The 56,966-nt window shown below is 71.7% G+C and carries 47 protein-coding genes, 4 tRNA genes and 1 riboswitch (2 of these 52 cut by a window edge); of the genes, 25 read left to right on the forward strand and 26 right to left on the reverse strand.

Translation table 11 applies throughout. The annotated features are described in order from the left end of the window. The 3 genes from ACYVK5_RS02180 to ACYVK5_RS02190 form a co-directional block, all read right to left on the reverse strand. On the reverse strand, window positions 1-1,915 hold the 5' portion of the coding sequence (locus ACYVK5_RS02180; protein ID WP_460701642.1) for a S8 family serine peptidase. It extends 1,391 nt beyond the left edge of the window; 1,915 of the gene's 3,306 nt are visible here — the first part of the coding sequence; it begins with the start codon at window positions 1,913-1,915; the stop codon falls past the left edge of the window. 185 nt (window positions 1,916-2,100) lie between these two features. Further along, window positions 2,101-3,363, reverse strand: a complete 1,263-nt coding sequence (locus tag ACYVK5_RS02185) for an O-succinylhomoserine sulfhydrylase (protein ID WP_460701643.1) — start codon at window positions 3,361-3,363, stop codon at window positions 2,101-2,103. Further along, entirely contained in the window at window positions 3,360-3,839 is a 480-nt protein-coding gene (locus ACYVK5_RS02190) for a rhodanese-like domain-containing protein (RefSeq protein WP_460701644.1), read from the reverse strand. The genes ACYVK5_RS02185 and ACYVK5_RS02190 overlap by 4 nt, the downstream gene beginning before the upstream one ends. Before the next feature lie 219 nt (window positions 3,840-4,058). Then, a riboswitch (SAM riboswitch) is annotated at window positions 4,059-4,174 on the forward strand. Window positions 4,175-4,204: 30 nt separating this feature from the next. On the opposite strand from ACYVK5_RS02190, the gene ACYVK5_RS02195 reads away from it, so the two are divergent. The 3 genes from ACYVK5_RS02195 to ACYVK5_RS02205 all read left to right on the forward strand — a co-directional run bounded on the left by ACYVK5_RS02195 (window position 4,205) and on the right by ACYVK5_RS02205 (window position 7,718). Further along, window positions 4,205-5,638 (forward strand): aminotransferase class V-fold PLP-dependent enzyme, encoded by a 1,434-nt coding sequence (locus tag ACYVK5_RS02195; protein WP_460701645.1) that lies wholly within the window; start codon window positions 4,205-4,207, stop codon window positions 5,636-5,638. A gap of 176 nt (window positions 5,639-5,814) precedes the next feature. Beyond that, the gene (locus ACYVK5_RS02200) at window positions 5,815-6,540 is read left to right on the forward strand and encodes a mechanosensitive ion channel family protein (protein WP_460701646.1); all 726 of its coding nucleotides are present in this window, start codon (window positions 5,815-5,817) and stop codon (window positions 6,538-6,540) included. A gap of 194 nt (window positions 6,541-6,734) precedes the next feature. Beyond that, window positions 6,735-7,718 carry a helix-turn-helix domain-containing protein gene (locus tag ACYVK5_RS02205; RefSeq protein ID WP_460701647.1) on the forward strand — a complete coding sequence of 328 codons (984 nt, stop codon included), beginning with the start codon at window positions 6,735-6,737 and terminating at the stop codon, window positions 7,716-7,718. 34 nt (window positions 7,719-7,752) lie between these two features. Here ACYVK5_RS02205 and ACYVK5_RS02210 read toward each other — a convergent pair whose 3' ends face one another. Further along, window positions 7,753-9,906, reverse strand: coding sequence for an acyl-CoA dehydrogenase family protein (locus tag ACYVK5_RS02210; RefSeq protein ID WP_460701648.1), 2,154 nt, complete (start codon window positions 9,904-9,906; stop codon window positions 7,753-7,755). A gap of 59 nt (window positions 9,907-9,965) precedes the next feature. After that, entirely contained in the window at window positions 9,966-10,679 is a 714-nt protein-coding gene (locus ACYVK5_RS02215) for a TetR family transcriptional regulator (RefSeq protein WP_460701649.1), read from the reverse strand. 137 nt (window positions 10,680-10,816) lie between these two features. Between ACYVK5_RS02215 and ACYVK5_RS02220 the strand changes: the two genes are divergently transcribed. The 3 genes from ACYVK5_RS02220 to ACYVK5_RS02230 all read left to right on the forward strand — a co-directional run bounded on the left by ACYVK5_RS02220 (window position 10,817) and on the right by ACYVK5_RS02230 (window position 14,598). Next, window positions 10,817-12,154 (forward strand): acetyl-CoA C-acetyltransferase, encoded by a 1,338-nt coding sequence (locus ACYVK5_RS02220; RefSeq protein WP_460701650.1) that lies wholly within the window; start codon window positions 10,817-10,819, stop codon window positions 12,152-12,154. A gap of 72 nt (window positions 12,155-12,226) precedes the next feature. Then, complete coding sequence (locus ACYVK5_RS02225; RefSeq protein WP_460701651.1) at window positions 12,227-13,570, forward strand: 3-oxoacyl-ACP reductase; 1,344 nt, start codon at window positions 12,227-12,229, stop codon at window positions 13,568-13,570. 5 nt (window positions 13,571-13,575) lie between these two features. Next, on the forward strand, window positions 13,576-14,598 hold the full coding sequence (locus ACYVK5_RS02230) for a MaoC/PaaZ C-terminal domain-containing protein (RefSeq protein WP_460701652.1): 1,023 nt from the start codon (window positions 13,576-13,578) through the stop codon (window positions 14,596-14,598). 125 nt (window positions 14,599-14,723) lie between these two features. Here ACYVK5_RS02230 and ACYVK5_RS02235 read toward each other — a convergent pair whose 3' ends face one another. Further along, complete coding sequence (locus ACYVK5_RS02235) at window positions 14,724-15,065, reverse strand: hypothetical protein (RefSeq protein WP_460701653.1); 342 nt, start codon at window positions 15,063-15,065, stop codon at window positions 14,724-14,726. Window positions 15,066-15,372: 307 nt separating this feature from the next. Further along, a complete protein-coding gene (locus ACYVK5_RS02240) occupies window positions 15,373-16,131 on the reverse strand; it encodes a DUF2599 domain-containing protein (protein WP_460701654.1) in 759 nt (252 codons plus the stop codon). Between the two features lie 95 nt (window positions 16,132-16,226). On the opposite strand from ACYVK5_RS02240, the gene ACYVK5_RS02245 reads away from it, so the two are divergent. Continuing rightward, window positions 16,227-16,871 (forward strand): DUF222 domain-containing protein, encoded by a 645-nt coding sequence (locus ACYVK5_RS02245; protein WP_460701655.1) that lies wholly within the window; start codon window positions 16,227-16,229, stop codon window positions 16,869-16,871. Here the strand turns inward: ACYVK5_RS02245 and ACYVK5_RS02250 are convergent. Next, window positions 16,820-17,590: a hypothetical protein gene (locus ACYVK5_RS02250; protein WP_460701656.1), complete on the reverse strand. Its 771-nt coding sequence runs from the start codon at window positions 17,588-17,590 to the stop codon at window positions 16,820-16,822. The two genes, ACYVK5_RS02245 and ACYVK5_RS02250, sit on opposite strands and share 52 nt — an antisense overlap. 366 nt (window positions 17,591-17,956) lie before the next feature. Here ACYVK5_RS02250 and purL point away from each other — a divergent pair, with 366 nt between their 5' ends. Both purL and ACYVK5_RS02260 read left to right on the forward strand, forming a co-directional pair. Continuing rightward, window positions 17,957-20,278, forward strand: coding sequence for a phosphoribosylformylglycinamidine synthase subunit PurL (gene purL, locus ACYVK5_RS02255; RefSeq protein WP_460701657.1), 2,322 nt, complete (start codon window positions 17,957-17,959; stop codon window positions 20,276-20,278). Window positions 20,279-20,429: 151 nt separating this feature from the next. Beyond that, the gene (locus ACYVK5_RS02260; RefSeq protein ID WP_460701658.1) at window positions 20,430-22,142 is read left to right on the forward strand and encodes an RNB domain-containing ribonuclease; all 1,713 of its coding nucleotides are present in this window, start codon (window positions 20,430-20,432) and stop codon (window positions 22,140-22,142) included. A gap of 37 nt (window positions 22,143-22,179) precedes the next feature. Here ACYVK5_RS02260 and ACYVK5_RS02265 read toward each other — a convergent pair whose 3' ends face one another. After that, window positions 22,180-23,295, reverse strand: coding sequence for an endonuclease/exonuclease/phosphatase family protein (locus ACYVK5_RS02265; protein WP_460701659.1), 1,116 nt, complete (start codon window positions 23,293-23,295; stop codon window positions 22,180-22,182). Between the two features lie 37 nt (window positions 23,296-23,332). Here ACYVK5_RS02265 and ACYVK5_RS02270 point away from each other — a divergent pair, with 37 nt between their 5' ends. The 5 genes from ACYVK5_RS02270 (at window position 23,333) to purM (ending at window position 31,921) form a co-directional block, all read left to right on the forward strand. Further along, complete coding sequence (locus tag ACYVK5_RS02270; RefSeq protein WP_460701660.1) at window positions 23,333-23,701, forward strand: sterol carrier family protein; 369 nt, start codon at window positions 23,333-23,335, stop codon at window positions 23,699-23,701. A 333-nt stretch (window positions 23,702-24,034) separates the two neighbouring features. Beyond that, a complete protein-coding gene (locus tag ACYVK5_RS02275; protein ID WP_460701661.1) occupies window positions 24,035-28,627 on the forward strand; it encodes an ExeM/NucH family extracellular endonuclease in 4,593 nt (1,530 codons plus the stop codon). A gap of 94 nt (window positions 28,628-28,721) precedes the next feature. Further along, window positions 28,722-29,081, forward strand: coding sequence for a hypothetical protein (locus ACYVK5_RS02280; protein WP_460701662.1), 360 nt, complete (start codon window positions 28,722-28,724; stop codon window positions 29,079-29,081). Window positions 29,082-29,183: 102 nt separating this feature from the next. After that, window positions 29,184-30,731, forward strand: coding sequence for an amidophosphoribosyltransferase (purF, locus tag ACYVK5_RS02285; RefSeq protein ID WP_460701663.1), 1,548 nt, complete (start codon window positions 29,184-29,186; stop codon window positions 30,729-30,731). A gap of 80 nt (window positions 30,732-30,811) precedes the next feature. Then, window positions 30,812-31,921: a phosphoribosylformylglycinamidine cyclo-ligase gene (gene purM, locus ACYVK5_RS02290; protein WP_460701664.1), complete on the forward strand. Its 1,110-nt coding sequence runs from the start codon at window positions 30,812-30,814 to the stop codon at window positions 31,919-31,921. A 250-nt stretch (window positions 31,922-32,171) separates the two neighbouring features. On the opposite strand, the gene ACYVK5_RS02295 is transcribed toward purM, so the two are convergent. Next, window positions 32,172-32,402 (reverse strand): DUF3073 domain-containing protein, encoded by a 231-nt coding sequence (locus ACYVK5_RS02295; protein WP_460701665.1) that lies wholly within the window; start codon window positions 32,400-32,402, stop codon window positions 32,172-32,174. A gap of 534 nt (window positions 32,403-32,936) precedes the next feature. Between ACYVK5_RS02295 and ACYVK5_RS02300 the strand changes: the two genes are divergently transcribed. Further along, the gene (locus tag ACYVK5_RS02300) at window positions 32,937-33,146 is read left to right on the forward strand and encodes a BldC family transcriptional regulator (RefSeq protein ID WP_123816003.1); all 210 of its coding nucleotides are present in this window, start codon (window positions 32,937-32,939) and stop codon (window positions 33,144-33,146) included. Between the two features lie 50 nt (window positions 33,147-33,196). Here the strand turns inward: ACYVK5_RS02300 and ACYVK5_RS02305 are convergent, their stop codons facing one another. The 5 genes from ACYVK5_RS02305 to ACYVK5_RS02325 form a co-directional block, all read right to left on the reverse strand. Beyond that, window positions 33,197-33,532 (reverse strand): DUF3618 domain-containing protein, encoded by a 336-nt coding sequence (locus ACYVK5_RS02305; protein ID WP_460701666.1) that lies wholly within the window; start codon window positions 33,530-33,532, stop codon window positions 33,197-33,199. Beyond that, a complete protein-coding gene (locus tag ACYVK5_RS02310) occupies window positions 33,529-33,957 on the reverse strand; it encodes a phage holin family protein (protein WP_460701667.1) in 429 nt (142 codons plus the stop codon). Before ACYVK5_RS02310 ends, ACYVK5_RS02305 begins: the two co-directional genes overlap by 4 nt. A gap of 531 nt (window positions 33,958-34,488) precedes the next feature. Then, window positions 34,489-34,561: transfer RNA gene (locus ACYVK5_RS02315), tRNA-Phe, on the reverse strand. A gap of 64 nt (window positions 34,562-34,625) precedes the next feature. After that, window positions 34,626-34,699 (reverse strand) — tRNA-Asp (locus ACYVK5_RS02320). A gap of 157 nt (window positions 34,700-34,856) precedes the next feature. After that, window positions 34,857-34,929: transfer RNA gene (locus ACYVK5_RS02325), tRNA-Glu, on the reverse strand. Between the two features lie 181 nt (window positions 34,930-35,110). On the opposite strand from ACYVK5_RS02325, the gene ACYVK5_RS02330 reads away from it, so the two are divergent. Then, window positions 35,111-35,455 (forward strand): metallopeptidase family protein, encoded by a 345-nt coding sequence (locus ACYVK5_RS02330; protein WP_460701731.1) that lies wholly within the window; start codon window positions 35,111-35,113, stop codon window positions 35,453-35,455. Window positions 35,456-35,585: 130 nt separating this feature from the next. On the opposite strand, the gene ACYVK5_RS02335 is transcribed toward ACYVK5_RS02330, so the two are convergent. Then, window positions 35,586-36,644: a M15 family metallopeptidase gene (locus ACYVK5_RS02335; protein ID WP_460701668.1), complete on the reverse strand. Its 1,059-nt coding sequence runs from the start codon at window positions 36,642-36,644 to the stop codon at window positions 35,586-35,588. Window positions 36,645-37,285: 641 nt separating this feature from the next. On the opposite strand from ACYVK5_RS02335, the gene ACYVK5_RS02340 reads away from it, so the two are divergent. The 3 genes from ACYVK5_RS02340 to ACYVK5_RS02350 are packed head-to-tail and all read left to right on the forward strand — an operon-like array spanning window position 37,286 to window position 40,531. Beyond that, window positions 37,286-37,849, forward strand: a complete 564-nt coding sequence (locus ACYVK5_RS02340) for an antibiotic biosynthesis monooxygenase (protein ID WP_460701669.1) — start codon at window positions 37,286-37,288, stop codon at window positions 37,847-37,849. A gap of 52 nt (window positions 37,850-37,901) precedes the next feature. Continuing rightward, window positions 37,902-39,023 carry a mechanosensitive ion channel family protein gene (locus tag ACYVK5_RS02345; RefSeq protein WP_460701670.1) on the forward strand — a complete coding sequence of 374 codons (1,122 nt, stop codon included), beginning with the start codon at window positions 37,902-37,904 and terminating at the stop codon, window positions 39,021-39,023. Window positions 39,024-39,028: 5 nt separating this feature from the next. Next, complete coding sequence (locus ACYVK5_RS02350; protein ID WP_460701671.1) at window positions 39,029-40,531, forward strand: protealysin inhibitor emfourin; 1,503 nt, start codon at window positions 39,029-39,031, stop codon at window positions 40,529-40,531. A 76-nt stretch (window positions 40,532-40,607) separates the two neighbouring features. Here ACYVK5_RS02350 and ACYVK5_RS02355 read toward each other — a convergent pair whose 3' ends face one another. From ACYVK5_RS02355 to ACYVK5_RS02365, 3 genes are all read right to left on the reverse strand, one after another. Next, window positions 40,608-41,711: a glycerophosphodiester phosphodiesterase gene (locus ACYVK5_RS02355; RefSeq protein ID WP_460701672.1), complete on the reverse strand. Its 1,104-nt coding sequence runs from the start codon at window positions 41,709-41,711 to the stop codon at window positions 40,608-40,610. A gap of 196 nt (window positions 41,712-41,907) precedes the next feature. Then, window positions 41,908-43,080 (reverse strand): MarP family serine protease, encoded by a 1,173-nt coding sequence (locus tag ACYVK5_RS02360; RefSeq protein WP_460701673.1) that lies wholly within the window; start codon window positions 43,078-43,080, stop codon window positions 41,908-41,910. Window positions 43,081-43,345: 265 nt separating this feature from the next. Continuing rightward, window positions 43,346-43,421, reverse strand: a tRNA-Lys gene (locus tag ACYVK5_RS02365). Window positions 43,422-43,675: 254 nt separating this feature from the next. Here ACYVK5_RS02365 and ACYVK5_RS02370 point away from each other — a divergent pair. Continuing rightward, window positions 43,676-43,957: an iron-sulfur cluster biosynthesis family protein gene (locus tag ACYVK5_RS02370; RefSeq protein ID WP_460701674.1), complete on the forward strand. Its 282-nt coding sequence runs from the start codon at window positions 43,676-43,678 to the stop codon at window positions 43,955-43,957. Window positions 43,958-44,069: 112 nt separating this feature from the next. On the opposite strand, the gene ACYVK5_RS02375 is transcribed toward ACYVK5_RS02370, so the two are convergent. Continuing rightward, window positions 44,070-44,816, reverse strand: a complete 747-nt coding sequence (locus tag ACYVK5_RS02375) for a M50 family metallopeptidase (protein ID WP_460701675.1) — start codon at window positions 44,814-44,816, stop codon at window positions 44,070-44,072. A 131-nt stretch (window positions 44,817-44,947) separates the two neighbouring features. Here ACYVK5_RS02375 and ACYVK5_RS02380 point away from each other — a divergent pair, with 131 nt between their 5' ends. Further along, the gene (locus tag ACYVK5_RS02380) at window positions 44,948-46,450 is read left to right on the forward strand and encodes a DEAD/DEAH box helicase (RefSeq protein ID WP_460701676.1); all 1,503 of its coding nucleotides are present in this window, start codon (window positions 44,948-44,950) and stop codon (window positions 46,448-46,450) included. Between the two features lie 54 nt (window positions 46,451-46,504). Beyond that, entirely contained in the window at window positions 46,505-46,912 is a 408-nt protein-coding gene (msrB, locus tag ACYVK5_RS02385) for a peptide-methionine (R)-S-oxide reductase MsrB (RefSeq protein ID WP_460701677.1), read from the forward strand. Between the two features lie 49 nt (window positions 46,913-46,961). Here msrB and ACYVK5_RS02390 read toward each other — a convergent pair whose 3' ends face one another. Beyond that, entirely contained in the window at window positions 46,962-47,456 is a 495-nt protein-coding gene (locus tag ACYVK5_RS02390; protein WP_460701678.1) for a MarR family winged helix-turn-helix transcriptional regulator, read from the reverse strand. A gap of 175 nt (window positions 47,457-47,631) precedes the next feature. On the opposite strand from ACYVK5_RS02390, the gene ACYVK5_RS02395 reads away from it, so the two are divergent. The 3 genes from ACYVK5_RS02395 (at window position 47,632) to ACYVK5_RS02405 (ending at window position 50,218) form a co-directional block, all read left to right on the forward strand. Further along, complete coding sequence (locus ACYVK5_RS02395) at window positions 47,632-48,264, forward strand: hypothetical protein (RefSeq protein WP_460701679.1); 633 nt, start codon at window positions 47,632-47,634, stop codon at window positions 48,262-48,264. A 328-nt stretch (window positions 48,265-48,592) separates the two neighbouring features. Further along, complete coding sequence (locus ACYVK5_RS02400; RefSeq protein ID WP_460701680.1) at window positions 48,593-49,213, forward strand: DUF47 domain-containing protein; 621 nt, start codon at window positions 48,593-48,595, stop codon at window positions 49,211-49,213. Next, the gene (locus ACYVK5_RS02405; RefSeq protein ID WP_460701681.1) at window positions 49,214-50,218 is read left to right on the forward strand and encodes an inorganic phosphate transporter; all 1,005 of its coding nucleotides are present in this window, start codon (window positions 49,214-49,216) and stop codon (window positions 50,216-50,218) included. It begins immediately after the preceding gene. 103 nt (window positions 50,219-50,321) lie between these two features. Here ACYVK5_RS02405 and ACYVK5_RS02410 read toward each other — a convergent pair whose 3' ends face one another. The 5 genes from ACYVK5_RS02410 to ACYVK5_RS02430 form a co-directional block, all read right to left on the reverse strand. After that, window positions 50,322-51,332, reverse strand: coding sequence for an NUDIX domain-containing protein (locus tag ACYVK5_RS02410; protein ID WP_460701682.1), 1,011 nt, complete (start codon window positions 51,330-51,332; stop codon window positions 50,322-50,324). After that, on the reverse strand, window positions 51,329-53,776 hold the full coding sequence (locus ACYVK5_RS02415; protein ID WP_460701683.1) for an RNA degradosome polyphosphate kinase: 2,448 nt from the start codon (window positions 53,774-53,776) through the stop codon (window positions 51,329-51,331). Before ACYVK5_RS02415 ends, ACYVK5_RS02410 begins: the two co-directional genes overlap by 4 nt. A 12-nt stretch (window positions 53,777-53,788) precedes the next feature. Beyond that, a complete protein-coding gene (gene mshD, locus ACYVK5_RS02420) occupies window positions 53,789-54,805 on the reverse strand; it encodes a mycothiol synthase (protein WP_460701684.1) in 1,017 nt (338 codons plus the stop codon). Between the two features lie 116 nt (window positions 54,806-54,921). After that, window positions 54,922-56,616, reverse strand: coding sequence for a glycoside hydrolase family 27 protein (locus ACYVK5_RS02425; RefSeq protein WP_460701685.1), 1,695 nt, complete (start codon window positions 56,614-56,616; stop codon window positions 54,922-54,924). A 90-nt stretch (window positions 56,617-56,706) separates the two neighbouring features. After that, a protein-coding gene (locus tag ACYVK5_RS02430; protein WP_460701686.1) for a non-reducing end alpha-L-arabinofuranosidase family hydrolase crosses the window boundary here: on the reverse strand, window positions 56,707-56,966 show its end. 1,138 nt of this gene lie beyond the right edge of the window; only the last 260 of its 1,398 coding nucleotides appear in the window; its start codon lies beyond the right edge, outside the window; the stop codon is at window positions 56,707-56,709.

The following is a 56,966-nucleotide window of genomic DNA, read 5'->3' on the forward strand; positions in this document are numbered from 1 at the left end:
CCTTGATGCCGTCGCTGAGGGGCTCCCCGTCCCGTCCGATGAACTGCACCTCCAGGTCGAACAGCTCGGGTTCCTTCTCCCAGCCCACGGGGGTCCGCACCGTCGCGCCGTCCGGGCCGGTCGCCGTGACCGCGCCGGAGTACCGGCCGATGGCCCCGGGCGCATGGTCCACCGTCACGGAGACCTCGGCGGTGCCGTTCGCCGGAACGGTCACCCGCTCGTCGGAGACGGACGCGCCCTCGGCGGCCTCGCCGTCCGGACCGGTCACGGCGAGATCCACGTCCAGGACGACATCCTCGTCGCCGGTGTTCCGGTACGTGATCGTGCCCGACGCCGTGCCGTCGTGCGGGTACTCGAAGGCACCGAGCGAGACCGACGCCGGGTCGGCCACGACCGGCTGCTCGATCGCGGTGGGCATGAAGACCCGCCCCGCACCCTCCTCGAACACGGACGCGCCGGTCGGGTCCGCCGACCCCATCAGTACGGCCTTCAGCTCGGGCGCAGTCAGGTCGGGGCGGGCCTGCAGCACGGCTGCCGCTGCGCCCGCGACGTGCGGGGCCGCCATCGAGGTGCCGCTCGCGGCCACGTAGTGCTCCCCGACGGGGCTGCCGAGCTGCGTCCCCGCCGCACGCGCGGCGACGATCCCCTCGCCGGGCGCGACGATGTCAGGCTTGATCGCGCCGTCGATTCGCGGCCCGCGGCTCGAGAAGCCGGTGATCAGGTCGTCGTCGTCGACCGCGCCCACCGTGAGGGCCGACGACGCCGAGCCGGGCGTCCCGATCGATTCGTCCATGCCGTCGTTGCCTGCCGCGATGACGAACAAGGCGTCGTGCTCTGCGGTCAGCTGGTCGACGGCCAGCGCCATCGGGTCCGTGCCGTCGGTGTACCAGGACGAGCCGAGGGACATGTTGATGATGTCCGCACCCTGCGAGGCGGCCCACTCCATGCCGTCGATGATCGACGACTCGTCCCCGAACCCGTCGTCGTCCAGCACCTTGCCGACCATGATGCCGGCACCGGGAGCCATGCCGGAGTTCACGCCGTCGGACGCGTCGCCGGACCCGGCCACGATGGAGGCGACGTGGCTGCCGTGCCCCTGCCCGTCGACGGCGGATCCTGTGCCGGTGAAGTCCTCCTGTGCCACCACGACGTCGCCCAGGTCGGGGTGGGTCGCGTCGATGCCCGTGTCCAGGACGGCAACCGTGACTCCGTCGCCCGTGAAGCCCGCCTCCCATGCCTGGGGTGCGCCGATCTGCGGTGCCGAGTCGGCGTCGAGCGCTCGCACCGGCCCGTCGAGCCAGACCCGTTCGATCGCGGGCGCTTCCTCCGCAGCCCGCGTCGTGGCCTCGCCGGCCTGCGCGCGCAGGGCCTCGATCAGTTTTGCGCCCGCCACGGCGTCGACGTCGTCGGACACGGCGCGGACGGACTCCAGGGTGCGCTGCGGCGTGATGCCGGCTGACTTCCAGTCGGCGCGGGTGGCGAGGGCCGAGACGCCACTCGGCTGCCCGGTCTGCTGCACGATGACCGGCAGTGTCGGCCGATCGCCGAATCCGGCGTCGGCCAGGGCGGCGACGTCGAACAACTGCTCGTCGAGCGTCTCGCCGACGAACCCGGCGACGTCGGCCGGGATGACGTACAGGTGCTCGCCGTGGCTGCGCTGGAGGAACGGGATGTCCTCGCGTCCTTCGGCGCGGCGGATCGCGGCCGTCCGGCTTCCGTCAGGGGCTGTCGTGACGGCGACGCGATCACCCGTGAGGAGCGGGACCGTGACGGTCTCGGCCGACCCGGGGGTGATTCCGGCGGCGACCGTGTCTTCGGATGAACCTCCTGGCTCCGCGGCCGCGCTCGGGAGCAGGCATCCACTCGCGAGGAGCGCGGCGGCGAAGGCCGCTACGGTGACTGATCGGGTACGCAAGGGTGGGATCCCTTCGTCGTTCCGGTAAAGCGGTCATCTGCGACACATCGGAAAGTGCTCTCCGAACGTAAACCTGAGCGACCTCGGGGAACAACGAAGGTATTTGGGCTGCGCTGAAATGTGGGATGGATCACAAAAAGGCCGGTGCCCTGGCCGTGGCCAGGACACCGGCACAGAGCCTGCGCCTACGACGCGGCCAGCGCCTGCTCCACGTCCTCGACGACGTCCTGGACGTCCTCGAGCCCCACGGACAGCCGCACCGTGGTCTCGCTGATGCCCACCTTGGCGCGGCCTTCGGCGCCCAGCTTGCGGTGGGTCGTCGTGGCAGGGTGAGTGATCAGCGACTTCGCATCGCCCAGGTTGTTCGAGATGTCGACGATCCGCAGCGCGTCGAGGAACGCGAACGTCCGCTTCTTGGCACCGTCGGCGTCCGTCCCCGGCGGGACGTCCAGGTCGAAGGTCACGACGGTCCCGCCGCCCGACATCTGCGACCGCGCCAGCTCCGCCTGCGGATGCGAGTCGAGGAACGGGTACCGCACCCCGGTGGCGCCGTCGAACCCCTCGAGCGCCCGGGCGACCTCCAGCGCCGACGCCGTCTGCGCCGCGACCCGCACCGGCAGCGTCTCCAGCCCCTTGAGCAGGGTCCACGCGTTGAAGGGCGACAGCGACGGCCCGGTGTTGCGGATCAGCGTCTGCACCGGACCGGTGATGAACTCCGAGGTCCCGAGGATCGCGCCGCCCAGCACGCGCCCCTGCCCGTCGATGTGCTTGGTCGCGGAGTAGACGACGACGTCGGCCCCGAGCTCCAGCGGGTGCTGCAGCAGCGGCGTCGCGAACACGTTGTCGAGCACGACGGTCGCTCCCGCGCGGCGCGCCAGCTCGACCACGGCCCGCACGTCGACGACGTCCTGCATCGGGTTCGACGGCGTCTCGAAGAACACGACGTCCGCCGGCTCCGCCAGCGCCTCCTCCCACTGGGACAGCACGTGGCCGTCGACGTAGTCGGTGCGCACCCCCCACTTGGCGAGGATCTCGTCGAAGATGACCACGCTCGACCCGAACAGCGCGCGGGCCGTGACGATCCGGGACCCGGACCGCACCAGCGCCGCCAGCGCCGTGAACACCGCGGACATCCCGGTCGCCGTCGCGTAGCAGGCCTCCGCGCCCTCCAGGACGCGCAGGCGCTCCTCGAAGGTGTGCACCGTCGGGTTGCCGTAGCGCGAGTAGACGAACCGGTCCAGGTCGCCGGAGAACGCCGCCTCGGCGTCCGCCGCGGAGTCGTACACGTAGCCCTGCGTGACGAAGACGGCCTCGCTGGTCTCCTGGAACTCCGTGCGTGCGTGCCCGCCCCGGACGGCAAGGGTCCGCGGACGGACGCCGGCCGGCAGAGGCTTGCGCCCGGAGCCGCCGGGGACGGCGTCGGGCGGGAAGGCTCCGGTCGTCGTCACGCGTCGGCCTCCGTCACCGGCAGGTCGCGAACCTTCCAGCCGCTGTGGTTGCGGACACCGTCCGGCCCCGCCGGGCCCTCGAACCCCTCGAGCACGTTGTACGACGGCGCGATGCCCGCGCTCGTGGCCAGCCGCGCGGCGCCGATCGACCGCTGGCCGGACCGGCAGAGGAACACGACCGGGCCGCCGGCCGCGCCGACGCCGGTCTTCAGCTCTTCCAGGAACGCCGGATTGGGGCGGCCGTCGGCGTGCACCCACTGCGCGAACACGACCCGCTTGTCGAGCGAGCTGACGTCGGGCACGCCGATCGTGCGCCACTCGCCCTCGGTGCGGACGTCCACCAGCGTCGCGTCCGGGTCGTCGCCCAGGAGATCCCACGCCTCCTGCGGGGTGATGTCGCCGGCGTAGCCCGCGGCGGGGCGCGCGGCCGGCCGCCGGCCGAGGCTCGCGGGGGTGTCGGATTCGGGGTTGCTCATGGCACTCCTCCCATCGGCCGTGGCGTTAGCACCCTGGCCCGGGAGCGCCGCACGTGCGCGCGGGTCCCAGCGGGTTGCTGCGGGGTCGACGTGCCACGTCACTCGCCCGCTCGGGATGGTCGACGCGATCGTACGTCACCAGGATGAGCCGATCACACAGTGAGACCAGAATGTGGACGCTCTTTGACGCCCCCGTCCGGGGATCGCAGGATGACGCCAGGTCATGAGCGCCAGCGACAAGCCCCGGCTTGCTGGCCGGCAACCCTCCTCTCGCGGTGGGGTGCCCCGGGTGACGACCTGGCCGCGTTCGAGACCGCTCGTGGCAAGCGCGGGGACCACTCCCCCAGGACTCGCTGGAGGGCGCCATGACGGCAGCCACCGACACCACGACCACCCCTGGCACGGTCGGCCGGACCGCGCCGCTCCTGCCGGTCGTGGGACACGACACGCTCGTCCCGCTCGTCGACGGGCGACGGGTCACGTACTCCAACCTCGACGTCGCGGCCTCCGCGCCCGCCCTCGAGTCGGTCGCGGAGCGCGTGGCCGAGACCCTGCCGCTGTACGCCAGCGTGCACCGGGGCGCGGGCTACCTGTCCCAGGTCTCCACCGCCCTGTACGAGGCGTCCCGCCGCGCGATCGGCGCGTTCGTCGGTGCCCGCGAGGACGACCTCACCCTCGTCACGCGGAACACCACCGACTCCCTCAACCTGCTCGCCGGATGCGTCCCCGCCGACCCGGTCACGGGCGCGCCGGGCCGGGTCCTCGTGCTCGACGTCGAGCACCACGCCAACCTCCTGCCGTGGCAGCGGCTCACCGACGCCACCGTCCTCACCGGAGGGGCGACCGTGGCCGACACCCTCGCGCAGGTACGCGGCGAGCTGGCCGACGGCGCGTCCGCCGGCAGGCCCTACGTTCTGCTGGCCGTCACCGGCGCGTCCAACGTGACCGGCGAGTCGCTCACGATCGCCGACCTGGTCGAGGCCTCCCACGAGCACGGTGCGCGCATCGTGCTCGACGGCGCCCAGCTCGTCCCCCACCGCCGGTTCTCCCTCGCGGACAGCGGCGTCGACTACCTCGCCTTCTCCGGCCACAAGACCTACGCGCCCTACGGCTCCGGGGCCCTGGTCGGCCGCCGTGACTGGCTCGACGCCGGCACGCCCTACCTGGCCGGCGGCGGCGCCGTCCGGCGCGTGCGGACCGGGGGCACCGACTGGCACGACGGGCCCGCCCGGCACGAGGCCGGCTCCCCGAACGTGATCGGCGCCGTCGCGCTCGCCGCCGCGTGCGAGGCGCTCGCCGCGCTCGACCCGGCGGAGGTCCGCGAGCACGAGGGCGAGCTGCGCCGCCGTCTGGTGGGCGGCCTGGAGGCGATCGACCGGGTGTCCGTGGTGCGCGTCTGGGACGACGCCGTCGACCCCGTGGGTGTGGTGACGTTCACCGTCGCGGGGTACGACCCGGGGCTCGTCGCCGCGTACCTGTCCGCCGAGCACGGCATCGGCGTGCGCGACGGGCGGTTCTGCGCGCACCCGCTCCTCGGGCGCCTGGGGTTCGACGCCGGTGCCGTGCGCGCCTCGGTCGGTGTCGGGACGGCCGGCGAGGAGGTGGAGCGGCTCATCGCCGCGGTTCGCGCGCTGGTCACCGACGGTCCGCAGGCACAGTACGACGTCGTGGACGGGCTGTGGGTGGTGGTCGACGACCCGCGGCCGGTGCCGGAAGGGTCCGGGCTGGCCGGGCTCCTGGCCACGGCCGCCGCCGGTTACCTCGCGGATGTCGCCGCCTGCCTGCCCGACGAGGTGTGACCCCGCGGCTCCGGGCGACATATCACTATTGATTTCCCTTCACCACATTTCTTGAACGCGCGCAATATCCCCCACAGGGATACCTTCGTGACGTGCCGGAAGTGTCCCGAGGTGACATACCTCGGCACGGCGAGAATCATCTCGAAGGGGGAAGGGAAAACATCACCATGGACTGGATGTCAGGCCTCACGCATGCCTGGAGCTCGATCGCAAGCTTCGTCCCGAAGCTTCTCGTGTTCCTTGTCATTCTCTTCATCGGCTGGATCATCGCGAAGGCGATCGCACGGTTCGTCGGCATGATCCTGAACCGGGTCGGCTTCACGAAGCTGCTCGACAGGGCCGGGGCCGGGCGGATGCTCGCCGGGTCCGGCGTCGAGCCGATCTCGCTGCTGACAAAGATCATCTACTACTTCATCCTGCTCATCGTCCTGCAGCTCGCGCTCAGCGCGTTCGGGCCCACCAACCCGGTGAGCGAGATCGTCAACGACATCGTCGGCTGGCTGCCGCAACTCGTCGTCGCGATCGTCATCGTCGTGATCGCAGGCGCGATCGCGAATGCCGTCAAGGACCTGCTCACCTCGACGATGGGGGGCGTCTCGTACGGCGAACTGGTGGCGAAGATCGCGCAGGTCGCGATCCTCTTCCTGGGTGTCGTCGCCGCTCTGAACCAGATCGGTATCGCGGTGTCGGTCACGACGTCGGTGCTGACCGCGGTCCTGGCGACGATCGCCGGGATCCTGATCGTCGGCGTCGGAGGCGGCCTCATCGGCCCGATGCGGACGAAGTGGGAGGGCTGGCTCGCCGGAATCGGCGGGCCTCTCGGCCAGGACGGCACCGCACGGGCGGGCGGGGCGCAGCAGCCTCCGGCGGGTGGCACGTACGCCCCGCCGAGCAACGGCTGACCCGCGACGTCGGCCCCGGCGCACGGTGGGGCCCCGCACTCCGAGGGTGGAGTGCGGGGCTCTCTCCGTACCCGCGCCCCGGCCGACACTCAGGCGGATGCGGCTCGCAATGACGCGAAACCTCGTGGCGGTAACCCGCCATGGCGTATCCTCGCCGCATCCTCGGTGCATCGATTACTGCTGGAGGGTTGAGAATGTTCGGCAACGTGCTCGGCCTGTCTCAGGCGCAGGCGCTCGCCTACCGTGAGCTGGTCCGCTCGCCCTCGCTCGACGCGAGCGAGCTGGCCCGGCGGATGGGCGTCGACCCCGGGGAGGCCTACGCGGTCCTGCAGATCCTCGAGGAGCACGGACTCGCGGCCCGGCAGGGGACCGACGATTCACGGTTCCAGGCGGCGCCGCCCGAGATCGCGCTGGGCGCGATCCTCTCGCGCCGCACCGAGGAACTGCGGTCGGCGCAGCTCGAGATGCTCGATCTCGAGGAGGAGTACCGCCGTGCCGCGGACCTGCGGCCGGCGAGCGACATCGTCGACCTGGTGCGCGGCTCCGACGCGGTGCTGCAGCGCATCCTGCAGCTCCAGGCAGGCGCGCACGAGACCGTCGAGACCTTCCTCCGCCCTCCCGTCCTGGTGATGGGCACCGAGGAGAACACGGCCGAGGACGACGCGGTCGAGCGTGGCGTGCGCTACCGGGCGGTGATGGACCGCTCGATGCTCGACGAAGGCCTCGTGACGGTCGAGGCCGCGGTCGAGGCCGTGCGCGCGGGTGAGGAGGTCCGCATCGCCGACGACGTCCCGATCAAGGCGTTCGTCATCGACCGGCGCCTCGCCATCGTCCCGGTGCAGAGCCAGCTGCGGCCCGACGCCGAGGTGGACACCGTCTCCGCGCTGATCATCCACGAGAGCGGGCTGCTCGACGGGATCATCGCGCTCTTCGAGGCGTTCTGGCGGGACGCGGTGCCGCTGCGGGTGCAGTCCGAGGGCGTCCACGGCGAACTCGACGACCTGGACCTGAAGATCCTCGGGTTGATGCTCTCCGGCCTGACCGACCAGGCCGTGGCCAAGCACCTGGAGCTGGGACTGCGAACCGTCCAGCGCCGGGTCAAGTCGATGATGGACACGGCGGGCGTCGCGACGCGCATCCAGCTCGGGTGGCACGCGGCCCGCAAGGGGTGGCTCTGACCGTCGGAGCCGCCCCGCGCGGGCCGCGCCGGGGTCAGGACCTCGCGTCGGCCTTGCGGAGGGACTTCTCCGACGCCGGTGCCTCTCCGCGCGCCGCCAGGTCGCGGTAGTACCGCCTCGCCTCGTCCTGGCGGGCGCGTTCCGAACCATCGGCGATCGGCGCGCGGAGATGCCGCTGCCCGTAGCCGAACGCGTCGACGAGGTCGACGGCGTGCGGGCGGATCCTCTTCAGCAGGTCGTGGATCGTCGTCGTGACGGCCTTCGCGCGCGACGCCGACAGCCGCCCGTTGGCGAGATACCAGTCGAGGTTGCGCTCGATCACGGTGAGGCCGTAGATGTCCCGGACGGTCGTCATGATCTCGCGTGTGTCCGGGTCCTTGATCGCGCCGAGCGCCGTGGTGAAGGCGTCCCAGCGGAACAGCTCGGCCCACGCCGTCGCCGACGTGATCAGCTCCACCTGGTTGTCGTCGAAGACCTCCTGCGCCCTGGCCAGGTCCTTCATGCCCACCGCGGGACGCATGCCCATCGCCACGGAGTTCACGAGGCCGTCCACGCGGCCCTGCAGCAGCGCCCGCTGGGTAGCGCCGTCGAGCAGGTTGCTCGCGGCCCGGGCGCCTCCCGCGTCGGCCACGTTCTGCCCGAGCTTCCGCAGCGACGTCTTGTGCAGCAGCGCGTCCTTCACCTGGCCGGCCACGATGCCCGCCATGCCCGCGGGGGACCTGGCCGCCCGGGCCAGCCTCTTGCCGTGGTCGCCTACGAGCCGCTTCGCGGCGAGCTGCAGGAGGATGTGGTTGTCACCCTCGAATGTGGTGTAGACGTCGAGGTCGGACCGCATCGACGTGAAGCGGTTCGCCGACAGGAACCCGGCGCCGCCGCACGCCTGGCGGCACGTCTGCAACGTGTCCATGGCGAACCAGGTGGACGTCGCCTTGAGTGCCGCCGCCGTCGTCTCCAGGTCCTCGCGGTTCTGCGGGGTGTCCTTCGCACCGGAGAACACGCCGTGGAAGAGCTCGAGGAGTTCCTCGTGCGCGAACGAGATCGCGTAGGTCTCCGCGATGCGCGGGAGGAGACGCTTGCGGTGCATCGCGTAGTCGAGGAGGGTGATCTCCTCCTGCCCCTCACCGGGAGAGAACTGCCGGCGCTCGTCGGCGTACTTCGTGGCGATCGCCAGGCCGACCTTCGCCGCCACCGAGGCCGACCCGTCCAGGGTCACGCGCCCCTGCACCAGCGCGCCGAGCATCGTGAAGAACCGGCGTCCCGGGCTGTCGATCGACGACGTGTAGGTGCCGTCCGCGGCGACCTGGCCGTAGCGGGCCAGCAGGTCCTGGCGCGGGATCCGCACGTCCGTGAAGTGCAGCTTGCCGTTGTCGATGCCGTTGAGACCGCCCTTGTGGCCGTCGTCCTCCCCGCCCACGCCGGGCAGGAAGTCGAGCGTCCGCGGATCCCGGATCGGCACGTAGAAGCAGTGCACGCCGTGGTTCACGCCGTTCGTGATCAGCTGGGCGAACACGGTCGCGGCCACGCCGTGCCGCGCCGCGTTGCCGAGGTACTGCTTCCAGGCCCCCCGGAACGGGGTGTTGATGACGAACTCCTCCGTCTCCGGGTCGTACGTCGCCGTCGTGCCGACGGAGGCGACGTCCGAGCCGTGGCCGGTCTCCGTCATCGCGAAGGCGCCCGGGACCGACAGGTCCATCGCGCCCGGCAGCAGGCGGTCCTGCTGCTCCTCGGTACCGAGATGCAGGATCGCGGCCGCGAACAGGCCCCACTGCACGCCGGACTTGATCTGCAGCGAGGGATCGGCGGCGAAGAGCTCCTCGCAGCCCACCAGGTTGCCGCCGGCGTCGTCGTTGCCGCCGAGGCGTTCGGGGAAGGCCCGCCACACCTGGCCCTGCTCGTCGCGCGCCATCATCTGCATGATGCCGATGGTGCGTTCGCGGTGCTCCTGCATCGACATCCCGTCGATCTTCCAGATCTCCTCGTGCTCGGCGACCAGGCGGCGGGCGTGGGAGCGCACGTCCTTCCAGCGGCCGAGCAGGAGGTGATCGAGCTCGGCGACGTCCAGGTGCAGGCCGTTCGCGCCCGACGCCGGCCCGCGGGGTGCGGATTGCGCGGACGCGACGGGTGCCGTCGCGGGCGACGCGGCGGCTGCGGCCGACGTCGTCACGGGAGGTTCGGAGGTGGTCGTCATCGGTTCTCCTCGGGGGTCGGCGGCTGGTAGCCGCGAGGTTGAGGCACGTGCGGGGGAGATCAGGCGGGGGTCGCCGCGGTGGGCTCCGGGGAGTGCAGGACGCCGACGGGACCGTTCCAGAGCCACAGGCTCACGCGTTCGGTGAGTTCCTCGCGGGTGACGGACTGCCCGGCGACGCGGTGGCCGAGCCACCATTCGCCGGAGCCGCGCACGAAGCCCACGGCGCCGGCCGCCCAGGCGGCGGCATCCTCCGGCGTGACGTCGGCCGCCTGTGCGAACGGCTCCGCGACGAGCTCGATCACGGAGTCCAGGTAGGCGCCCAGCGGCGCGTCGGACGAGCCGACGAGCGAGCCCGCGGCCTGGGCGTCCCGCCCGCTCGGAGGTTCGGCGGGGGAGATCGGGTCGTTGCCGCCGATCGACGTCCTGGTCACGAACCAGTACACGTTCGGCGAGTGCTCGATCATCTCCAGGTAGACCCGGACCATGGCGCGCAGCGCCCCCTCGGGGGTGGCGGCCCCGTGTGCGGCCTCCTGGAGGGTGTCGTGCATCTGGGCGACCACGGCCTCGGCCACGGCGAGCCGCAGCCCCGCCTTGTCGTCGAAGTATCGGTACACGATCGACTTCGACGTCCCTGCCTCTGCGGCGATCTCGTCCATGGATACCGTAGGACCAAGGCGGTGCACGGCCTTCCGGGCCGCGCGCACGAGCTCTGCCCGGCGCGCGGTGCGGTGGTCCGCCCAGCGAGTCGATCGTCCGTCCACGCCGACGCTCATCGATTTTCTCCTTCACGGGCCGTCGCTCTTGTGCTCCGCCTCACGAGACTGACAGTATCAGGTACTGTGAGTCTCGGACACCGTCCGAGTCCACATCCGCCCAAGAACTTCCCAAACGACGTGAAGGATCTGACGACATGGCCTCTTCCATCCCCGCCACTCGAGAGGCCGTCATCATCGGCGGCAACCGCATCCCGTTCTCCCGAGCCGGCAAGAAGTACGTCCGGACCAGCAACCAGGACATGTTCACCGCCGCCCTGGAGGGCCTCGTGGCCCGCTTCGGGCTGCAGGGAGAACTCCTCGGCGAGGTGGTGGGCGGTGCCGTGCTGAAGAACAGCCGCGACTTCAACCTGATCCGCGAGAGCGTGCTCGGCTCGTCCCTCGCGCCGGCGACGCCCGCGTACGACCTGCAGCAGGCCTGCGGCACCGGCCTGGAGGCCGCGATCGCGGTCACCAACAAGATCAAGCTGGGCCAGATCGAGTCCGCCGTCGCCGGCGGCACCGACACGATCTCCGACGCGCCGATCGCCGTCGGCGACAAGCTGCGCCGCGCCCTGCTGCAGGCCAGTCACGCCCGCAGCACGGGGGACCGCATCAAGGCACTGCTCCCCGTCCTCGGCCACCCGAAGTGGCTCGCGCCCGAGACACCCGACACGGGCGAGCCGCGCACCGGTCTCTCGATGGGCGAGCACCAGGCCATCACCACCGCGAAGTGGGGCATCACCCGCGAGGCACAGGACGAGATCGCGCTGAGGTCGCACCAGAACCTGTACCGCGCCTGGGAGGACGGCTTCTTCGACGACCTCGTCACGCCGTTCCGCGGCCTGTCCCGGGACGACAACGTGCGCGGCGACACCTCGGCCGAGAAGCTCGCGAAGCTCAAGCCGGTCTTCGGCCGCGAGTTCGTCGGCGAGGACGGCTCGCCGGCAACGGCCACCATGACCGCCGGCAACTCCACCCCGCTGACCGACGGCGCGTCCGCGGTGCTGTTCGGCTCGCGCGACTGGGCCGAGGAGCGGGACCTGCCCGTCCTCGCGAAGTTCGTCGATGCCGAGACCGCCGGCGTGGACTTCGTGCACGGCCACGACGGGCTGCTCATGGCCCCGGCCGCCGCCGTGCCCCGCCTGCTGGCCCGCAACGGCCTCACCCTCGAGGACATCGACTTCTTCGAGATCCACGAGGCGTTCGCCGCGACCGTCCTCACCACGCTCGCCGCCTGGGAGGACGAGGCCTACTGCCGCGACGAGCTGGGCCTGCCCGGCGCCCTCGGCAAGGTCGACCGCAGCAGGCTGAACGTGAACGGCTCCTCGCTCGCCGCCGGCCACCCGTTCGCCGCGACCGGCGGCCGCATCGTCGCCACGGCGGCGAAGCTCGTGCACGCCAGGGCGGCCGAGACGGGCACCCCGGCCCGCGCGCTGATCTCGGTCTGCGCGGCGGGCGGCCTGGGCGTCACGGCACTCGTCGAGTCCGCCTGACCAGATCCACCCCTTCGCGCTCCCGACAGCTTCCTCCCGTACGTCTCGACCACCACGATCCAAGAGGGCACCGTGACCGACAGCTACACCCGTTTCGCCAACGGCGGCTTCAAGCCGCTCGTCAAGAAGCTCGGGCTGCCCCAGCCCGCGATCCTGCGCCGGTACAAGGCCGGCAGCCCGCTCACCGTCGGCCCGGTGCTCGTGGTGTCCGACGACGCCTCCGCGCCCGACGCCGACGCCGTCGCCAAGGTCCTCACCGGCTGGGACGTCGACGTGCGCCGCACGGCGGACCTGGCCGAGGGGGAGAAGCTCGGCGCCGTCCTCCTCGTGCTCTCCGGCGCGGGACACCCCGAGGACGTCTCCGGGGCGGTCCTCACCGTCGCCGGGACCCTGCGCAGGCTCGCCGGCAACGGCCGCGTCGTCACCGTCTCCCGGGCCCCCGAGCCCGGGGACGACCCGGCGCTCGCCGCGGCCCGCGCGGGCGTGGAGGGATTCGTGCGCTCGCTCGGCAAGGAACTCCGCGGAGGATCCACCGCGAACGGCATCCAGCTGACCGGCGGCGCCGCCGTCGACTCCGTCTCCGCCGTCGCGAGCCTGCGCTTCTTCCTCTCGGCGAAGTCGGCGTACGTCGACGGGCAGATCCTTCCGGTCGGCCCGTCGGGTGCCGCCGGCGACATCGACTGGGACCGGCCGCTGGCCGACAAGGTTGCGGTCGTGACCGGGGCCGCGCGCGGGATCGGCGCCGCCATCGCGAGGACGATGGCCCGCGACGGCGCGAAGGTCGTCGTGGTCGACGTGCCGCCGGCGGGCGAGGCGCTGTCCGCCGTCGCCAACTCCGTGAGCGGCGTCGCCCTCCAGCTCGACGTCACCGCCGCCGACGCCGCCGACAAGATCCTGGCCGCCGCGAAGCCGCTCGGCGGGCTGGACATCCTGGTCCACAACGCCGGCATCACCCGCGACAAGCTGCTCGCCAACATGAAGGCCGACCGCTGGGACTCCGTCATTGCCGTCAACCTCGCCTCGCAGCTGCGCATCAACGCGCGGCTCCTGGAGGCGGGCGTGCAGGGCCTGCGGATCGTCTCCCTGGCGTCGACCTCCGGCATCGCCGGCAACAAGGGCCAGACCAACTACGGCTACTCGAAGGCCGGTGTCATCGGCCACACGGCGGCCACGGCACCGCTCGTCGCCACCATGGGCGGCACAGCGAACGCCGTCGCGCCGGGCTTCATCGAGACGGAGATGACCGCGCGGATCCCGTTCGCCACCCGCTCGGTGGCGCGGATGCTGCCCTCCCTGGCGCAGGGTGGCGAGCCGGTGGACATCGCGGAGGCGATCTGCTTCCTCGCGTCCGATCCGGCGGCGGGCGTCAACGGCCAGACGCTGCGCGTGTGCGGCCAGCACCTGGTGGGCAAGTGACCGTGATGACCACCGAGACGAGGTCCGCACCAGAGGCCGGGGTTCCGTCGTCCTACAGCGTCTCCGAGCTCGCCGAGGTGCCGTCGCTGGGCGGGCTGTATGCGAAGGGCGCCGCGGGCTCGGTGGCGAAGCGTCCCCGGGCCGGCGTCGTGCTCCCGCGGGTCGCGTACCGCGTGGCGGACGTCGGTACCGCGGGCGCCGCCGCCCGTCTGGCCGCGTACCAGGACGTGGTGGGGGAGCCGGCGTCGGACGTGCTACCGGCGGGATTCCTGCACGTCCTCGCGTTCCCGCTGGCGACGGAGGTCATGGTGCGTCCGGACTTCCCGCTGGGGCTGCTCGGCATGGTGCACCTGAGCAACACGGTCCGCGTGTCGCGACCGGTGCGGCTGGGTGACCGGCTGGAGATCCGGGCATGGGCGGAGAACGCCCGCGCCCATCGCCGTGGCGCCCGGGTGGACCTCGTCGCGGAGATCCTCGTGGGCGGCGCGCTCGCATACCGCGGGGTCTCGACGTACCTCGCGAAGGGGTTCGGCGTGCCCGGCGACGCGGATGCGGCACCGGACCGGGAGGCCCCGGGCGTGGACGCGGCGGGAGAGCGGACGCCCGACGCCGGCCGCGCTCCCTGGGCGCCGCCGCTGCCGACGGCGCGGTGGCGCCTCGGGAAGAGCATCGGCCCGGAGTACGGGGCCGTCTCGGGCGACCGGAACCCGATCCACCTGTCCGCGCTCGGGGCGAAGGCGTTCGGGTTCCCGCGCGCGATCGCCCACGGGATGTACACGGCGGCGCGCGCCCTGGCCGAGGTGGGCCCGGCCCGGCGTGGCGAGGCGTACGAGTGGACCGCCGAGTTCTTCAAGCCCGTGCTGCTGCCGGGTTCCGTCGATCTGGCGATCCGCTACGCGTCCGACATCGACATCGACGCCGACGCCGACGCCGGCACCGCGCCGGGCCCGGCCGGGGGCTTTGTCTACGACGGGTGGCGCACCGGCCGGACGACACGCCATCTCCGGGGCACGGTCACGCCACTCTGAACCCGGGGTCCCGGCGTCGACCAGCCGTTCCCGCGTCGGACCGCTACGGAGCGCCGCGGAGCGCCGCATGCCGACCACCGCTCGCGGTCCGGCGGCGGGACGGAGGGGGAGACCGCCGGCGGACGTCAGGCCGCGCTCGGGATCGTCCGGTCCCGATCGAGGGGCAGAAGTGCCGGTGCGGGTGCCGAGATCGTCTCGGGGTTCTCGTCGGACGCCGGTGCGGCGACGAGTTCGTCGTCGGACTCGTCGTCGAGCTCGATCGTCGGGCGGACGACGGGACCGCTGAGGGTGACGGGGGCGATGGCGGGCGTGGGTTCGGGCGCGATGAGAGCGACGACGGCCGCTCCCCCGACGCCGAGGATCAGTGCGCCGATGGCGAGCATCCACTGGCCGTAGGCGAGCGTGAGACCGAGCAGCGCGCCGCAGCCGATGGCGACGATTGTTCCCAGGGCGAGTACACGAGTCATGGGGGAGCCTCCCTGCCGAGGTTCTGCCGTGCCGGTGTTGGTGACCCCTGCACGGGGCTCCCACGTGGTCTGGGGACGCGGGGGGTAGTGCTTGCCGCGACCCGGGGGCCGCGCAAGGATCAGCTGGGGGTTGCTGATGACGTCCTGTCGATGCCGCGACGCCCCTTGCCGACGCCCGCACCACTTTCAGGAAACCTGATGACGGCTCGGCTCGCACGCCGAATCGAGGCGTGCTACGTCACGATCCCATTACGGCCGCGTGTCGCCTTGTGAGGGTCGTTCGGAATCGGGCATCTCTCCGTCCCGGTCAGGACTCCGTCGGGTTGCAGCGCGCCGCGATCGTTCCGAACATCCCGACGTCGGGGCGCCACGGCTCCAGGTTCCAGGACGCCTTGTCGGGCGCGCCCAAGTGGTGACAGGCGAGCTGGTCACGCATCGTGTCGCTGTCGGCCTCCGGTTCCGCGGCGGCGAGCTGCGCGGTGAGCAGGTCGAGTGCCGCCTGGCCGCCGCTCCGCACCCAGGCCTCGGGAACGACCGCCAGCGACAGGCCGCCCTCGCCCTCCCGCTGGGCCCAGGTCGCCGAGCCGAGCGCATCGGCGCCGAGGACGAGGGCCGTGCCGCGCGACGGCGAGGCGTTCGCCCCCGCCGGCCCTCCGCCCGCCTCGGGGGTGAGGGCGGCGACGACGGCGCCGTCCCGGAGCACGGTGACGCTCTCGTCGGCGTGCTCGACGACCTCCGCCCCGGACGTCCCGGTCCCGTACGAGGGCGCCCCCGACGTCGTGACGCGCCGAGTCCCGTCCTGGCGGGCCTCGCCGATCGTGACCTCGGCGGCCGTGATCTCCACCTCGACACCCGCGACGGTGACGGTCCGGTGCTCCAGGGGCGGGGGGTCCGGCGTCCGAGCAGGGCTCGGGCCGTCCCGGGGCGGCGACGCCGGAACCTCGTTCGGCGAGGTGGCGGGTGCCGTGGGACCGGTGGCGTCGCCGCCGGGTTCCGCGCGCGACGCGACGAGTGCGGCCAGGAGGAGGGCCGCGGCCGCGACGGTGATGACGTGTGAGGCTCGCACGGCGCCATTCTCCCGGAGCGTCGCGGTGGCGGCGCCCGCAGGTCGGCGCTACTGTTAGAACACACGTTCGAAAATGCGGTCCGGGAGGGTGAACCATGGGCGGTAGCACTACCACCAGCAGGTCGGTCGTCGTGACGAGGGGAGCGGTCACGGTGGAGCCGGAGCAGGACGGGTTCCGGTCGCTCGCGGAGGCGATCGATGCGGTGGCGGCGGTGGACGCCCTGCTCGCGTCACTCGCCGCGTCGCGCGCGGTTCTGATGAGCGAGCTCGGCGCGTGGGCGGGCGCGCACGTCGAGGAGATCCTGCCCGCGTCGGCCGACGCCGGCGGGGTGGGGGCCGAGGAGGTCGAGGACGTCGCCGCCGGCATCGTCGCGGACCGGCTCGCGGATGTCCTGCGTCTGTCGCCGGACGCGGCGGCGGGACTCGTCGAGGAGTCGCGTGCCCTGGTGCACCAGCACCCCCGGACGCTCGCGGCGCTGCGGGGCGGCAAGATCTCCTACGGGCACGCCCAGACCATCCTGGGATACACCTGCGGGCTGCATCGCGGCGGGCGTGCCGCGCTGGAAACGCGGTTGCTGCGGCATGCCCGGACGGTCACCGTGGCCGAGCTGAGCCAGATCGCCCGGGTCGAGCGGGAGCGCCGGCTGCGGGCGCCGAGGCGGCGCCGTGCCGAGGCGGGTTCCGCGCGTCAGCGGCGCCAGATGTCTTCCCAGGCCGGGGGCTCGCCCGCCTGCACGTAGGGCCGGGGGTCCTCGCGCGGCGCCGGGGCGGCTGCCGCCATGTGCTGCCCGGTCATGGGCGGAGCGTCGTAGGTGCTCTGCGGGGCGTAGTGCGGGAAGGTCCCCGTGTCGGGCACCTGGTGGTGAGCGCCGGTCTCGGCCGGGACGGGGTGGCCGTACGGTCCGGTGATCGCGAACGATCCCGTCGGCGGGTGCGGTTCGGCGTAGGCCGGGTGTGCCGTGTCGACGCGTACCGGCGGCGCCTCGACGACCCAGTGCGCGGCCGACGGCGCCTGGGGCTGCGCGGCGGAGTGCACGGGCTCCTGGCGGAGCTGCTCGTGCATCGTCCCGGCCCAGTTGAGCGCGAGGCTGAAGCGCATCGTCGTGAGGTGGTCGGCGGTCATCTCGCCGCCGAGCGCGGGATGAGGGTTGAACGTGAAGACGTCCTTGCGGCCCAGCCGCAGGCCCCGCCGCTCGGCGTCCCGGACGATGTCGTCCATGAGGTAGGTCGCGCGGCCCTCGGACGCCTCGAGCTCGGCGTACATGTCGACGGCCGTGGTCCAGCGGAACTCGAGCGTCCCCTCCATCGTGTCCAGGAACCACCAGCCTTCGAGGGACTCGAGGAAGACGTCGCCGAAGCAGGTGGTGAAGCGAGGGGTCTTGCCGTTGATGCCCAGCCATCGCCAGGAGGCCAGCCCGAAACGGAAGGCATCCTTGGCAAAAGTGCGAAGCATCTGCATGTGCGCATCAAACCACTTCATGGTAAGGGTGCGAAACCCCCTGGCCAGGATGGGTTTTCTGTGGCTTCGGCAAGGTTCGCAAATGACGCATATCCGATTTGCCGGGCACGCTGAAGCTCGGTGTGGTGCGCGCGACAGCGTGACCTTGGTCGATGAGCTGCCTCACATTTCGTGCCGACGACGCCGCCGACGATGCGGATGCGCCGCGGCACCCTCCACCCTGTCGCCTCTGACCTGCGGTGTCGCGTCTCACCGGCCTGATCGGAGCACTCCCGCCGCACGGCGGATAGACTGTGCGCGCGCCTTCCGCGCAACGTTCCCGCGCAGCCGTTGCTCTGCGCTTCCCCCACTGCACGCGAGGGATACATGACCGCGCCCGCGTCCCAGGCCGCACGTCCCGTCCTCGACACGGTCGAGAACGCGAAGGCCACGCCCGACGAGGTCCAGCCGTTCGGCGAGCTGGGTCTGAAGCAGGACGAGTACCAGCGCATCCGCGACATCCTCGGCCGCCGGCCCACGGCCGCCGAGCTCGCGATGTACTCGGTGATGTGGAGCGAGCACTGCTCCTACAAGTCGTCGAAGGTGCACCTGCGCAAGTTCGGCGATCGCGTCACCGAGGAGATGAAGCGGAACCTCCTCGTCGGCATCGGCGAGAACGCCGGTGTCGTCGGCATCGGCGACGGCTGGGCCGTCACTTTCAAGGTCGAGTCTCACAACCACCCGTCGTTCGTCGAGCCGTACCAGGGTGCCGCCACCGGCGTCGGCGGCATCGTGCGCGACATCATCTCGATGGGCGCCCGGCCCGCCGCCGTCATGGACCAGCTCCGGTTCGGCGACGTCAACCACCCCGACACCGCGCGGGTGGTGCACGGCGTGGTCAGCGGCGTCGGCGGCTACGGCAACTCGCTCGGCCTGCCCAACGTCGGCGGCGAGCTCGTCTTCGACAGCTCCTACCAGGGCAATCCGCTCGTCAACGCGCTCTGCCTCGGCGTGCTGCGGCACGAGGACATCCACCTCGCCAGCGCGTCCGGCCAGGGCAACAAGGTGGTCCTCTTCGGCGCCCGCACCGGCGGCGACGGCATCGGCGGCGCCTCGATCCTCGCGAGCGAGACGTTCGAGGACGGCGTCCCCGCGAAGCGGCCGTCCGTGCAGGTGGGCGACCCCTTCATGGAGAAGGTGCTCATCGAGTGCTGCCTCGAGCTGTATGGCGCGAAGGTCGTCGAAGGGATCCAGGACCTCGGCGCCGCCGGCATCTCCTGCGCCACCAGCGAGCTCGCCTCGAACGGCGACGGCGGCATGCACGTCGACCTCGACGACGTTCTCCTGCGCGACCCCACGCTGAACGCCGGCGAGATCCTCATGTCGGAGTCGCAGGAGCGCATGATGGCCGTCGTCCGGCCCGAGAAGCTCGACGAGTTCCTCGCGATCACGAGCCGGTGGGACGTCGAGACCGCCGTTATCGGCGAGGTCAACGACAGCGGCCGGCTCACCATCGACCACCACGGCCAGCGGATCGTCGACGTCGACCCCAAGACCGTGGCCCACGAGGGACCCGTCTACGACCGGCCGTACACCCGCCCGGAGTGGCAGGACGGCCTCAACGCGAACGGGAACATCGCGGCCGGCCTCGCCCGCCCGGCGTCCGGCGAGGACCTGCGCGAGACCGCGCTGCGCCTGCTCAGCTCCCCCAACCTCGCCTCCAAGGCCTGGGTGACCGACCAGTACGACCGGTTCGTCCAGGGCAACACGGCCCTGGCCCAGCCCGACGACGGAGGCGTGGTCCGCGTCGACGAGTCCACCGGCCTCGGCATCGCGCTCGCCACCGACGCGAACGGCCGCTACGGCAAGCTCGACCCGCGCACGGGCGCGGCGCTGGCCCTCGCGGAGGCGTACCGCAACGTCGCCACCGTCGGCGCCGAGCCGCTCGCGGTCACCGACTGCCTGAACTTCGGATCGCCCGAGCACCCCGACTCGATGTGGCAGCTCGTGGAGGCGATCGAGGGCCTCGCGGACGCCTGCCAGACCCTCGGCGTGCCGGTCACCGGCGGCAACGTCTCGCTGTACAACGGCACGGGGGAGCCCGGGCAGATCGACTCGGCGATCCATCCCACCCCGGTGGTGGGCGTGCTCGGCGTGCTCGACGACGTCCGGACCGCGCTGCCCTCGGGCTGGCGCACCCAAGGGCTCTCGGTGATGCTGCTCGGCACCACGCGGGACGAGCTGGACGGCTCCGCGTGGGCCGACGTCGTGCACGGGCACCTCGGTGGCCTCCCGCCGCAGGTGGACCTCGAGGCCGAGCGGGCGCTCGCGGCGCTGCTCGTCGCGGCGCGCAAGGACGAACTCGAGGTCGCCGCCCACGACCTGTCGGAGGGCGGGCTGGCGCAGGCGGTGCTCGAGGCGTCCCTGCGCTTCGGCGTCGGCGCCAGGATCGCGCTCGAGGGCGTGACCGGACGTGACAAGGTCGACCCGTTCGTCGCGCTGTTCAGCGAGTCGACCGCGCGTGTGCTGGTCGCCGTGACGCAGGATCACGAGGTCGATCTCATCCACCTCGCCGACGAGTACGGCGTGCCGGCGCTGCGGCTGGGCGTCACGGGCGGCGACTCGGTGGAGGTCGAGGGCCACTTCGAGATCCCGCTGGACGAGGCGCGCGAGCTGCACGAGGGTACGCTTCCGGCGATCTTCGGCTGACCTGACCCCGGCTGTTCCGCCACCGGGCCGGGGGCGACTCCGGCCCGGCGGGGCCGCCGTCGCGCCCGTTCCGGGCCGTGCCCGACCGGCGTCTCGCTCCGGCGCCCGCCGATAAGTCGCGAGTTTCGCCACACGCTGTAGTTTCGGCAGCATGCCGAACCGTCAGATGCGCCTCGCGCCTGCCACGCCGGACCACGTCGTCGGCGCCCTCGCCGCGCTGCGTGCCGAGATCGGGCTTCCGCCGATGTTCCCCGCCGACGTCCTCGAGGAGTCGCGTTCCGTCGCGGAGCGTGACGTCGCGCCGGATCCGGACGGCAGCCGTACCGGCGTCGCGCGCCAGGACCGCCGCGACATCGAGTTGGTCACCATCGATCCGCCCGGCTCGCTCGACCTCGACCAAGCGGTGCACGTGACGCAGTCGGGCGACGGCTACATCGTCCGGTACGCCATCGCCGACCTCGGCTTCGCCGTGGAGCCGGACGGGGCGCTCGACGCCGAGGTGCATCGTCGTGGACTGACGGTCTACGGACCGGACACGAACACGCCCCTGCACCCGAAGCTGCTTTCCGAGGGTGCCGTCAGTCTGCTGCCGGACGAGGACCGGCCCGCCGCCCTGTGGACGATCGGCCTGGACTCGCGCGGCGAGATCACGTCGGCGACGGTCGTCCGCGCGGTGGTCCGCAACCGTGAGCGGCTCACCTATGCGGAGGTGCAGGCCGCCCTGGACGACGGCACGGCGAGCGAGTCGCTCCAGCTCCTGGCCGACGTCGGGCGCCTGCGTCAGGACCTCGAGCGCGAACGCGGCGGCGTCTCGCTCGACGTGCCCGAGCAGGAGGTGGAGCGTGTCGAGGACGGTTCGTTCTCCCTCGAGTTCCGTCGCAACCTGCCCGTCGAGGGCTGGAACGCGCAGATCTCGCTGCTCACCGGAATGGCCGCGGCGACGATGATGCGTGAGGCGGGCGTGGGCGTGCTGCGTACCCTGCCCGAGGCCGACGAGCGGGACATCGCGCGGCTGCGCCGAACGGCGCGGGCTCTCGAGATCGACTGGCCCGGCGACATGCCGTACGCGGACCTGATCCCGGCGCTCGAGTCGCGGGTGCCGCAGCACGCGGCGTTCCTCAACGAGGCGACGACGCTGTTCCGCGGCGCCGGCTACGTGGCGTTCGGTCATCTGCAGGAGGACGGCTCGGGCACCGTTCCCGTCCCCGCCGACACCCGACACCATGCGCTCGCCGCCGACTACGCGCATGTCACCGCGCCGCTGCGACGGCTCGTGGACCGCTACACCACCGAGATCTGCCTCGCCCTCGCCGCGGACGAACCGGTGCCCGACTGGGTGCTCTCGGCGCTCGGGGCGCTCCCCGGAGAGATGGCCGCCGCAGGCCACCGCGCGGCGCAGTTCGAGCGCGCCGTGGTGGAGATCCTCGAGGCGACCCTCCTGGAGGGCCGGGTCGGCGAGGAGTTCGACGGCGTGGTCGTGGACATCGACGACGACGGCGAGCGAGGCACGATCGTGCTCGCCGAACCGGCGGTCCGTGCCATGGTCAGCGGCCCGGACCTGCCGCTCGGGGAACGGGTCCGGGTGCGGCTCGCCCTGGCCGACATCGACGCGCACGAGGTCGAGTTCGTCCTCGTGGTCCACGGTGTCGAGGGCGGTGCCGGGCCTGAGGACGCGGGTGAGGTTCCGCCGGCGCAGGCCGAGCCCGTCCGGCCCGCGGCGTGGGCCGCGCCGGACGAGCCGGCCGCGCCGGGCGAGCAGGCCATGCCGGGCGAGGCTCCGCCGTCGGACCCCGCGGACGGAAGCACCGCGGCGTCCGACAGCGGTCAGGTGTCCCTGCCCCAGGAGTGGACACGGGTCCGATGAGCGGACGCGGCGGTCGACGGACCACCGGCCACGGCGGTCAGCGCACCACGATCGTCGACAGCACCGCGCGGTGATCGGCGCCCGGAACGATCCGGGAGCGGACGTCGGCCACCCGCATCGAGCTGTCCACGACCACGTGGTCCACGGCGATCAGTGCCGGGATCTGCCGGTCCAGCAGGGGGAAGGTCTTCCCCTCGGGCCAGGTGCGCTCGAGCCCGGCGCCCTTCTCCCGCCAGGCGTCGTGGAAACGGCTGCCGAGGATGTCGCGGAAGGATGCGTGGTCGTAGGTCGCGTTGAAGTCCCCGAGCAGGATCTGGGCCGTCGTGTCCGCGCGCGTCACCTGGCGGAGCTCGCGCAGTTCCCGCTTCCAGGTGGCCGTGCCGCCCGGCATCGGCGGCACCGGATGGACGGTGCGGATCCGCACGTCCAGCCCGCCCGCGTCCACCACGGCGGACGGCATCGCGAAGGTCGAGGACTCGCCCGCCTGCTGCTCCGTGAGTTCCAGTGCCGAGTAGAGACCGCTGCCCGCCGCGCTACCGCTCTCGACCTTTCCCGTGACCTGGTGGGGCAGCAGCTCGTCGATCCCGGCGTCGGCCATCGCCTCCTCGAACTCCGGCGTGAGCTCCTGGACCGCCAGGACCTCGACACCTTCGGCCCGCACGGTCTCGACGACCCACCCGGCGTCCGCGGCGCCGTACAGCACGTTGACCGTCATCACCCGGAGCGTCCCCGCGTCGGCGGGGTTCGCGCCGGTCGCCTGCTGTTCGCCCGGAATGAACGCCGACGCCACGACGTAGCCGCCCACGGTGACGCACGCCGCCAGGATCAGCGACAGCACGTACCGACGGCCCATGACGGCGAGCACCACGAGCGGAACGGCCGCGAGGACGGCGTACGGGAAGAACGGGACCAGCTGCGCGACGGGCGTGATGCCGTCGTCGGGCAACGCGCGCGAGCCGAGGACCGCGAGCACGGGCGCCGAGCAGATCCACAGGAACCAGGTGACGGCCCGCTGCGGGCCGGTCGGGCCACGCCGCTCGTCGTCGTGGTACCCGCCGCCGGAGTGGTCGCCCTCGTGAGGGGCTTCGTCGCCGTACCGGATCGGCTCCGGGAAGGCCCTCGGCGGCGCGTATCCGTCGCTGTGGTGGGTCATTCGCGAAGGGTGCCACAAGTTTCCCTATGCTGGTCGCATGCCGTCCCGCCGTCGTACCGACCCTGCGACCGGGCGTGCCGCGCTCGTGGCATGGTCCGAGGGATCCACCGAGCGTCGTGACGTCACGACGGCGGTGCGGTTCACCCTCGAGGAGCTGGCCGACATCGCCCCCGGTAACGCCGTCGAGGTGCGCGTCCCGCCGGCAGGGGCGGTTCAGGCGGTGGCGGGTCCCCGCCACACGCGGGGTACGCCACCCAACGTCGTCGAGACCGATCCCGAGACCTGGCTCGGACTCGTGACAGGGCGTGTGGCCTGGGGCGATGCCGTTGCCGACGGGCGGGTCGCCGCATCCGGAGAGCGCTCGGACCTCTCGGAACTCGTGCCGCTGCGCCTCCGGGTGAGCTGACGCGAACCCGCCTCTCGCGTGTGGATGTCGGTGTCCCCCACTACTCTCACGGGTGCGTGATCGAGGCGGTGTTCGTGCGGTGGGCGAGGCGCTTTTTTCCCCGTCGTAACCGGTGGTTCACGGTGTGATGGTTGGTTTGGACCCGTGTCCGTGACCAGCAGTGTGTACGCCTGCGGCGTAGCGGACCATGGCGACCCCGATCGACGTCGCGCACCACTAGGCAGAGCTGTTCCCCGGGCCGCGTAGCGGCCCGCTATTGCAGAAGGAGTCAGCGTGAGACCCAGCACGCCCCGGCCCATAGGGCCGCAATCCCGTAATCGAGGCCGGGCTGTGATGGCCGCCGGCATCGCGGCATCCATCGCGCTGCCTGTCGGCGCCATGTCGGCCGTCCCCGCCGTCGCCGCCGCCGGCGGGCCGGACAGCGGCCACGTCGTGATCAGCGAGGCCTACCTGGTGGGCGGTAGCGCCGGGCAGGCGTACTCCCACAAGTTCGTCGAGCTGCACAACCCGACGAGCGAGGCGGTCAGCCTCGACGGCTGGTCCGTGCAGTACAAGTCGTCCGGTGGGTCGTCGGTCAGCGGGATCACCGCGCTGAGCGGCACGATCGAGGCCGGCGGGTACTTCCTGGTACAGGGCGGGGCGAACGGGTCCAACGGCGATCCGCTGCCCACCCCGGACGTCACGGGGAGCCTCAACACGAGCGGCACCTCGGGCGTCATCGCGCTCGCATCCCAGGCCACCGCCGTCGAACCGCCGAAGGGTGCGGTCTCAGACGTCGCAGGCCTCGTGGACCTGCTCGGCTACGGCTCCGCGGACACCTTCGAGGTCGCCGCTGCTCCTGCCGGCCAGGGCACCGGCACCGTCGGATCGCTGGACCGCACGAACGACACCGACGACAATTCCGCCGACTTCGAGTTCACCGCCGAGGTCACCCCGACGAACTCCGGTGGGACGAGCCCGGAGCCGTCCCCGACTCCGGAGCCGAGCCCTTCGGCGAGCGGGCCGGCCGAGGCTGTCTCGATCGCGGAGATCCAGGGCACCGGTACCGACTCGCCGCTCGCCGGTGAGACCGTCACGACGCAGGGTGTCGTCACGGCCGCCTACCCCACCGGCGGCTTCGACGGTCTGTACATCCAGACCGCCGGAACCGGCGGCGACCCGGCGGCCGACGCGACGCCCGGCGCCTCCGACGCGGTCTTCGTGTACTCCTCCGCAGCCGCGTCGGAGCTGTCCGTCGGCGACTCCGTCGAGGTCACCGGCGAGGTCACCGAGTACTACGGGCTCACCGAGATCTCGGCCGACTCCTGGACCGTGCTCGACGACGGTGCCGCTGTCGAGCCGCTGCTGACCACATGGCCCGGCGACGACGCCGGGCGCGAGGCCATCGAGGGCATGCTGCTCGCGCCGCAGGGCGACTTCACGATCACGGACAACTACCAGACCAACTACTACGGCTCGATCGGCCTGGCCGCCGGGGACTCGCCACTGGTGCAGCCCACCACGGCAGGCCGCCCGCTCTCGGCCGAGTACGAGGCGCAGATCGCCGACAACGAGGCCCGCGCGGTCCTGCTCGACGACGGGTCCTCGTGGAACTACAACTCGTCGTCGAACAAGTCGAAGCCGCTCCCGTGGCTGACCGGCGGCGACCCGGTGCGTGTCGGCGCGGCGGTGACCTTCACGCGTCCTGTCGTGCTCGACTACCGCTACAGCGCCTGGGGCCTTCAGCCGCAGGGACAGCTCACGCCGGACACGGCGGACGCCGTCCAGCCGGCAGAGTTCGAGGACACCCGCGAGGCGGCGCCCGCCGAGGTGGGCGGCTCTCTGAAGGTCGCCACCTTCAACGTGCTGAACTACTTCACGACCACGGGTGACGAGCTCGACGGATGCGAGTACTACACGGACCGCGACGGGAACCCGATCTCGGTGCGGACCGGCTGTCTCGCGCGCGGCGCGGCGAACGACGAGAACCTCGCGCGCCAGCAGGTCAAGATCGTCGGCGCGATCTCCGCGCTCGGCGCCGACGTCGTCTCCCTCGAGGAGATCGAGAACTCCCGGCACTTCCTCGGCAAGGACCGCGACCAGGCCCTGAGCGACCTGGTGGACGCGCTCAACGCCGTCGAGGGCGCGGGTACCTGGGCGTACACCGAATCGCCGGCCGAGGTTCCGGCCGAGGACGCCGACGACGTGATCCGCAACGCGTTCATCTACCGGACCGCCTCGGCGGAGCCCGTGGGTGAGTCGTCCATGCTGATCGGCGACGAGGCGTTCGGCAACGCCCGGCAGCCCCTGGCCCAGGTGTTCCAGCCTGCCGGTGGTGCCGAGGACACGAGCGACGACGTCCTCGTGATCTCCAACCACTTCAAGTCCAAGGGTTCGGTCGGGCCGTGGCCGGGCGACGAGGACCAGGGCGACGGCCAGGCCAACTCGAACGAGTCCCGCGTGCGCCAGGCGACGGCACTCGTGGCGTTCGCGGAGGAGCAGGCCGCGGCGGCCGACACGGACAAGGTGCTGCTCGTGGGCGACTTCAACGCCTACGAGCAGGAGGACCCGATCCAGGTCATGGCCGACGCCGGCTACATCAACCTCGGCGCCGCCACGGGCAAGTACTCCTACAACTACGGCGGCCAGGTCGGCTCGCTCGACCACGTGCTCGCCTCGCCGGGCGCGGCCGAGGCCGTGACCGGTACCGACATCTGGAACATCAACTCGTACGAGCCCGTCGCGAACGAGTACAGCCGGTACAACTACAACGCGACGATCCTCTACGACGAGTCGCCGTTCCGGTCCTCCGACCACGACCCGCTCCTGGTCGGACTCGACCTCGGCGAGGGCACGACGGACCCGGGCACGGCGACGATCGACCTGGTGGACATCAACGACTTCCACGGCCGGATCGACGGCAACACCGTCGCGTTCGCCGGGACGGTCGAGCAGATCCGCGCGGAGAACCCGGACGCCACGGCTTTCGTCTCGGCCGGCGACAACATCGGCGCCTCGCTGTTCGCCTCGGCGCTGCAGCAGGACCAGCCGACGATCGACGTGCTGAACGCGCTCGGGCTGACCGCGTCGGCGGTGGGCAACCACGAGTTCGACCAGGGGATGGATGACCTGACCGGCCGCGTCACCGACGCGGCGGACTGGGACCACCTGGGTGCCAACGTCTACGACGAGGCCACGGGTGAGCCGGCGCTGCCGGAGTACGCGGTGCGGGAGATCGGCGGGATCGACGTCGGATTCGTCGGCGTCGTGACCGAGGAGACGCCCACGCTCGTCACTCCGGCCGGGATCGAGGGGCTCGAGTTCGGCAGCCCCACCGAGGCGATCAACCGCGTGACGGACGAGCTGCTCGACGGCGACGTCGAGAACGGTGAGGCCGATCTCGTGGTGGCGCTGGCCCACGACGGCGCGAGCATGGGTACGCCGGAAGGCGCCACGCTCGAGGACGAGGTCGCCGTCGGCGGCCCGTTCGCGGAGCTCGTGGAGGACACGGACCCGCGCGTCGCCGCCATCTTCACCGGCCACACGCACAAGGAGTACGCGTGGGACGCCCCGGTCCCCGGTTCCGACGGTGCCACCCGGCCGATCATCCAGACCGGTGACTACGGCTCCAACCTGGGCCACGTGACCCTCACGGTCGACACCGAGACCTTCGAGGTCACGGACTACACCGCGGAGAACGTCGCCCGCACGGAGACGCCGGACGACGAACTGATCGAGACCTACCCGCGCGTCGCGGAGGTGAACGCGATCGTCCAGGCCGCGCTCGACGAGGCCGAGGAGATCGGTGCCGCGCCGGTCGGCGAGATCACCGGGGACATCACCACGGCGTTCGCCGGCGGGGAGTACACGGACGGCGTGTGGACCGGTGGCGACCGCGACGACAGGGCGTCGGAGTCGGCGCTCGGCAACCTCGTGGCGAACGCGATGCGCGACTCGCTCGCGAGCGAGGAGCGCGGCGGCGCCGACCTCGGGGTCGCCAACCCCGGCGGGCTGCGCAACGACCTGTACTACGCCGCCTCGGGGGCGGAGGGCGACGGCGTGGTCACGTATGCCGAGGCCAACGCCGTGCTGCCGTTCGTCAACAACCTGCTCACGGTCACGCTGACCGGTGCGCAGCTCGAGACGCTGCTGGAGCAGCAGTGGCAGACGGACGAGGACGGCAACCGCCCGTCGCGCCCCTACCTGGCGCTCGGGCTCTCGGACAACGTCTCCTACACCGCGTCCACCGACGACCCGAACGCCACCCCGGGCGACAACATCTCGTCGATCACCATCGACGGCGTGCCGGTCGATCCGGCGGCGGAGTACCGCGTCGCCACGTTCTCGTTCCTGATGTCCGGCGGCGACAACTTCCGGGTGTTCACGGAGGGGAGCGACGTGCGCGACTCGGGTCTGGTGGACCGGGAGGCGTGGATCGAGTACCTCGAGACGAACTCGCCGCTGTCGCCGTCGTTCGCGCGGACGCACGCCGTCGTCGACGCCCTTCCGGGCACGGTCACGGCGGGCGACGACGTGAGCGTGGAGCTCTCGGAACTCGACCTGACCTCACTCGGCGCCCCGCAGAACACGGAGGCCGAGGCAGTCCTCGCCGCCGTCGGCGAGGACGTCTCCGAGGGCGCGCCGCTCGGGACCTTCCCGGTGTCCGACGGCGGGACGTCGGTCACGGCGACCGTCCCGGCGGACACCGCGGCGGGGGAGTACGTGCTGTACGTCGCCGCCGAGCCGTCCGGCACGAGCATCGCGATGCCCGTCACGGTCGAGGACGCCGCGCCGTCCGCCCCCGAGTGGCAGCCGTGGAAGCTCTACTGGTGGGGTGACCAGGTGATGTACCGCGGTCAGCTCTACGAGGCCAAGCGCCCGAACATCCACTGGGCCCCGGGCTTCTTCTGGTGGTGGGGCAGCCCCTGGGCACTCGTCTCCGAGTGACCTGAGCGCCGAACGGTCGGCCGGTCGTGCATCGCACGGCCGGCCGGCCGCTTTGCCGCCACCGATCGTTCCCGCGACCTCGTAGGCTGGGACCGTGAGCGACACCCCCTCGACCGCCCCGCGGACCGGCCCGGAGCCAGACGACCAGGCCGGTAAACCCCAGCACGCCGAGGTGCCCCTGCAGGACGTGGTCGACCCGGGGGACGTGCGCCGCGCGCCGCGCTACGGCCGGTTCCTGATGGCCGGGGCGATCCTCGGAATCGCGATCGGCCTGGGGCTCGGCTACTACGTCATCGGCACCCCCGAGGCGCAAGGGATGCTGAAGCCCGGTGTCTACGTCGCGGTGACCGTCGCCTTCACCGCCACCTTCACGACGCTCGTGGCCGGCCTGCTGGCGGTCCTGGCGGACCGCCGAAGCGTCCGCAGGTACGAGCGCTCCCGCCGTCGCCGCTGAGCGGGACCCGGCGCCGGACGGCCGCCGGAAGGGTCACGCACGTCACATCTGCGCGCGGGAGCGGGCGACCGCGGCGGATCCCCGTCGTGGGATACTCGTGTCATGCCTCTGCGCCCGGACGGCCGCCTGAACCACGATCTGATGCCCGGGGAGAAGGGTCCCCAGGACGCCTGTGGCGTCTTCGGAGTATGGGCCCCCGGCGAGGAAGTCGCCAAGCTCACGTACTTCGGCCTGTACGCGCTCCAGCACCGCGGCCAGGAGTCCGCCGGCATCGCGACCAGCAACGGTGACCAGATCCTCGTCTACAAGGACATGGGTCTCGTGTCCCAGGTATTCGACGAGACCGCGCTCAACGCGCTGACCGGTCACATCGCTCTCGGCCACTGCCGCTACTCCACGACGGGCGGCGTGACGTGGGAGAACGCGCAGCCCACTCTCGGCCCGACGGCCTCCGGCACGGTCGCCCTCGGCCACAACGGCAACCTGATCAACTCCGCCGAGCTCGTCGACCTGGTCGCCGAGCGGTACGGCGCCCAGCGCCGCGGTGAGCTCGCCCGCGGGAACACCACCGACACCGCGCTCATCACCGCCCTGCTCGCGGGCGATGCCGACCACACGCTGGAGACGACGGCGCTCGAGGTGCTCCCCCGGCTGCGTGGCGCGTTCTCGCTGGTGTTCATGGACGAGACGACGCTCTACGCGGCCCGTGACCCGCAAGGGGTGCGCCCGCTGGTGCTGGGCCGCCTGGAGCGAGGCTGGGTGGTGGCCTCCGAGACGCCCGCGCTGGACATCGTCGGGGCCTCCTACGTGCGCGACGTGGAGCCGGGTGAGCTGATCTGCATCGACGCCGACGGGCTCCGCTCGACCCGGTTCGCGTCGGCCGAGCGGGCGAGCTGCGTCTTCGAGTACGTCTACCTGGCCCGGCCGGACCACATGCTGAACGGGCGGTCCGTGCACGCGGCACGCGTCGAGATGGGACGGATTCTCGCCCGCGAACACCCGGTCGACGCGGACCTCGTCATCGCGACGCCGGAATCGGGGACGCCCGCCGCCATCGGCTACGCGACCGAGTCCGGTATCCCGTTCGGGCAGGGACTCACGAAGAACGCGTACGTCGGGCGGACGTTCATCCAGCCGTCGGACACCCTGCGGCAGCTCGGCATCCGGCTGAAGCTCAATCCGCTGCGCGAGAACGTGCGCGGCAAGCGCCTCGTGGTGGTCGACGACTCGATCGTGCGCGGCAACACGCAGCGTGCGCTGATCCGCATGCTGCGCGAGGCCGGCGCCGCCGAGGTGCACGTGCGCATCTCGTCGCCACCGGTGAAGTGGCCGTGCTTCTACGGCATCGACTTCGCGTCACGCGCCGAGCTGATCGCCAACGGGCTCGGCGTGGAGGAGATCGGGCAGTCGCTCGGGGCCGACAGCCTCGGCTACATCTCGACCGAGGGCATGATCGCCGCGACCGAGCAGCCCGCCTCTCAGCTGTGCGCGGCGTGCTTCACCGGTAAGTATCCGATCGAGCTGCCGCCGGACGACCGGCTCGGCAAGCACCTGCTCGAACAAGCCGAGCTTCCCCTGGGAGCCCCCGAGGACGGGCTGTCGACCCTCGCGGTCTCCGCCGGCGGAGCCGGCGCGCTCGACCACCCCTGACACCGACCGGTGGTGACGCGAGACCGCGCCACCACCGCCGTCGTCCCCGGACCACCGACCTGACCAGTGATGGAGTACCAGTGACATCCGAAGGGCTCACCTACGCGGCCGCAGGGGTCGACACGGAAGCCGGCGACAAGGCCGTCGAGCTGATGAAGGACGCCGTGCGGCGCACGCAGGGGCCGGAAGTCCTCGGTGGCGTGGGCGGGTTCGCCGGGCTGTACGACATGTCGGCGTTCCGGGACTACCGCAAGCCCCTGCTCGCCACGTCCACGGACGGCGTCGGCACGAAGGTGGCGATCGCGCAGGCGCTCGACACGCACGACACGATCGGGTTCGACCTCGTAGGAATGGTCGTGGACGACATCGTCGTCGTGGGTGCGAAGCCCCTGTTCATGACGGACTACATCGCCACCGGAAAGGTGGTCCCGGAGCGCGTCGCGGACATCGTGCGCGGGATCGCCCAGGCATGCGAGGTGGCCGGTACCGCCCTCGTGGGCGGGGAGACCGCCGAGCACCCAGGCCTGCTCGCGCCCGACGAGTACGACGTCGCGGGTGCCGCCACGGGGATCGTCGAGGCCGACGCCGTCCTGGGGCCCGACCGCGTGCGCGAGGGTGACGTCCTGATCGCCATGGGGTCCTCCGGGCTCCATTCGAACGGGTACTCGCTGGTACGCGCCGTGGTGAAGCACGCCGGCTGGGAGCTGGACCGCCACGTCGAGGAGTTCGGACGCACGCTCGGCGAGGAGCTGCTGGAGCCGACGCGCGTGTACGCGAGCGACGTCCTGGCCCTCGCGGCCGACGACGGGGCGCGCGTGCACGCGTTCACGCACGTGACCGGCGGAGGGCTCGCCGCGAACCTGGCGCGTGTCCTGCCCGCCGGCACCGTGGCGACCGTGGACCGGGCCTCGTGGGAGGTGCCGCCGGTCTTCCGGATGGTGCGGGAGCTTGGCGCCGTGCCGCGCGGCGACCTCGAGAACACCCTCAACCTGGGCGTCGGGATGGTCGCGGTGGTCGACGCGGAGGGGGCCGACGCCGCCCTGCGCCGCCTGGAGACGCTCGGCGTTCCGGCGTGGGAACTCGGGCGGATCGAAGCCCTCGATGCCGTGGCGGGTACGTCCGAGGGGCTGGTGGGCGGCACCAAGGGGGTACAGGGGGGCGCGGTGCGCCTGGTGAACGACTACCGCTGACGACGCCGCGGCGGGCGCGACCCCTATGAGGGGGCCGGCCCTGCAGGACGTGACAAGGTGAAGTGGTCCGCGAGGACACACTTCACCTACGGTCGAGCGCCCTCGAGTCCCGGGAGGGCGGCATCTGTGCACAGCGGCCCTCGCCGACGCCGTCGCACGCCTCGGTGGGCGCGCCGACTACGGGCGAGGCTGCTGTGGGTGGACTGACGACTACTGAGGTGGTCGACGATCGGAGGCGGAGAACTCTGTGTCAGTGATCTCGGCGCTCGTTCGAATCGTCAAAGTCAGCCCAGTCGGCATAGCGGTTGTCATCGTCCTCGCCCTCGGAGGCGTTCCAGCGGGAATCGTCCGTCGCCACATCCGTGTGGGACTTCCCGCCTCGGAGCTCCTGCTCGAGGGCGTGGTAGTTGGTCTCAGGGCTGTAGTACTTCAGCGCTCGAGCAACCTTGGTCTGCTTTGCCTTCTGACGGCCGCGGCCCATGGCTCCGACCCCCTCAACGTAGGAGCGGGGCGGCGACGTGCAACAGACGCGCGGCCCCGGAGTGTGCTTGATCTGTCCAGGCTCTAACGGTACATGGTTGTACGCGGTTTCCTCCAGTCTGCACGTGTGATTCGTCCGATGCGCCGGTGATCTTCGGCACCATTCGCATCGGGACGCGCCTGAAGGCGCTGGACGTGATGACGTGACGGAGTGTCGTCGTGTGTCGTGACCGACATGACGCGACGGTGTTCGCGCGTCGCGAACTGCCCTCGACGAGGAGTTCGTAGCCAGGTGATGCGAGATGATGGTAGAAGATGGCGACAAATGGGGACGAATCGCTTACTGGCCGGGGGTTCGCGCTATGGTTGCGTCGTTGGGCGCTCCGTTGCGGAGAGACGCGTCGGAGAATGTGAGCGAAATGAGTCCGCTCTCAAGTCGCCTAAATCCTGTTTGCTGCTAACAATGGTGAGAGAGCGGGAGCCGTCAAGAACCTGGTGCCGCCAGGGCCGGCGCCGTTCCGGAGGAGGTGCAGGGATGTCCATCCACGGAGAATCCGAGGTCCTGCTCACGCCTGCCGAGGTAGCGAGCTTGTTCCGTGTAGACCCCAAGACGGTTACGCGTTGGGCAAAGGCGGGAAAGCTTTCTTCGATCCGCACGCTCGGTGGACACCGCCGGTACAAGGAGTCCGAGGTTCGGGCGCTGCTGGGTGCAGCGGCCGAGAGTCCCGACGACTCCGACGCGTAGCCGACGAGGTCGGCAGGCAGTGGTGATGGCGCGCCGGGTGCTGCCCCAGCTCAGCCCCGCGCGCGCCGCAGGACCACCACAGTGATCGTGACCGCGCCCAGGGCCGCGAGGCCCAGTGCGGTACCCACGAGAAGCTTGGTGTTTCGAGCCCGGTGTCCCTCAGGCACCGGGCTCTTCTTTTCCCGCTGGAACGCTCCAGCCGCCCGGTGGCCGGCGCCGGTGGCCGCCTGCCTGGCGCTCCGCGCGAACCGCTGAGCCTGGTGCGCGGGGTTGATCTTGAGCGTCAGCTCGTCGATCGTCGCGGCGAGCTCGGCGCGGGTGCGCAGCACCTCTGCCTCGAGCTCCTCCTTGGAGGGCGCCCGCCGTACCTTGTCCTCGGTGCTCATCGATGCAGCCCTTCCTGGATGCCCGTGCGGATGGTCGTGACGTCGTCCTTGATGCGCTGCACGCTCTCCGGCTTGCGCGTGCCCTTCTTGAGCAGCACCTGGCCGACCAGGGCCAGGATCAGCGTCACGAGCACCAGGAAACCGCCCACGGCCAGCGCGGCGAGCCACAGGGGCCATACCGTGCCCAGGCCGTACACCGCCGCAAGGAGTAGTACGCCGATGGCGTAGAGCAGCACCACCAGGGCCCCGATGAACAGCCCGATCCCGATCCCCGACTTCATCGCCTTGTCGGTGAGCTCCGCCTTGGCGAGCGCGATCTCCGCCCGTACGAGGCGCGACGCCTGCTCGCTGATGTGCTCGACGAGCCCGCCGAGCGATGTCGGACGGTCCTGCGTCGGCGTACCGTCCATCGTGTCCTGGCTCATGTGCCCCTCCCCGTGCACGGCGCTTGCCGCGGGCCGTGCGGCCCCCGCCATGCATCTGCTGAGGTCAACTCAACCGGTAGGGAAGGCGGAGGGCAATTCCAAGGGGCGGCGCGGCGCGGATTCCGTCTACACCGCCCCTGTGACATGCGCAATGTGGAGGCAATGTGGCGGTATGGTCGTGAAGTTGTTGGACGACCGACCAACTGTTGAGCCTCTGCGAGCGAGCGGCGCGTGGTCCACATGCGCTTGTGCTGACGACTCCAGGTAGTTTCGTCTGCATCGACAAGATTGCGCGCGTGAGTGACAACAGAAGCGCCACCGGAGCCGTTGTCGGGCGCCCGCTCGTGGCGGCCTGGGTTCATGAGGTAACGCTCTGCCGGGCGATGTGCGTGCTCCCGCGCGGGTGTCGGCGAGCGAACTGCCGGTCGCTCGGGCCGGCGTCGCACCCCGGTGAGAACCCCAGAGACGCGAATCGAGTGGCAGAACGCCGACAGGCCAGAGCCTTAGAGGCTCTGGCCTGCGGTTTCGTTGTGGCTCCGACCGGCGTCGATCCGGTGACCTTTCGATTTTCAGTCGAACGCTCTACCAACTGAGCTACAGAGCCGTGGCGCTGGCGCCGTGAGCGAAAGCCCGGCGCGTCGAGACCGACGATACCGGGCGATCGAGCGCGACCCTGACGGGACTTGAACCCGCGACCTCCGCCGTGACAGGGCGGCGCGCTAACCAACTGCGCTACAGGGCCATGGCCGCAAACTGCGACCGAGGTGGTCCGCCGTGCGAACCGAGAGAAGCCTAACCCACCCGGCGTCCGAACCGGAAATTGAATCCCGGCCCTGCGACGATGGCGTGGCTCACACCGGGTGAAACCCGCTCTGAGCAGGGGCGTTGGCGCCTCTTCGTACCCCCAACGGGATTCGAACCCGTGCTACCGCCGTGAAAGGGCGGGGTCCTAGGCCGCTAGACGATGGGGGCTGGACGCGGAAAGTCTACAGGCGCGGCGGCGTGCGTCCATGTCGTATCCGTCACGGCGGGTGCGCACCACACCGGCGGGCCGTCGCCCGCGCCCGGCTCGACCGCCTGGCTCGCCCGCGCCCGGCTCGACCTCGACAACACGCGCGGTGCCCGCGTCGGTCATGATGGGCCCGTGGTGGAGATGACACGTGGTGAGTTCGAGGAAGCGGTCAGCGAGGGCCTCGATCTGGTTCCGCAGGACCTCGCGGCCGAGATGGACAACGTCGTCGTGCTGGTCGAGGACGACGCACCCCCCGAGGATCCCGGACTGCTCGGGCTCTACGAGGGCGTGCCACTCACCGAACGGGACCACCACTGGGCGGCGGGATCCCTGCCGGATCGGATCACGATCTTCCGGAATCCCACGCTGGCGATCTGCGCGACCCGGGAGGAGGTCGCGGAGGAGGTGGCGGTCACCGTGGTGCACGAGATCGCGCATCACTTCGGGATCGACGACGCACGCCTCCACGAGCTCGGCTGGGCGTGAGGCCGTCCTCGCCGGAGCGCCACCCGCGAGAGTGCCCCCGCGAGAGCGATCCCCTGAGAGGGCGATCTCCCGAGAGGTCGCGCGGCGCCCCCGTCCGGATCGGAGCGCCGCGCGTCTCACCGGACCGTGGTCAGGCCCCGGTGCCGTACTCCCAGTGCCACGCCTCGGGCTTCGAGCCGCCGGGCTCCGCCCAGGCGGGGTGGATCCAGCCGAACTTCCCCGCGTTCGCGGACATCCACCGGTACTCGGCCGAGCCGAACGTCGAGATCCCGCCGCCCAGGTCGATCGCCTGCCCCAGTCCGTGGTTCGACGTCCCCGGAGGGGCCGCCAGGGCGCCCATGGTCGCCGCGACCGTGACCTGGTCCGCGTACGACCGGTAGGAGTCGTTCACCGTCAGGTTCCGCCCGAACGCCGCCTTGAAAGCGCCGTTCAGGTCCTCGATCGCCACTGCCGCGTCGCATCGCAGCTCGTGGCCGCGCGCGAACGACAGGTCGCACAGCAGCTTCGACGGGATCTTGCCGTTCGCGTACTTCTTGGCCTCGGCCGCGAGGTTCGCGGCCCTCTTCCGCTCGGCCTTGGCCTCCGCCTTGGCCTTCGCGGCCGCCTTCGCCTCGGCCTTCGCGCGTGCCTTCGCCTTCTGGGCGGCGATCTCCTCCTTGCTCGGGCCCGGGACGACCTGGGAGACCGCGTCGCCGGCCGGCGTCTCGAGCAGTTCCGAGAGGGCATCGGTCGCCTCGGTCAGCTCTGCCGCCGACACCTCCGCGCCCGACGTCGACCCGGTGTCCCCGGCCTCCTCGCCGCCGGCCTCGGTGGGCAGGGACGAGCGCTCGTCGGAACGCGAGGCGCGCTCGGTGCGGTCCGCGAAGGCCGCCACCGCCGAGGAGGCGCCGGCGTCGTCGGACGACACGGCGGTGGTGGCGACGACGAGCTCGCGAACCTGTGCGGCGGCCTCCTCGATACGCGCGGCCCGCTTGGCCTTCAGGTCGGTCGAGTCCGTGAGGTGCTGGGCCTGGACCAGGGCGCTGGTGGCGTCGGCGAGGGCCTTCTGGGTCCTGGCGTCGAGCGCCGTGGGGCCGTCGGCGAGCACCGCCGACAGCAGGTCGGTGGCCTCGGTCTCGGTCGTCGTGGTCGGGGCGGCGATACCGTGCGTCGTCGTGCTCACGGGAGACGCGGCGGCGGGAGCGCTCATGCTCAGCGCTCCGATCGCCACGACCGCGGCGAACGCGGTACAGCGGGCGACGGGGTGCGCAACAGGGTGTGCGGTAGCAGAGTGGGGGTGCTTCACGCGGCATTCCGTTCATGCAACGGCGCGGTTGCTGGGGGGCTCGCGGGTTCGTGAGGGGAGGTCCCCTCCAGGGGCGGACCCGCGCGCGCCGATGCTCTTGTCTCGGTGCCATGGCGTGCGCTCGTCAGTGGGACGAGGACCACGGCACGTCGCCTGGTGGACTCACGCGACCGCTCAGGGGTCGAGCGGAGTCTCGTACCGCACCGGGTCCTCACGCGGCCCGGGTGGCTCGCACGGCGGGCCTCGGGGCCCGCGCCGGCGTCGGCGACTCATCCATGGTCGGGGACGATCACGGCCTGATAACGCCGTTTCGGCGCGACCTTGGTCACAACCGCAGTAGGCATTCCGTGAAACCGGCGTGAAGTTCAGGACAGAGGTGACGCCTCGACCGGCCGGATGTGGCATCGCTCCCATGGGCGCGGACCACGGATTCAGCCCGGGAGGGCGCCGTGACCCCGGCCACAGGCGTCCGTATCGCGAGACAGGGTTTCCCGGTGGCGGGTTTCGCCGGGCCGGGTACTCTTCCGCCGTCGTTCACTGCGGACATGGACCATGCCCCGACCGTCCCGGTGACCGTCTCGATCCACCGCGTCGTGAGCCCCGAGAACGTGCCGGAGGTGACGCGCTGGGTGCAGGAAGGCGTCAACCTCGCCAACCGCTGGGACGGCTTCCTCGGCTCCGGATGGGTGCGGGCCGCCGAGGGGTCGAGCGACTGGTTCATGCTCTACCGGTTCGCCGACGAGGCGCGCCTCGACGCCTGGGAACGGTCCGAGGAGCGCGGCACGTGGCTGGCACGCGGCGCCGGGCTCGTGGAGGAGCGCCGGATCGAACGCAGGACCGGTATCGAAGGCTGGTTCGACGACCCGGTCCGGGCCGACGACGCCGTCCCCGCGCCGCCGCGCTGGAAGCAGGCCACGAGCATCTGGCTCGGGTTCTTCCCGGTGAATCTGCTCTTCACTTGGCTGTCCACGGAGTTCGTCCCCGGCTGGGCCGGCATACCGCTCGCGCTCAAGGTGCTGATCACCACCCTGGTCCTGACGCCGGTCATGGCCTACTGGGTGCTCCCGTGGGTGACGCGGCGCCTGCAGGGGTGGCTGCACAGTCGATAAGTCTCCCTCTGGAACTTTGCGCGATATGTGCCCGACGCGCCACAGTAGGTGCATGCCAGCCGAAGACGCCGTACCCGGCACGTCCGGACTGCTCGAGACCGTCGCGTGGATGGCGGGCGCCGTCGTCGCCGCCTACCTGCTGACGGCGATCCTCGCCTGGCTGGTGCGTCGCATCGGCCGGCGGAGCGAGATCGCGCGCGAGGTCGCGCAGCGCCTCCGCAACCCCGTACGGGCCACCTTCCTCGTCGTGGCCGCGTGGATCGCGCTGAACATGTCGGGGCACGCCGGCGCGGACTGGTTCCCCGTCGCGCAGAACCTCGTGGTGCCGGCCGTCATCGTCACCGGTGCGTGGCTCGTCGGGAACCTCGCCTTCGTCGCCGAGGAGCGGGCATACGCGCGCATCCGGGTCGAGGTCCAGGACTGGCGTCAGGAGCGCAAGCTCCGCACCCAGGTCATGATGCTGAGGCGGATCGTGGTCGGCGTCCTCGGCGTTCTCGCCCTCGGCGGGATCATGATGACCTTCGAGGGCGCCCGGACCGTGGGCACGAGCCTGCTGGCGTCCGCCGGGCTGGTGTCGATCGTTGCGGCACTCGCCGCCCAGAGCTCGCTCGGGAACGTGTTCGCGGGGATCCAGGTCGCGTTCACCAATCGGATCCACGTCGGGGACGTCGTGGTGGTCGAGGGGGAATGGGGCAGGATCGAGGACATCACCCTCGCCTACGTGGTGGTGAACATCTGGGACGACCGCCGCCTGATTCTGCCGTGCACCTACTTCACGCAGCAGCCGTACGAGAACTGGACGCGGACGTCGGCGGAACTGCTCGGGACGGTCGAGTTCGACCTCGACTTCCGCACGCCGCTCGAACCCCTGCGCGCGGAGCTGGGCCGGATCGTCTCGGGGACGACACTCTGGGACGGCCGGGTGCAGAGCCTGCAGGTCACGGATGCGACCGGCGGCACCATCCGCGTCCGGGCCTGCGTCAGCGCGCGCGACGGGGACGACCTGTGGAACCTCCGGTGTCTCGTGCGTGAGGAGATCGTCCTCTGGGTGCAGCGGGAGGCAGCCGGCTCTCTCCCCCGCACCCGTTTCGAGGCCGACGCGCCGGCGGGGACTCCCGCGCAGGTAGCGATGGGTCTTCCCTCTGGCGCGGCGGAACGCAGCATGGTTGATTGAGACTTATGAGTCGTTCCGGATTTGTCCCGCCCTACCTCCTTCAGCAGGTGGCCGAGGCCGCCTCGTCCGGGCTGCTGCCCGAATCCGGGCTCCGTGACACGTGCCGCCACACGCTCGACCTGGACGCGGGATTCCGCGACGGCCGTACGGCGCACCGGATCCGGGCACAGGCGGCCGCGCCGGAGTCGGCCGAGCCCCCGGGGCCCGCCGGGCTCGCGTGGACCATCCACACCGCCGGCAACACCCAGGCCCTTCCCGGCGAGCCCGTCCGGGACGAGACGGACGCGTCGTCGTCGGGCGACCTCGCCGTCGACGAGGCATGGGACGGCATCCAGGCCACGCTCGACATGTTCTGGCAGGGCTTCGAGCGCACGTCGTACGACGACGCCGGCGCCCGCGTCAGCGCCACCGTGCACTACGGGCAGAACTACCAGAACGCGTTCTGGGACGGCACCCAGCTCGTGTTCGGCGACGGCGACGGGCGGATCTTCAACCGCTTCACGATCGCCGTCGACATCCTCGCCCACGAACTGGGGCACGCCGTCACCGAGTACACCGCGGGCCTCGTCTACCGGGACCAGCCGGGTGCGCTGAACGAGTCCGTGTCGGACGTGTTCGGTTCCTGCCTCAAGCAGCGTGTGCTCGGCCAGGACGCGCACGAGGCGGACTGGCTGATCGGTGAGGGACTCTTCACCGACAACGTGCGGGGCGACGCGTTGCGGTCGATGTCCCGGCCCGGAACCGCCTACGACGACGTGGTGCTGGGCAAGGACCCGCAGCCCGGTCACATGGACGACTTCGTCGACACGCGGGCCGACAACGGCGGCGTGCACATCAACTCCGGCATTCCGAACCGGGCGTTCTACCTCGCCGCGACGGCCATCGGCGGCTCGTCCACCGAGGGCGCCGGGAAGATCTGGTACGACGCGCTGCTCACGGTGGGTCCGACCACCGACTTCGCCGGGTTCGCCGCCGCGACGGTGGCCGTCGCCGGTGAGCACGCGGACGTCGTCCGCGAGGCCTGGGCCGGCGTCGGCGTCCTGACCGCCGACGCCGGCGCGGGCGCGCCGGAGGACGGCAACGCGCAGGAGACCTCGCCACGCGGCCCCGAGGGCCAGGGGGAACCGGAGCCCCCGTCGGACGGCGGGACCGGCGACCGCGGAGAGCCGGACACGCAGGGGACCCCGGCGCCGCCGTCGGACACCGGTGAACCGACAGGGGTCGTCGAGGTCCGCAGGATCGGGGGCTTCGCCGGGATCACCATGACCAGCACACTGGACCTGGACGGTGACGACCCCCGGGTCGGCGAGGCCCGGACGCTGGTGCACCACATCGACATCTCCGTGCTCGAACGCGAGGCGGCGGCCTGGTCGGAGCAGCCGGGCAGGCCGGACAGGTTCACCTACGTGATCGTCTGCGGCGGCCACGTGGTGGAGGTCCCGGAGGACCACGCCACCCCGGACCTCCTCCGCCTGGCGGAGCTGGTCCTCTCGCCACGGGACCGGTAGGCACGGGAGCCGGGCGCGGCACCGGTAGCACGGCGTGCGCGGGCCCGCCCGGGTCCGCGCACGCCGTGCTACCAGGTCAGCGGGAGAACCAGCCCAGGAGGCGGTCCGGGCGGTCCGTGATGATCGCGTCCACGCCGACGCCGTCGTCGACCTCGCACAGGTGCGACCAGCCCGACGGGTCGTTCTCCGTCCAGACCATGACCCGCAGCCCCGCGCGGTGCAGCCGCGTGACGACACCGGGGTCGCGTCGCACCATCTCGGCGGACGGGTTGCACGCGACCACCTCGAGGCTCGCGCACACGTCGAGCACGTCCGGCGGCTCGTACGCCAGCAGGAGCCCGCGCTCCAGGTGCGGGGCGACGTCCCGCGCGGCGGCAACCGTGTCGGGCCAGAAGGACTGGACCAGCACGCGCTCGTCCACGCCCGCCTCCCGGATCGCCTCGGCCACGCTCCGGACCTCGGCCGGGCCCCAGACGTCCTTGAGCTCGAGCAGCAGATGCGTGCTCGGGTAGCGCCCGAGGATCTCGAGCACCTCGGTGAACAACGGCACCCGCTGCCCCGCCCAGGCCGGGCCGAACCAGCGGCCCGCGTCAAGGGCGCGGAGCTCGTCGAGGCGAAGATCGGCGACGGCCCCGTGACCGTCCGTGGTCTCGTCCACGACGTCGTCGTGGATGACGACAGGGGTGCCGTCCGCGGTGCGTTGCAGATCGATCTCGACGGCGTCGGCGCCGGCTCGGCATGCCGCCTCGATGGCGGCCAGCGTGTTCTGCGGCGCGACGGACGAGTTTCCTCGGTGCGCGACGACGGCGGGGCGGGTCACCCGGCCGAGCGTACCGGGCCGCACTGCGGGATCCGCGGCGGGGCCGGTCGTGACGGGGACGACGGCGGTCGCCGAGCCGGCGTGCGACGCGGGCAGGGTGGCCGGACCCGGGGCGATCTCCGACCGGGCCGCGAGCCGGGCGTGTCGGCGATGATCGGCCAGCAGCGCGAGCCAGACCAGCGGCGTCCAGCGCGGCACGCGCTTCCGCACCCGGGGACGGCGTGCCGGGACACGACCGGCTGCGCCCCGCCCGGACGTGCGCCGTGCGGTCGTGGGGCGTGACGTCGTGCTGTGCGACACGGAGGTGTTGCCGACGGCGAAGGGTCGCACCGGGGTGGCCGGGCGCTCCAGGAGGGCCATGTCGTGCTCCGATCTGCGGACTCCCTCTCACGATAGGTCTGCGCGAGCCCGGACCGCACGATCGGCCGTGGAGTTCCGGGAAACTTCCGCGGGCGTTCAACTGCTCCGGCGCATCGTTCTCCGGCGGGCTACGCGACGGTCACCGGAGCAGCGTCCGGCGGTCGTCGCGGCACCCTGGTGTCGCGCCCTCGGGTGATCAGGCCGCGCAGCGCCCGGACGAGACCGGGGAGTCCAGTTCGGTGGCCTGGGCCGCTACCGGGAGCAGCTCGGCGCTCGTCATGGCGTAGCCGATGTCGGACGCCGAGTCGGCCCGGGCGAAGACGACGCCGGCCACCTGGCCGTCGGTCGTCAGGAGAGGCCCTCCCGAGTTGCCGGGGCGCACCGCGGCGGCCAGGGAGTAGACCTCCCGCCCGGCCGCGGACGCGCCGTAGACGTCGGGCACGCGGGCCGTGTCCACACCGAGCACGCCGGCGCCCGTGGAGGTGAACGGGCCGCCGAAGGGGTAACCCTGGACGACGGCTCGGTCGCCGACGGACAGGGTCGGCGCGATGTCGAGGGCGTCGGCGTCCAGGGCGTCGACGGCGATGACCGCGAGGTCGTCGACCGGGTCGAAGTACACCACGCGCCCCTCGCGGGCCGGGCTCTCGGGAAGTTCGACGACGGGCCGGTCCACGCCCGCCACGACGTGCGCGTTGGTCACCACCCGGTCGGGTGCGACGACGAACCCCGACCCGGTCGAGCTCGTCCCGCACGCGTAGGCGATGCCCGAGATCCGGGCCACCGACCGTGCGGACGCCTCCAGCTCGGGGTCGTCCAGGTCGACGGCGGGCACGACCGGGGCCTCCCGCGGGACGATCAGGAGGTTCAGGCGCGGCAGTCCGTCGTCCAGCACCATGGCCCGCATCTCGGCGAGAGGGCGGCCGACCGACGGCGGCGTCAGGTCCTCGATCGTGCGCAGCACCGACGACGACGAGAGCGCCGAGGCGACGACAGGCGTGCCGGTAGCGGTGATCGCGTTGCCGACGAACGAGAGCGCGAGGGCGGCGACCACCAGGTTCGCCGCGCCACCGAGGAGGCGTTCGAGGGGACGCAGTGCCGTGCGATCTACCTCCCGTCGAAGGTTGTGGCCCAGTCCCGAGCCGAGGGAAGCGCCGAGCACGGGCAGCAGCACGGCCACCGCGACGGACACCGGACCGCGCCACTGGCTGGTGGGCAGCAGGTCGTTGACGGCGGGGACGGCCCAGAAGGCCGCGAGGCCGCCGACGATCAGGCCGACGAGGCCGCCCAGCGTCGCCAGCAGGCCCCGGCTCAGCCCCGCGCTGAGCGCGAGGAGCAGGATCAGCAGGAGCACGAGGTCGACAGGCGTCACGGGGGCTCCTCCGGGATAGCGGGCGCGAGGCGGTGGACCGGCGACGGGCGCCGGGTCCATGGCGCCGTCCGGTGCAACCTATCGACTGCGGGCCCCGCGTCGGGGCCTCGCCATCCGATGCCCACAGCGACCCCCGCGTTCTGTGCCACTCCGTCACCCGATCCGCAGATCCACCACCGAAGGTTCACGGCGCGCTCGGGCCACTGCCTGCTTCCGGTAGTGCCGTCGACGGGCCGGTCGGTGCCGCTCGCGGCGGGCTGAACTGTGGTGGGCCGCCTGGGACTCGAACCCAGAACCTGCGGATTAAAAGTCCGTAGCTCTGCCAATTGAGCTAGCGGCCCGTGTGCCGGCCAGGCCGCCACACCGCATGCCGACCGGCACGCGCCGGCCTAGCCTACCCAGGTCGGCGAGACCAGCCACACAATTCACCCTACGCGGCGCGGCGGCACGCGCCGGAGGGTCACGCGGGCGAGCGGTCGCCGCGAGCGGCCCAGGTCTGCCGGAGATGTCACGCTGCGGGCGTTTCACGCTTGCGGTGTGGAGCAGACCTTGATTCGGTGGAACGCGTCACGAGAACCGACGAGAGGAGCTCTCCGTGCTCACCGTGACCGACAACGCCCGCACTGCGGTCGAGGGCCTCGTTCAGGAGAACCAGGTTCCGGCCGAGGGCGGCCTCCGCATCGCGGAGGCAGCGGGCCAGCCGGGCAACTTCGAGCTCGCGCTCGTCCAGGCTCCTGAAGCCGAGGATCAGGTGGTTGCCCAGTCCGACACCACGCATGTCTTCGTCGACCAGGCGGCTTCGGTCGCCCTTGACGAACTCACGCTGGATATCCAGCCCGACGCCGAAGGCCCGGGCTTTGTGCTTGTCCAGGCGTAGGACCCCGGGGTCCGTGCGGTGAGATCTGTCACCTGACGCACGGCCTCCGGCCTGGAGGGAACCGGACCGCGATCTCACCTCGGGTGGGGTCGCGGTCCGGCGTCCGCACCGGCTACGCCGCCGCGGCGAGGATCCAGCCGCCGCCCAGCACCACCGAGCCACCGGTCACCAGGAGGAAGACCCCCACCCACAGCAGGCCCGGTACGCCGGTGAGCCCGGCGAGCTGGTCGGCGTCCGACGACGGCGCACGCCCCCGGGCGCGCTGCACCTGCAGCTCCAGCACCGGCCGCACCGCGCCGAACAGCAGGAACCAGGTCACCGCGTAGGCGGTGCCCATCTGGGCGTCCGGCGGCAGCCACCACGAGACGAAGACGAGCAGGGCGCCGCTGACGAGGACCGACCACAGCCCGAACAGGTTCCTGATCTGCACCAGGAGCAGCGCCAGCAGCAGGACGATCAGCCAGAGCAGTCCGACGGCGTAGCCCTCCCGCAGCAGCCAGGCCGCGCCGAGCCCGATCACCCCCGGGCCCACGTAGCCGGCGAACGCGGTGACGACCATGCCGAACCCGCGGGCCCTGCCGCGGGACACCGTCACGCCGGATGTGTCCGAGTGCAGCCGGATGCCCTCCAGCTTCCGCCCGGTCAGGAGCGCGGCGAGTCCGTGCGCGGCCTCGTGCGCGATCGTGATGACATGGCGGGTCAGGCGCCACGTCGGCCGGAACAGCACGACGGCCAGCGCGAGGCCGCACATGGTCAGGACCAGGAGGGGCTGCGGCGCGTCCACCGGCGTGATCGCGGCGGTCCAGATGGTGCCGAGCACGTCGCCCACCTGGGCGAGAAAGTCGGTCATGCGGGCCATAGAACCACAAGAACGTGAGACACTTTCTCATCGAGGGCGGCGCGAACCCGCGAGCCCGGCGTCGTGACGTTCCCTCCGGGGTTGCTGCGCGGCGGAAGCCCAGCAACGAGCCTTGAGAGGCCACGCCCCCAGTGACTACCTTCGCCGACTTCGGCCTGCCCGATCCCGTGGTGCGCTCGCTCACCGCCCAGAGCATCACCGAACCGTTCCCCATCCAGGCCGCCTCGCTGCCGGACTCCCTCGCCGGACGTGACGTCCTCGGCCGAGGTCGTACCGGTTCCGGCAAGACGCTCGCGTTCGCGCTGCCCGTCGTGACGCGGCTGGCCGCCCGGCGTGACAGCGCCGCCGCCACGCGGGGCCGCCCGCGGCCGCGCGGGCTGATCCTCTGCCCGACCCGCGAGCTCGCCAACCAGATCGACGCGACCCTCGCGCCCGTGGCGCGGGCCATGGGGCTGCGGACGACGACGATCTTCGGTGGCGTCTCGCAGAACAGGCAGGTCCAGGCACTGGCCGCCGGGGTCGACGTCGTCGTCGCGTGTCCCGGGCGTCTCGAGGACCTGCTGGGGCAGGGCGTGCTGTCGCTCGACGCCGTCGAGGTCACCGTGCTGGACGAGGCCGACCACATGGCCGACCTCGGGTTCCTGCCCGGCGTGAAGCGCATCCTCGATCGCACGCCGCAGGGTGGCCAGCGGCTCCTGTTCTCGGCGACGCTGGACAACGGCGTCGACGTCCTGGTCAAGCGGTACCTGAAGCAGCCGGTGACGCATTCGGTCGACGACGCGGCCGCGCCGCCGCCGCAGATGACCCACCACATCCTCGCCGTCGCGGACAAGGACGCGAAGAAGGACGTGGTGCACCAGCTCGCGCGCGGTACCGGCCGCCGGGTCCTGTTCACCCGGACCAAGCACCAGGCGAAGAAGCTCGCGCGACAGCTCACGACGTCGGGCGTGCCGGCCGTGGACCTGCACGGGAACCTCGGGCAGGGGGCGCGCGAGCGAAATCTGGCGGCGTTCTCGTCGGGCGACGTGAAGGTGCTGGTCGCGACGGACATCGCGGCCCGCGGCATCCACGTGGACGATGTCGAGCTCGTGGTGCACGTCGATCCGCCCGCCGAGCACAAGGCGTACCTGCACCGCTCGGGCCGCACGGCGCGCGCGGGATCCGGCGGGGACGTCGTGACGGTGATGCTGCCGGAGCAGCGCGGCGACATGCGCCTGCTCACGCGGAAGGCGAAGATCACGGCGCAGCCGCGCGACGTGGCTCCCGGCGACGCGACCGTGACGGCGCTGGTCGGCGAGATGGCGCCGCTCGTGGAGTATCCGACGTCGGGCGGCCCGGGTTCGGGCACGACGGCGGCACCGCGGTCGGGCGGGAACGGCGGGGCCCAGGGTGGCGGGCGCCGGCGCTCTCGTGGAGGCAGCGGGGGCGGCCGGCCCGCGAACGGGCGGCAGGCCCACGGCACGTCGGTGGACGGCGGGAACGGCCGTCCGGGTCATGCCGGATCGGCGAACGGCACACGGTCGGACAACGGCCCGCGCGGCCAGGGCTCGGAGGGGGCGCCCGGTAGCGGCCGGAGCCGTCGGCGGCGGGGAGGCCGCGGCGGTCGGGGCCGGAACACGCACGCCGCGGATTAGGTTGGCGTAAGGGGTCGGACGAGCGACCCCGCGTGAACTGAGCGGAGACGAGCGATGACGTACGAGGTGTCGAAGTCCGAGGACCAGTGGCGCGACGAACTGTCGCCCGAGGAGTACACGGTTCTCCGGCGCGCCGGGACCGAGCGGGCGTGGACCGGTGAGCTGCTCGACGAGAAGCGCGTGGGCGTGTACAGGTGCCGGGCGTGCGGGAACGAGCTGTTCCGGTCCGAGACGAAGTTCGACTCGCACTGCGGATGGCCGTCGTTCTACAGCCCGCTCGCCGGGGACCGGGTCGAGCTGCTGGAGGACCGGTCACTCGGCATGGTCCGTACCGAGGTGCGGTGCGCGCGCTGCGGCTCGCACCTGGGCCACGTGTTCGACGACGCGCCGCAGACCCCGACGGGCGACCGCTTCTGTATGAACTCGGTCAGCCTGGCCTTCGAGGAGGGCGAGGGCGACTGACGTCGCGCCCGCGGCCGGCGGGTAGTGCCGCCTCGCGTCGGGCCACGGCTCAGCGGTGCTGTGCCTGCCAGGCGACCAGGTCCTCCGAGTAGCGGTGGAGGAGGTCCGCCAGGAGCTGGACGTCCTCGCGGTCCCAGTGCGCCAGCGCGCCGGCGAACATCTCGATCCGGTTGGCGCGCGCGCTCTCGAACCGGGCGGCGCCGTCGGCGGTGAGGGTGATCCGCTGACCGCGGCTGTCGTCCGGGTCGGTGTCGCGCTCCACGAGGCCGAGGTCGGCGAGGCGGCTGAGCTGGCGCGAGACCGTCGCTCGTCCGACGCCGAAGTGTGCGGCCAGATCCGAGCCGCGCGTTCCCGGGTGCTGCGCGATGTGCGCGAGCAGCGGGTAGGCGCTGGCCTCCAGCTCCGGATGGACTCGCCGGGCGATCCTCGCGCCGGCCGACTGCGCGCGGCGGATGATCAGCCGGAGTTCGTGCTCCAGCGCGTGGAACGGAGCACGGTCGTCCGGTGCGGCGCCGTCGCCGGAGGGGGTCGATGTCTCGGACATGCGCCCATCATTCCGCCTCCGGCCCTGGGGGCACAGTGGCGGCCGGATATCGGCACGAAAGCGTCATCCGATTGCGCCTCCCGGCGCCGAGGGGCCGTGTGACGTCCTCCGGTTGCGCTCCACGCGAACGCCCGGGGTCTCGCCGTCGGGCCGGTCAAAAGAGACACTTGACGGCATGGACGACCATCGTGTTCCGCGCCGCCCCGCCATGCTCGACCCGCGTGATGCCGAGGCACTCACGGGCGAGCTGGATCCCGCGATGCGCGACGAGGTCGCCCACGTCACCGCGCGCATCCTCGTCGATCGCGCGCGCACCACCGAGGACCCGGAGGTGGTGGACCGTCTGGTGCGGCTGGTGGAGCACGAAGGCCTGGACACGGTCGCGGAGCTCTGGGCCGACGCCGCCCCCTCGTCACTGCCGGGCGCTCTCTGGCGGATCTACGTGCTGCGCGAGTGGGTGCGCCGGGACCTGCAGACGATCATGCTGCGCTACCGGCTCGGTGTCGCCGCCGCCCCGGTGAGCGAGGCCGTGGCCGGGGTTCCGAGCCCGCCCGAACCGGGCGACCTGCGGCAGCTGGCCGACGCCGTGCTGTCCGGCGTCTTCACCGGCGACCTCGCCGTCGCCCTGGAGCGGGCGGGAGCCTTCTGTCGCATCCTGTCCACCGGAGCGGCGTTCGACGCCGACGCCCGTGAGCATGCCGACCCCCGGGCGGCGTCGCACATGACGCACGGTGCCAGCTCCCTGCTGCGGACCGCCGAGGAACTCGAGCACGCCGGCGACCTCTGGCGCCAGGGGTTGCTCGAGTAGCTGGCCCCGGGTGGGCACCGATGGGGCGAGATTCGTCACGTTCCAGGCCCTTGGAATTCGGCGCCAGGCCGCTAGGATGGGCTGCGGCGACGCCGGACTGCGGTAGCCCCGGGCTCCATCTTCAGCCGCTACGAGCGGCCACGCGCCGAGAGGCGCTCCCGGTCCGGTGTCGCCGATCTCCTCTCCCCACATCCTTCCTGTTCGCGTGCTGCCGTCCGTCTCGCGCCGTGTGTCACGAAGGCGTCAAGAAGTGCTATCTGGTTGGCGATTGTCGTCCATGCCGCTCTACGCTGATCCAGTTCGACTCAACTCTTGTCGGGAGCCACCTGTGCGTCTGCGCCTCACTCCGCGGGACACCACGTTCTTCGATCTGCTGGGTACGTTGGCACAGCACCTCGTGACCGGAGCATCGCTCCTGGCGGAACTGCTCGGGGCGGACGCGGACGGGCGCGAGAAGCTGGCGGGCAGGCTGCGCGACGAGGAGCACCTCGCCGACGAGATCGCGCACAAGATCATGCGCCGCCTCAACCAGACGTTCGTCACCCCCTTCGACCGGGACGACATCTACGCCCTGACCTCGGCGCTCGACGACTGCATGGACTCCATGGAGGAGGCCGCCGACCTCATCGTCCTCTACAAGGTGGACGAGCTCCCGCGCCGCGTCTCCGACCAGGTCCAGGTGCTGCACCGGTGTGCCGAGCTGACGGCCGACGCGATGCCGCGGCTGCGCACCATGGGCAAGCTCGTCGACTACTGGGTCGACGTGAACCGCCTGGAGAACGAGGCGGACAAGCTGCACCGCACGCTCATCGCCCACCTGTTCGACGACATCACCGACCCGATCCTGCTCATGAAGCTCAAGGAGATCGTGGACGTCCTCGAGGACGCCGCCGACCACTTCGAGAAGGTCGCGAACATGGTCGAGACGATCGCGCTCAAGGAATCCTGAGTGGAAGCCGCCCTCGTCGTCGTGGTGATGGCGCTCGCCCTCACGTTCGCCTACACCAACGGCTTCCACGACGCCGCCAACGCGATCGCGACGTCCGTCTCGACCCGCGCGCTGACGCCGGGCGTCGCCGTGTTCCTGGCAGCCGGCATGAACTTCGCGGGGGCGCTGCTTGGTACGGAGGTCGCCGAGACCATCGCGACGTCGATAGTGAACCTGGAGGGCGCCACCACGGATTCGGCGCTCGTCGTGGTGCTGGCCGCCCTCGTGGGGGCCATCGCGTGGAACGTGATCACGTGGTGGTTCGGGCTGCCGTCGTCGTCCACGCACGCCCTCATCGGCGGGCTCGTGGGTGCCGGCATCGCCGGCGGCATGGCGGTGCACTGGTCCGAGATCCTGGACAAGGTGGTGCTGCCCATGGTGGTGTCGCCCCTGGTGGGCTTCGGGGCCGCGTTCGCCGTGATGATCGGCGTGCTGTGGGCCTTCCGGAACGCCTCGCCCGCACGGACGGCGCGCAGGTTCCGGCTCGCGCAGACGACGTCGGCCGCCGCGATGGCGCTGGGGCACGGCCTGCAGGACGCGCAGAAGACGATGGGCGTGATCTTCCTGGCCCTGCTCACGGCCGGCTGGGCCGGCCCGGACGCCGGGATCCCCCTCTGGGTGAAGCTGTCGGCCGCGGCGGCGATCTCCGCCGGGACGTACGCGGGAGGCTGGCGCATCATGCGCACGCTCGGCCGCAGGATCATCGAGCTCGATCCGGCCCGCGGCTTCGTCGCCGAGTCGGTCTCGGCCGTGGTCCTGTACGTGAACGCGTTCATCCTGCACGCCCCCGTGTCCACGACACACACCATCACCAGCGCGATCATGGGCGTCGGAGCGACCCGCCGGCTGTCCGCGGTGCGCTGGGGCGTGGCGGGGAACATCGCGACCGCGTGGGTCCTGACGATCCCGGCCGCGGCGCTGATCGCGGCCCTCATCACGGGGATTCTCCGGCTGGCGGTCGGCTGACGCCTCGTCCCGCGCCCCGCGACCCGCCGGCCCGCGACCCGCCGCCCCGCGCCCCGCCGGCCCGCGGCCCGGTGGTCGGCAGGCCGCCGGAGGGCGCGCGTCCTCAGTGCAGGGGCGGGGTGACGTGCTCCACCGCGACCACCCGGGGCTCTCCGCCGGCCGCGCCGCCGGTCGAGGCGACGTGCGCGACCAGGAGCTCGCCCGGGTCGAGGAACGGGTCGCGGGTGGGGAGCACGTCCGCGACCTCCCGCGGCGCGCGCTGCGCCAGCGCGTCCAGGACGGTGGGCATGACCGGGCGGTGCGTGCACAGCACTGCCGACTCGCTCGTCTCCCCGAGCAGGTCGTGCATCGTGGCGGCGACCCGCGAGGGTGACCGCTCGTGCTGCGCCTCGGTGAGGTACTCGCTGAAGGAGGGGCGCAGGCCCGCTGCGCGCACGTACGGGTCGATCGTCGTCGCGCACCGTTCCCAGCGGGAGCTGACCACCTGCTCGACGCCGTAGGCGGCGAGCACCGGCACGAGCGCCGCGGCATGCGCGTGCCCGACGGGCGTCAGCGGCCGGTCCCGCTCGGACCCGTGCCACGCCGAGCGCGCGTAGGCCAGCCCGTGCCGGGCGATGACCACGGTGCGGGTGTCGAGCAGCCCTTCCTCGTACGCCGCGACCAGCGCCTCCAGGGGACCCCGGTCGGTGCTCCGGGTCAGCCGGTCGGCGGCGTCGTCGGGCGTGAGCCACTCGGTCCGGTCGATCTCGCGGCGGTTGACCGGCGCCACCGGTGCCCGCGCGGCCAGGGCGTACGAGTCGGGCCCCTTGCGAGCCCGGCGCGCCGCCCAGTAGCGCACGCGCTTCACCCGGCCCTCCGGCGTGAGGTACTGCAGTCCCGGCAGCGGGCGGCCGAGCACGATCGGCTTGCCGGTCTCCTCGGCCACCTCGCGGATCGCCGCGGCCTGGGAGGCCTCGCCGTCGTCCAGCCTGCCCTTGGGCCAGGACCAGTCGTCGTACTTGGGCCGGTGCACGAGCTGCACCTGGAGCGCGCCGCCACGCTTGCGCCACACCAGTCCGCCCGCGGAGTCGATCACGGGAGCGTGCGAGTCGCCCGGCCGGAGTGCATCTGTCACCGGACCGGCTCGAGGCGGCGTCGCTGGCGCTGGATCAGTACCGCCTGCATGTCGCGCAGCGGCTGGCCGTCCGGCCCCGTCGACTGACGTTCCCACGTGGCGTCGGGATGCAGGTGCCAGGACGACGTCGAGTCCGACATCGACGTGTCCAGCAGCTCCGTGAGTTCGATGATGTGCAGCGGGTCCGTGACCCGGATCATCGTCTCCACACGCCTGTCCAGGTTGCGGTGCATGAGATCGGCGGACCCGATGAACACCTCGGCGCCGGCATCCGGCCCCTCCCCGATCGCAGGCCCGGCGGAGTTCGCGAACGCGAAGATGCGCGAGTGCTCCAGGAACCGGCCCAGGATCGAGCGCACCCGGATGTTCTCGCTCAGCCCGGGGACGCCGGGCCGCAGCGCGCAGATGCCGCGCACCAGCAGGTCCACCTTCACCCCGGCCTGCGAGGCGCGGTACAGGGCGTCGATGACGGTCTCGTCCACGCACGAGTTGACCTTGATCTTCACCCACGCCTCGTGCCCGGCGCGGGCCGCGGCGGTCTCCCGCTCGATCCGCTCCACGAGACCGGCGCGCACCGCGCGCGGGGCGACCAGCAACCGGTGGAACTTCGACAGCGGGGCGTACCCGGAGAGCTGGTTGAACAGCCGCGACAGGTCCTGCGCGACGTCCTGGGCGCACGTGAGCAGCCCGTGGTCCGTGTAGAGGCGAGCGGTCTTCGGGTGGTAGTTCCCCGTGCCGACGTGGCAGTAGCGCAGCAACGAGCCGTCCGGCTCCTGGCGCACCACGAGCGACAGCTTGCAGTGCGTCTTGAGGCCCACGATCCCGTACACCACGTGCACGCCCGACTCCTCGAGCTTGCGGGCCCAGGAGATGTTCGCCTCCTCGTCGAACCGCGCCTTGATCTCCACGAGCGCGAGCACCTGCTTGCCGGCCTCCGCCGCGTCGATCAGGGCGTCGACGATCGGCGAGTCGCCGGACGTGCGGTACAGCGTCTGCTTGATCGCCAGCACGTGCGGATCGGCCGCGGCCTGCGCCAGGAAGGTCTGGACCGACGTGGAGAAGGAGTCGTACGGGTGGTGCAGCAGGATGTCGCGCCGCCGGATCGCTGCGAAGGCGTCCGTGGGCTTGGCGCTCTCCACCTCGGCCAGATGCCGGTGGGTGCCGCCGACGAACGGCGGGTAGTGCAGCGCCGGCAGGTCGAGGTCCGCGAGCAGGTTGAGGCCGGTCAGGTCGAGCGGCGCCGGGAGCTCGTAGACCTCGGACTCCCGCACGCCGAGCTCGCGCACGATGAGGTCGCGGATCCGGGGGCTGATGCCCTCGGCGATCTCGAGGCGCACCGGTGGGCCGAACCGGCGGCGGAGCAGCTCCTTCTCCATCGCCTGCAGGAGGTTCTCGGCGTCGTCCTCCTCGACGTCGACGTCCTCGTTGCGGGTGACGCGGAACGTGTGGCTCTCACGGACCTCCATGCCCGGGAAGAGCTGGTCGAGGTGGTGGGCGATGATCTCCTCGAGCGGGACGAAGGAGATCGGGCCGCGGTGCGGGTCGGCCTTCTTCGTGCCGGGCCGGCGCGGCTTGCCCTGCTTGTCGACGGTGATGAACCGCGGCAGCAGCGGCGGCACCTTGACCCGGGCGAAGTGCTCCTTGGCCGTGGCGGGATTGGTGACCACGACCGCCAGGTTCAGCGACAGGCCGCTGATGTACGGGAAAGGGTGTGCCGGGTCGACCGCGAGCGGCGTCAGGACCGGGAAGATCTGCTTGCGGAAGAACTTGTGCAGCCGCTCCTGCTCCTTCTCGTCCAGGTCCTCCCAGTGCGACAGCGTGATCCCCTCGGCCGCGAGAGCGGGCTGGACCTTCTCGGAGAACACACGGGCATGCCGCGTGGTCAGTTCGTGCGCGCGCTCCGAGATCGCGGTGAGCACCTCGCGGGGGCTGAGGCCGGACGCGCTCGTCACGGCGAGGCCGGCGGCGATGCGGCGCTTCAGGCCGGCCACCCGGACCATGAAGAACTCGTCGAGGTTGGACGCGAAGATCGCCAGGAAGCGGGCGCGCTCCAGCAGGGGGAGCCGCGTGTCCTCGGCGAGTTCCAGCACCCGTTCGTTGAAGGCGAGCCACGACGTCTCGCGCTCCAGGAAACGGTCGTCCGGGAGCGCGGCGACGTCGTTGGCCGCCGTGGCCAGGGCGACGGCGGCCTCCTCGTCAGGCTCCTCGGCGATGTGCTCGGCGATGTGGGCAGCAAGCTCGGGCGTGAGCGGCCGTGAGGAGGTGGAAGCGGGCGTGGCCTCGCTCGGAGCCTCCGAGGCCAGGGCGGGATCGTGGTGGACGACGTCGTTCGGGCGTGCGGCGTGTGCCGTCACCACCGACGGTGCCGTCACGGCCGGGACGGAGGGTGTCCCAGGCTGTCTGACGAACCGGCCCCGTTCGTCGCGGGAACGCGTGGAACTCATGACGACATGGTGTCACGCCCGGAAGTACTGAACATGAAGTGCGTCTTGCCGGAACCCTGCACGTTTGTAGGTGGCCAGTGCCGGAGCGTTGTCACCCTCGACGTACAGGACGGCCCGGTCGACGCCCGCGCGGGCCAGGTGCGCCAGGCCGATGTCGGTCATCAGTCTGCCCAGGCCCTCTCCCTGCGCCTCGGGCGCGACGCCGATGGCGTAGATCTCGCCGTCGCGCGACCCCGGCCGGCCGGCCTCGATCTTGGTCCAGATGAAGGCGACCGGGGCGACGCCGGGACCGGGCTCCGGCGAGGACCCGGCCCGTGGCGCCTCACCGCCGTCGTCGGAGGCGGGGAACAGCAGGAAGAACCCCTTCGGGTCGAACCAGGGCTTCTCCTGGCGGGCGCTCAGATCCTCGGACGTGAGGCGGCCCTGCTCGGGGTGCGAGGCGAAGGCGCGGGCGTTGAGGCGGAGCCAGGCGTCGTCGTCGGCTCCGGGACGGAACGTGCGAAGCACGTAGCCGTCGGGAACGACCACGTCCTCCGGGCCGGGTACGGGCGGGTCCTGGTCGAGCGGGCGGGCGAGGAACCGCAGCTCGCGCACGGGGCCGTAGCCGAGGGCGGCCGCGAGTTCCTTGGCGGGCGGCAGGTCGCCGTGTGCCCAGACGCGGAGCTGCTGGCCCCCGGGCTCGCCGGACCGCAGGGGGAACGTGACGTCCAGCTCCGCCGCGTGCAGCAGGCGCCGCGCGACTCCCTGGCGGCGATGCCGGGGATGGACGACGACCTCGGCCGAAGCGACCGCGCCGGAGCGGTCAACCTGCAGGTAGCCCGCCACCTGGCCGCCATCCGGCCCCGGGGTGCCGCCGTCGTCCTCGCGGGCGACGACATGCGTGAGCCACGCCTCGTCCCGCGAGAGATTCAGCAACGGCTGCTCGGAGAGGGGCACGACGCCGTCCGCTCCGGCCGCCGCCGCCGCGATGTTCCGCACGTCATGCCGCGTCTCGGAACTGAGCGGTCCGATCTCGATAGTGAGAGACACGCTCCCATCATCCCTGATGCCCACCGACAAATCCGCCGAGGTGGTCACTCCGCAGCGCGGAGCGACCACCTCGGCGGGTCGTCGCAGCTCTTCCGGGAGGAGGGAGTGCTATCGGTCTACTGGCGCGTCCAGAGCTGGTTCGCCGCGCCCGTGCACGTCCAGAGCAGGACCGCGGTGTTGTTGGCGGTGACGTTCCCCTCGACGTCCAGGCACAGCCCGGACCGCACGCCGCGGATCGTGCCGTCGCCCTGGAACGTCCACTGCTGGTTGTCGCCGCCGTGGCAGTCCCAGAGCTGTACCAGGGTGCCCGCAGTGGCGTCCGGCGGGGCGTCGAGGCACTTGCCCAGCGAGCGCAGCGTGCCGTCCGTCGCCGCGGTCCACGTCTGGTTCGGCGCCGAGTGGCAGTCCCAGATCACCAGGCCGGTGCCGTTCGCCGTGGCGCTCTCGGGCACGTCGAGGCAGCGGCCCGACGAGGAGCTGACCAGCGTCGAGTCGGTCGGCGGCTCCGAGGTGTCGCCGGGGGTCACCTTGTACAGCGCGACGCCGTGCGCGGGGACCTGTGCGGCGAGCTGCCCGGTGGTCGTGCCCGTGGCGCCCGTCCACAGCTCGCGGTACGAGTGTGTGCCGGAGCCGAGCCCGACCTCGCCGAGCGTGGTCGAGATCTGCCGGCTGCCGGAGCCGCGGTTGAGCAGGGCGACGGCCACCGAGCCGTCCGCGAGCGGCTTGGCCCAGACCTCGGCGTCACCGTCGTCACGCACCCGGTCCGCCTGACGCACCAGCGGATCCTGGTCGATCGCGAGGACGTCGCGGTTGGTGAGGACCGCCCGCACGTCGGCGCTCATGTTCCGCAGGTCGTTGCCGGCGATGAGCGGAGCGCTGAGCATCGCCCACATGCTCTGGTGCGCGCGGTTCTCCGTGGGCGACAGCGAGTTCCGCACGCCGACCATGAGCATGTCGGGGTCGTTGTACCGCCCGGGCTGGGTCCACTCGCGCATCGGCTCGATGATGTCGAGGGCCTCCGTGATCCCGACGAAGCAGTCGGACGACGGCGAGCAGCCCGTCGACCAGGCGTCGTCCAGGTCCTCGGAGGTGCGCCACATGTCCGCGAACTCACCCCAGCCGGGGTAGGTCGGGGCGGAGTTCCAGTGGGCGCTGTTCGGGTTGATCGAGTAGACGATGGGGCGGCCGGTGGCCTTGAGTGCGTCGCCGAACTTCTTGAACAGCGCGGCCTGCTCCTCCGCGGTGCCGCGCGGGTCGCACCAGTCGTGCTTGACGTAGTCGACCCCCCACGAGGCGAACAGGTTCGCGTCCTGGGTCTCGTACCCGTACGACGACGTCCCCGGGAGGTTCGCGAAGTACTGGTTGCAGGTCTTCTCCCGCGGCGCGTGGTAGATCCCGAACTTCAGGCCCCTGTCGTGAATGTAGTCGCCCAGCGCCTTCATCCCCGACGGGAACCGGTCCGTCCTGGCGCGCAGGTTCCCGTTCGCGTCCCGGGTGTTCTCCATCCAGCAGTCGTCGACGACGACGTACTCGTACCCGGCGTCGGCCATGCCCGAGCTCACCATGGCGTCCGCGGTCTCCCGCACCATCTGTTCGTTGATGTTGCAGTAGAACGTGTTCCAGCTGTTCCAGCCGAGAGGCGGCAGCGGTGCCGGCTCCTCGACGGTGGGCTCGGCCGCGGCCGCAACGGAGGCCGCGGGCAGGACGTCGGTCGGGACGGCACCAGCGGCCGGTCCGACGGCGAGAGCAGATGTGGTCAGTACGGTCGCAGCCAGCAGCGAAAGCTGACGGCGACCTTGCAGGTTTTTCATGAGCACTCCTGGTGTCGATGCCTGAGGTGGGATTGCGCGCGGCCGGCGGGCCCGGCTGTGCCGGGCCCGCCGGCCGTGGCCCGCCGTGCGTCAGTTCTGCAGGGTGAGCAGGCCCGGGCGGTACGGGAGGGAGTTGTAGTCGCCGCCGGAGTTCGGGTCACGGCCCTGGTACAGCAACTGCAGGTTGCATGCGTCGACCGTCATCGTCTGGTCGGCGCTCGTACGCAGCAGTTCACCGTGGGAGATGTCGTTCGTCCAGGTTGCGCCGCTGTTCGCCCGGCCCGCGAACGGGTTGGACTCGGAGGCAGCCTGCGGGGTCCACTGCCCGTCCAGTCGGTCAGCCGTGAAGG

The organism is Myceligenerans halotolerans (genome assembly GCF_054782975.1).

Coding starts and splice junctions, on each gene's coding strand:
- ACYVK5_RS02190 (WP_460701644.1), bottom strand. CDS start 3,839: ATGAGCAACCCCGAATCCGACACCCCCGCGAGCCTCGGCCGGCGGCCG.
- ACYVK5_RS02195 (WP_460701645.1), top strand. CDS start 4,205: ATGACGGCAGCCACCGACACCACGACCACCCCTGGCACGGTCGGCCGG.
- ACYVK5_RS02200 (WP_460701646.1), top strand. CDS start 5,815: ATGTCAGGCCTCACGCATGCCTGGAGCTCGATCGCAAGCTTCGTCCCG.
- ACYVK5_RS02205 (WP_460701647.1), top strand. CDS start 6,735: ATGTTCGGCAACGTGCTCGGCCTGTCTCAGGCGCAGGCGCTCGCCTAC.
- ACYVK5_RS02210 (WP_460701648.1), bottom strand. CDS start 9,906: ATGACGACCACCTCCGAACCTCCCGTGACGACGTCGGCCGCAGCCGCC.
- ACYVK5_RS02215 (WP_460701649.1), bottom strand. CDS start 10,679: ATGAGCGTCGGCGTGGACGGACGATCGACTCGCTGGGCGGACCACCGC.
- ACYVK5_RS02220 (WP_460701650.1), top strand. CDS start 10,817: ATGGCCTCTTCCATCCCCGCCACTCGAGAGGCCGTCATCATCGGCGGC.
- ACYVK5_RS02230 (WP_460701652.1), top strand. CDS start 13,576: ATGACCACCGAGACGAGGTCCGCACCAGAGGCCGGGGTTCCGTCGTCC.
- ACYVK5_RS02235 (WP_460701653.1), bottom strand. CDS start 15,065: ATGACTCGTGTACTCGCCCTGGGAACAATCGTCGCCATCGGCTGCGGC.
- ACYVK5_RS02245 (WP_460701655.1), top strand. CDS start 16,227: ATGGGCGGTAGCACTACCACCAGCAGGTCGGTCGTCGTGACGAGGGGA.
- ACYVK5_RS02250 (WP_460701656.1), bottom strand. CDS start 17,590: ATGCAGATGCTTCGCACTTTTGCCAAGGATGCCTTCCGTTTCGGGCTG.
- purL (WP_460701657.1), top strand. CDS start 17,957: ATGACCGCGCCCGCGTCCCAGGCCGCACGTCCCGTCCTCGACACGGTC.
- ACYVK5_RS02260 (WP_460701658.1), top strand. CDS start 20,430: ATGCCGAACCGTCAGATGCGCCTCGCGCCTGCCACGCCGGACCACGTC.
- ACYVK5_RS02265 (WP_460701659.1), bottom strand. CDS start 23,295: ATGACCCACCACAGCGACGGATACGCGCCGCCGAGGGCCTTCCCGGAG.
- ACYVK5_RS02270 (WP_460701660.1), top strand. CDS start 23,333: ATGCCGTCCCGCCGTCGTACCGACCCTGCGACCGGGCGTGCCGCGCTC.
- ACYVK5_RS02275 (WP_460701661.1), top strand. CDS start 24,035: ATGGCCGCCGGCATCGCGGCATCCATCGCGCTGCCTGTCGGCGCCATG.
- purF (WP_460701663.1), top strand. CDS start 29,184: ATGCCTCTGCGCCCGGACGGCCGCCTGAACCACGATCTGATGCCCGGG.
- ACYVK5_RS02295 (WP_460701665.1), bottom strand. CDS start 32,402: ATGGGCCGCGGCCGTCAGAAGGCAAAGCAGACCAAGGTTGCTCGAGCG.
- ACYVK5_RS02300 (WP_123816003.1), top strand. CDS start 32,937: ATGTCCATCCACGGAGAATCCGAGGTCCTGCTCACGCCTGCCGAGGTA.
- ACYVK5_RS02305 (WP_460701666.1), bottom strand. CDS start 33,532: ATGAGCACCGAGGACAAGGTACGGCGGGCGCCCTCCAAGGAGGAGCTC.
- ACYVK5_RS02310 (WP_460701667.1), bottom strand. CDS start 33,957: ATGAGCCAGGACACGATGGACGGTACGCCGACGCAGGACCGTCCGACA.
- ACYVK5_RS02330 (WP_460701731.1), top strand. CDS start 35,111: ATGACACGTGGTGAGTTCGAGGAAGCGGTCAGCGAGGGCCTCGATCTG.
- ACYVK5_RS02335 (WP_460701668.1), bottom strand. CDS start 36,644: ATGAGCGCTCCCGCCGCCGCGTCTCCCGTGAGCACGACGACGCACGGT.
- ACYVK5_RS02340 (WP_460701669.1), top strand. CDS start 37,286: ATGGACCATGCCCCGACCGTCCCGGTGACCGTCTCGATCCACCGCGTC.
- ACYVK5_RS02345 (WP_460701670.1), top strand. CDS start 37,902: ATGCCAGCCGAAGACGCCGTACCCGGCACGTCCGGACTGCTCGAGACC.
- ACYVK5_RS02350 (WP_460701671.1), top strand. CDS start 39,029: ATGAGTCGTTCCGGATTTGTCCCGCCCTACCTCCTTCAGCAGGTGGCC.
- ACYVK5_RS02355 (WP_460701672.1), bottom strand. CDS start 41,711: ATGGCCCTCCTGGAGCGCCCGGCCACCCCGGTGCGACCCTTCGCCGTC.
- ACYVK5_RS02375 (WP_460701675.1), bottom strand. CDS start 44,816: ATGGCCCGCATGACCGACTTTCTCGCCCAGGTGGGCGACGTGCTCGGC.
- msrB (WP_460701677.1), top strand. CDS start 46,505: ATGACGTACGAGGTGTCGAAGTCCGAGGACCAGTGGCGCGACGAACTG.
- ACYVK5_RS02390 (WP_460701678.1), bottom strand. CDS start 47,456: ATGTCCGAGACATCGACCCCCTCCGGCGACGGCGCCGCACCGGACGAC.
- ACYVK5_RS02395 (WP_460701679.1), top strand. CDS start 47,632: ATGGACGACCATCGTGTTCCGCGCCGCCCCGCCATGCTCGACCCGCGT.
- ACYVK5_RS02415 (WP_460701683.1), bottom strand. CDS start 53,776: ATGAGTTCCACGCGTTCCCGCGACGAACGGGGCCGGTTCGTCAGACAG.
- ACYVK5_RS02425 (WP_460701685.1), bottom strand. CDS start 56,616: ATGAAAAACCTGCAAGGTCGCCGTCAGCTTTCGCTGCTGGCTGCGACC.